This window comes from Salegentibacter echinorum (assembly GCF_900129445.1).
GTDB classification, from domain to species: domain Bacteria; phylum Bacteroidota; class Bacteroidia; order Flavobacteriales; family Flavobacteriaceae; genus Salegentibacter; species Salegentibacter echinorum.
On sequence record NZ_FQVT01000016.1, the window covers coordinates 1 to 57,671 of the forward strand.

Annotated in this window: 43 protein-coding genes, 2 tRNA genes, 1 rRNA gene and 1 pseudogene (1 of these 47 running past the window's edge); 18 read left to right on the plus strand and 29 right to left on the minus strand. The window is 36.9% G+C overall.

From position 1 onward, the window contains the following. The 4 genes from rrf to BUA71_RS15075 form a co-directional block, all read left to right on the plus strand. Nucleotides 1-91 (plus strand): 5S ribosomal RNA (gene rrf / locus BUA71_RS15060); the annotation flags it as partial. A gap of 471 nt (nucleotides 92-562) precedes the next feature. Continuing rightward, a complete protein-coding gene (locus BUA71_RS15065; protein WP_072881242.1) occupies nucleotides 563-1,027 on the plus strand; it encodes an RNA methyltransferase in 465 nt (154 codons plus the stop codon). Between the two features lie 296 nt (nucleotides 1,028-1,323). Continuing rightward, nucleotides 1,324-3,270: a M1 family metallopeptidase gene (locus tag BUA71_RS15070; protein ID WP_072881244.1), complete on the plus strand. Its 1,947-nt coding sequence runs from the start codon at nucleotides 1,324-1,326 to the stop codon at nucleotides 3,268-3,270. Between the two features lie 179 nt (nucleotides 3,271-3,449). Beyond that, nucleotides 3,450-4,064: a DUF4230 domain-containing protein gene (locus BUA71_RS15075; RefSeq protein ID WP_072881246.1), complete on the plus strand. Its 615-nt coding sequence runs from the start codon at nucleotides 3,450-3,452 to the stop codon at nucleotides 4,062-4,064. A 148-nt stretch (nucleotides 4,065-4,212) separates the two neighbouring features. On the opposite strand, the gene BUA71_RS15080 is transcribed toward BUA71_RS15075, so the two are convergent. The 3 genes from BUA71_RS15080 to BUA71_RS15090 all read right to left on the minus strand — a co-directional run bounded on the left by BUA71_RS15080 (nucleotide 4,213) and on the right by BUA71_RS15090 (nucleotide 8,695). Further along, a complete protein-coding gene (locus tag BUA71_RS15080) occupies nucleotides 4,213-5,967 on the minus strand; it encodes an aromatic amino acid hydroxylase (protein WP_072881248.1) in 1,755 nt (584 codons plus the stop codon). Between the two features lie 129 nt (nucleotides 5,968-6,096). Then, nucleotides 6,097-6,636, minus strand: coding sequence for a DUF4136 domain-containing protein (locus BUA71_RS15085; RefSeq protein WP_072881250.1), 540 nt, complete (start codon nucleotides 6,634-6,636; stop codon nucleotides 6,097-6,099). 16 nt (nucleotides 6,637-6,652) lie between these two features. Next, nucleotides 6,653-8,695 carry a urocanate hydratase gene (locus tag BUA71_RS15090; RefSeq protein ID WP_072881252.1) on the minus strand — a complete coding sequence of 681 codons (2,043 nt, stop codon included), beginning with the start codon at nucleotides 8,693-8,695 and terminating at the stop codon, nucleotides 6,653-6,655. A 193-nt stretch (nucleotides 8,696-8,888) separates the two neighbouring features. Here BUA71_RS15090 and BUA71_RS15095 point away from each other — a divergent pair, with 193 nt between their 5' ends. Continuing rightward, entirely contained in the window at nucleotides 8,889-9,107 is a 219-nt protein-coding gene (locus BUA71_RS15095) for a hypothetical protein (protein ID WP_072881254.1), read from the plus strand. 73 nt (nucleotides 9,108-9,180) lie between these two features. On the opposite strand, the gene BUA71_RS15100 is transcribed toward BUA71_RS15095, so the two are convergent. Next, on the minus strand, nucleotides 9,181-9,498 hold the full coding sequence (locus tag BUA71_RS15100) for a helix-turn-helix domain-containing protein (protein WP_072881256.1): 318 nt from the start codon (nucleotides 9,496-9,498) through the stop codon (nucleotides 9,181-9,183). A 552-nt stretch (nucleotides 9,499-10,050) separates the two neighbouring features. Beyond that, nucleotides 10,051-10,221 carry a C1orf53 family protein gene (locus tag BUA71_RS17660; RefSeq protein ID WP_175545972.1) on the minus strand — a complete coding sequence of 57 codons (171 nt, stop codon included), beginning with the start codon at nucleotides 10,219-10,221 and terminating at the stop codon, nucleotides 10,051-10,053. Nucleotides 10,222-10,265: 44 nt separating this feature from the next. Between BUA71_RS17660 and BUA71_RS15105 the strand changes: the two genes are divergently transcribed. Genes BUA71_RS15105 through hemL form a run of 4 tightly spaced genes read left to right on the plus strand, consistent with a single transcriptional unit; the run spans nucleotide 10,266 to nucleotide 13,714 of the window. Beyond that, nucleotides 10,266-10,580, plus strand: coding sequence for a hypothetical protein (locus BUA71_RS15105; protein WP_317040912.1), 315 nt, complete (start codon nucleotides 10,266-10,268; stop codon nucleotides 10,578-10,580). A 32-nt stretch (nucleotides 10,581-10,612) separates the two neighbouring features. Further along, the gene (locus tag BUA71_RS15110) at nucleotides 10,613-11,548 is read left to right on the plus strand and encodes a 1-aminocyclopropane-1-carboxylate deaminase/D-cysteine desulfhydrase (RefSeq protein WP_072881259.1); all 936 of its coding nucleotides are present in this window, start codon (nucleotides 10,613-10,615) and stop codon (nucleotides 11,546-11,548) included. A 1-nt stretch (nucleotide 11,549) separates the two neighbouring features. Continuing rightward, the gene (locus tag BUA71_RS15115) at nucleotides 11,550-12,422 is read left to right on the plus strand and encodes a glucosaminidase domain-containing protein (protein ID WP_072881261.1); all 873 of its coding nucleotides are present in this window, start codon (nucleotides 11,550-11,552) and stop codon (nucleotides 12,420-12,422) included. 2 nt (nucleotides 12,423-12,424) lie between these two features. Further along, the gene (gene hemL / locus BUA71_RS15120) at nucleotides 12,425-13,714 is read left to right on the plus strand and encodes a glutamate-1-semialdehyde 2,1-aminomutase (RefSeq protein WP_072881263.1); all 1,290 of its coding nucleotides are present in this window, start codon (nucleotides 12,425-12,427) and stop codon (nucleotides 13,712-13,714) included. Between the two features lie 189 nt (nucleotides 13,715-13,903). Here hemL and BUA71_RS15125 read toward each other — a convergent pair whose 3' ends face one another. Beyond that, nucleotides 13,904-15,418 carry a GH3 auxin-responsive promoter family protein gene (locus tag BUA71_RS15125; RefSeq protein WP_072881265.1) on the minus strand — a complete coding sequence of 505 codons (1,515 nt, stop codon included), beginning with the start codon at nucleotides 15,416-15,418 and terminating at the stop codon, nucleotides 13,904-13,906. A gap of 110 nt (nucleotides 15,419-15,528) precedes the next feature. Here BUA71_RS15125 and BUA71_RS15130 point away from each other — a divergent pair, with 110 nt between their 5' ends. The 3 genes from BUA71_RS15130 to BUA71_RS15140 are packed head-to-tail and all read left to right on the plus strand — an operon-like array spanning nucleotide 15,529 to nucleotide 17,088. Continuing rightward, complete coding sequence (locus BUA71_RS15130; RefSeq protein WP_072881267.1) at nucleotides 15,529-16,323, plus strand: DUF2797 domain-containing protein; 795 nt, start codon at nucleotides 15,529-15,531, stop codon at nucleotides 16,321-16,323. A 26-nt stretch (nucleotides 16,324-16,349) separates the two neighbouring features. Beyond that, complete coding sequence (locus BUA71_RS15135) at nucleotides 16,350-16,766, plus strand: nucleotidyltransferase substrate binding protein (RefSeq protein ID WP_072881269.1); 417 nt, start codon at nucleotides 16,350-16,352, stop codon at nucleotides 16,764-16,766. Beyond that, complete coding sequence (locus BUA71_RS15140) at nucleotides 16,759-17,088, plus strand: nucleotidyltransferase domain-containing protein (RefSeq protein ID WP_072881270.1); 330 nt, start codon at nucleotides 16,759-16,761, stop codon at nucleotides 17,086-17,088. The genes BUA71_RS15135 and BUA71_RS15140 overlap by 8 nt, the downstream gene beginning before the upstream one ends. Before the next feature lie 84 nt (nucleotides 17,089-17,172). Here BUA71_RS15140 and BUA71_RS15145 read toward each other — a convergent pair whose 3' ends face one another. Further along, nucleotides 17,173-19,827, minus strand: a complete 2,655-nt coding sequence (locus BUA71_RS15145; RefSeq protein WP_072881272.1) for an AsmA family protein — start codon at nucleotides 19,825-19,827, stop codon at nucleotides 17,173-17,175. A gap of 37 nt (nucleotides 19,828-19,864) precedes the next feature. Beyond that, nucleotides 19,865-20,563, minus strand: a pseudogene (locus BUA71_RS15150) (queuosine precursor transporter). Nucleotides 20,564-20,669: 106 nt separating this feature from the next. Between BUA71_RS15150 and folK the strand changes: the two are divergent. Next, the gene (folK, locus tag BUA71_RS15155; protein WP_072881325.1) at nucleotides 20,670-21,827 is read left to right on the plus strand and encodes a 2-amino-4-hydroxy-6-hydroxymethyldihydropteridine diphosphokinase; all 1,158 of its coding nucleotides are present in this window, start codon (nucleotides 20,670-20,672) and stop codon (nucleotides 21,825-21,827) included. 37 nt (nucleotides 21,828-21,864) lie between these two features. On the opposite strand, the gene BUA71_RS15160 is transcribed toward folK, so the two are convergent. Then, entirely contained in the window at nucleotides 21,865-22,428 is a 564-nt protein-coding gene (locus BUA71_RS15160; protein WP_072881274.1) for an RNA methyltransferase, read from the minus strand. A gap of 202 nt (nucleotides 22,429-22,630) precedes the next feature. Here BUA71_RS15160 and BUA71_RS15165 point away from each other — a divergent pair, with 202 nt between their 5' ends. The 5 genes from BUA71_RS15165 (at nucleotide 22,631) to BUA71_RS15185 (ending at nucleotide 29,841) form a co-directional block, all read left to right on the plus strand. After that, complete coding sequence (locus BUA71_RS15165; RefSeq protein ID WP_072881276.1) at nucleotides 22,631-23,872, plus strand: ATP-binding cassette domain-containing protein; 1,242 nt, start codon at nucleotides 22,631-22,633, stop codon at nucleotides 23,870-23,872. A 131-nt stretch (nucleotides 23,873-24,003) separates the two neighbouring features. After that, on the plus strand, nucleotides 24,004-26,589 hold the full coding sequence (mutS, locus tag BUA71_RS15170) for a DNA mismatch repair protein MutS (RefSeq protein ID WP_072881278.1): 2,586 nt from the start codon (nucleotides 24,004-24,006) through the stop codon (nucleotides 26,587-26,589). A 308-nt stretch (nucleotides 26,590-26,897) separates the two neighbouring features. Continuing rightward, a tRNA-Gly gene (locus tag BUA71_RS15175) sits at nucleotides 26,898-26,970 on the plus strand. A gap of 78 nt (nucleotides 26,971-27,048) precedes the next feature. After that, nucleotides 27,049-27,137: transfer RNA gene (locus BUA71_RS15180), tRNA-Leu, on the plus strand. Nucleotides 27,138-28,359: 1,222 nt separating this feature from the next. Continuing rightward, nucleotides 28,360-29,841, plus strand: coding sequence for a Gfo/Idh/MocA family protein (locus tag BUA71_RS15185; protein ID WP_072881280.1), 1,482 nt, complete (start codon nucleotides 28,360-28,362; stop codon nucleotides 29,839-29,841). A gap of 451 nt (nucleotides 29,842-30,292) precedes the next feature. Here the strand turns inward: BUA71_RS15185 and BUA71_RS15190 are convergent, their stop codons facing one another. From BUA71_RS15190 to BUA71_RS15285, 20 genes are all read right to left on the minus strand, one after another. After that, a complete protein-coding gene (locus BUA71_RS15190) occupies nucleotides 30,293-30,499 on the minus strand; it encodes a PLD nuclease N-terminal domain-containing protein (RefSeq protein ID WP_072881282.1) in 207 nt (68 codons plus the stop codon). Nucleotides 30,500-30,522: 23 nt separating this feature from the next. Then, the gene (locus tag BUA71_RS15195; protein ID WP_072881284.1) at nucleotides 30,523-30,951 is read right to left on the minus strand and encodes a hypothetical protein; all 429 of its coding nucleotides are present in this window, start codon (nucleotides 30,949-30,951) and stop codon (nucleotides 30,523-30,525) included. Nucleotides 30,952-31,121: 170 nt separating this feature from the next. Further along, nucleotides 31,122-31,958, minus strand: a complete 837-nt coding sequence (locus BUA71_RS15200) for a hypothetical protein (RefSeq protein ID WP_072881286.1) — start codon at nucleotides 31,956-31,958, stop codon at nucleotides 31,122-31,124. Nucleotides 31,959-32,061: 103 nt separating this feature from the next. Next, nucleotides 32,062-34,917, minus strand: a complete 2,856-nt coding sequence (locus BUA71_RS15205) for a TlpA family protein disulfide reductase (protein ID WP_175545973.1) — start codon at nucleotides 34,915-34,917, stop codon at nucleotides 32,062-32,064. A gap of 32 nt (nucleotides 34,918-34,949) precedes the next feature. After that, nucleotides 34,950-37,514: a TlpA family protein disulfide reductase gene (locus BUA71_RS15210; protein ID WP_072881290.1), complete on the minus strand. Its 2,565-nt coding sequence runs from the start codon at nucleotides 37,512-37,514 to the stop codon at nucleotides 34,950-34,952. Between the two features lie 54 nt (nucleotides 37,515-37,568). Beyond that, nucleotides 37,569-38,825 (minus strand): TlpA disulfide reductase family protein, encoded by a 1,257-nt coding sequence (locus BUA71_RS15215; RefSeq protein WP_083572121.1) that lies wholly within the window; start codon nucleotides 38,823-38,825, stop codon nucleotides 37,569-37,571. 83 nt (nucleotides 38,826-38,908) lie between these two features. Beyond that, nucleotides 38,909-39,670, minus strand: coding sequence for a LytR/AlgR family response regulator transcription factor (locus BUA71_RS15220; protein WP_072881294.1), 762 nt, complete (start codon nucleotides 39,668-39,670; stop codon nucleotides 38,909-38,911). Nucleotides 39,671-39,672: 2 nt separating this feature from the next. Next, on the minus strand, nucleotides 39,673-41,547 hold the full coding sequence (locus tag BUA71_RS15225) for a sensor histidine kinase (RefSeq protein ID WP_072881296.1): 1,875 nt from the start codon (nucleotides 41,545-41,547) through the stop codon (nucleotides 39,673-39,675). 279 nt (nucleotides 41,548-41,826) lie between these two features. Beyond that, nucleotides 41,827-42,588, minus strand: coding sequence for a LytR/AlgR family response regulator transcription factor (locus BUA71_RS15230; RefSeq protein WP_072881298.1), 762 nt, complete (start codon nucleotides 42,586-42,588; stop codon nucleotides 41,827-41,829). Continuing rightward, nucleotides 42,581-44,479, minus strand: a complete 1,899-nt coding sequence (locus BUA71_RS15235) for a sensor histidine kinase (RefSeq protein WP_072881300.1) — start codon at nucleotides 44,477-44,479, stop codon at nucleotides 42,581-42,583. The genes BUA71_RS15230 and BUA71_RS15235 overlap by 8 nt, the downstream gene beginning before the upstream one ends. Nucleotides 44,480-44,588: 109 nt before the next feature. Further along, nucleotides 44,589-45,008, minus strand: a complete 420-nt coding sequence (locus BUA71_RS15240) for a hypothetical protein (RefSeq protein WP_072881302.1) — start codon at nucleotides 45,006-45,008, stop codon at nucleotides 44,589-44,591. A 56-nt stretch (nucleotides 45,009-45,064) separates the two neighbouring features. Beyond that, the gene (locus tag BUA71_RS15245) at nucleotides 45,065-46,930 is read right to left on the minus strand and encodes a DUF4419 domain-containing protein (protein WP_072881304.1); all 1,866 of its coding nucleotides are present in this window, start codon (nucleotides 46,928-46,930) and stop codon (nucleotides 45,065-45,067) included. A gap of 26 nt (nucleotides 46,931-46,956) precedes the next feature. Continuing rightward, entirely contained in the window at nucleotides 46,957-47,382 is a 426-nt protein-coding gene (locus tag BUA71_RS15250; protein WP_072881306.1) for a DUF4488 domain-containing protein, read from the minus strand. A 308-nt stretch (nucleotides 47,383-47,690) separates the two neighbouring features. Next, a complete protein-coding gene (locus BUA71_RS15255) occupies nucleotides 47,691-48,011 on the minus strand; it encodes a hypothetical protein (protein ID WP_072881308.1) in 321 nt (106 codons plus the stop codon). A 229-nt stretch (nucleotides 48,012-48,240) separates the two neighbouring features. Beyond that, entirely contained in the window at nucleotides 48,241-48,669 is a 429-nt protein-coding gene (locus BUA71_RS15260) for a hypothetical protein (protein WP_072881310.1), read from the minus strand. After that, nucleotides 48,659-50,257 (minus strand): M60 family metallopeptidase, encoded by a 1,599-nt coding sequence (locus BUA71_RS15265; RefSeq protein ID WP_072881312.1) that lies wholly within the window; start codon nucleotides 50,255-50,257, stop codon nucleotides 48,659-48,661. Before BUA71_RS15265 ends, BUA71_RS15260 begins: the two co-directional genes overlap by 11 nt. Nucleotides 50,258-50,534: 277 nt before the next feature. Further along, nucleotides 50,535-52,415: a TlpA family protein disulfide reductase gene (locus BUA71_RS15270; RefSeq protein ID WP_072881314.1), complete on the minus strand. Its 1,881-nt coding sequence runs from the start codon at nucleotides 52,413-52,415 to the stop codon at nucleotides 50,535-50,537. Between the two features lie 133 nt (nucleotides 52,416-52,548). Beyond that, nucleotides 52,549-54,768: a M60 family metallopeptidase gene (locus BUA71_RS15275; RefSeq protein ID WP_072881316.1), complete on the minus strand. Its 2,220-nt coding sequence runs from the start codon at nucleotides 54,766-54,768 to the stop codon at nucleotides 52,549-52,551. A 285-nt stretch (nucleotides 54,769-55,053) separates the two neighbouring features. After that, a complete protein-coding gene (locus BUA71_RS15280) occupies nucleotides 55,054-55,938 on the minus strand; it encodes a discoidin domain-containing protein (RefSeq protein WP_072881318.1) in 885 nt (294 codons plus the stop codon). Between the two features lie 18 nt (nucleotides 55,939-55,956). Further along, nucleotides 55,957-57,671, minus strand: partial view of a RagB/SusD family nutrient uptake outer membrane protein gene (locus BUA71_RS15285; RefSeq protein ID WP_072881320.1) — the 3' portion only. It continues 100 nt past the right edge of the window; 1,715 of the gene's 1,815 nt are visible here — the last part of the coding sequence; its start codon lies off the right edge, out of view; the stop codon is at nucleotides 55,957-55,959.

Consider the following 57,671-nt stretch of genomic DNA (forward strand, 5'->3'; position numbering starts at 1 on the left):
GGGGCTCACCTCTTTCCATTCCGAACAGAGAAGTTAAGCCCGTTAGCGCAGATGGTACTGCTATTTGTGGGAGAGTATGTCACCGCCTTTTTTTTGAAAGCCTTTGGATTTGGTTCCAAAGGCTTTTTTTGTTTGTAATAGTTTGGTTTGGCCAGTTGGGATTGGTTAACCAAAGAATAAACTTTGTGATGAATTAGCGCTTCGACAGGCTCAGCGTGACCTACGGGTGAAACCTTCACGTAGGAGTGAGCACTTCGAAAAACGCAGCACAGATCTGTTTAAGTCTAATTTGGTGAACTATTTCTGTCAGACTGAGCTTGTCGAAGTCATGGCTTATAAACCCCGTACGATGTTATTTTTCAATTGTGTGCCTCAAAAGCACGAAGAAAATCACCAACTATAATCCTCTCGCCGAAAAAATCTCATAATTAGGTCCACAAAACCTACACTTCAGGTTTATAAGTTTTAAGATTTTGGAAACCCCAGGGGTATTGATTTCAGAAGAAATATCTTTAATTTACTTGTTTTCCGAAGTGATTTATAAAACACTATTTTTGCTGTTATGATAGTAAACAATTTAGAGCAGGGATTTTTTGGAATTGGGATTCAAAATGGAAAAACTCCTGAAAATTTAGGAGTGCTGTGGCGTTCTGCTCAGAATATGGGCGCCAGTTTTATTTATACTATAGGCAACCGTTATGCGAAACAAGCTTGCGATACGCATAAGGCAGTGGGTGCAATGCCTTATTTTCATTATGAAACTTTTAAAGATTTTTATAAACACCTACCTAAAAGTGCAATGCTGGTTGGCGTAGAACTAACAAAGAATGCTGAAAACCTGGAGCAGTTTACACATCCTCGAAGATGTGTTTACCTCCTGGGGGCCGAAGATCATGGACTCTCAAACGAGGCTATTGAAAAAGCTCATTTCCTGGTGAAATTTCAATCTACTTTAAGCTTAAATGTATCGGTTGCGGGAAGTATCATCATGTATGACAGGAATTCTAAAGCTACTTTTTCTACATAAAGCTGTATTCTAGAATTCTATTTTTTGGATTTAAATGAGCTGACCTACTCTAAGCGACTGTCTGGAATAAAAGAGAGTTAAAAGCAAACTTTCCTGAATCAAAAAGATGATGTCTCATTCAAGCATTTTCTAAAAATTATATTGTCTCTAAAACCTCATCTTAAACTAAACTTTGACGATTTATTTTGCTTTTACCGAACCTCACTAATTTTAAACTTTTATATTTAATATTTATAAGGCTTTTTTACTTAGTTTGGTTAAATTAGCACGAATTTCAATAAAAATTTTAAAAAAGAATGAGATACTTATCCAGAGCTATGCTCAGCCTGGCTATTGCCGGCTTGTTTAGTACTGTCGCAACAGCGCAGGATGTTAAAGAACGTAATCAAAAGGACTTTAGTGAATTTATGGATCGCAGCGGTAATCGTTACCGTACCGCCATGGGAACTCCCGGGCCGGAATACTGGCAAAATGAAACAGATTACAAAATTAAAGCAAATTTAGATGATGAAAACCATAAAATTAGTGGAGAATTAACTTTAACCTACACAAACAATAGTCCACAAGATTTAGATTTCATCTGGATGCACCTGGAACAAAATAGGTTTAAGGAAGATTCAAGAGGTACTTTAACCACGCCGGTACAGGGTAACCGTTATAACGGCGATATAGATGGTGGATATACAATTACCAATTTGGAGGCAAAAGTGAAAAGAAGCTCATCTTCTAAACATATTATTGATGATACCCGTATGCAGGTCTTCTTTGATAAACCTGTTCCTGCTAATGGCGGCAAAGCTACCATTTCAATGGATTTTGAATATAAAATTCCTGTAGATGGTATGGATAGAATGGGACGACTGGATGTTGAAGACGGAATTATTTATGCCCTGGCACAGTGGTTTCCAAGAGCGGCTGTTTTAGATGATATTGAGGGTTGGAATATAGAACCATACCTTGGTGCTGGAGAGTTCTATTTAGATTACGGAGATTATGATTTTGAAATTACCGCTCCCGCCAGTCATATTGTAGTAGCATCTGGAGAATTGCAAAACCCAAGAAGGGTATTGTCTTCTAAAGTAAGGGAAAGGATGGATAAAGCTGCAAAAAGTGATTCTACGGTTTATCTTATTAAACCTTCTGAAGTGAATGATATGTCACTTAGAGCAGCGCAAGAAGGTACACTTACCTGGCATTTTAAAATGGAAAATACTCGTGATGTTTCCTTTGCTTCCTCAAAAGCATTTATATGGGATGCCGCAAAAATTGACCTTCCAAGTGGTAAAAAAGCCATGGCGCAATCGGTTTATCCTAAAGAAAGTGATGGGCAGGATGCCTGGAGCCGTTCTACCGAATATTCTAAAGCTTCCGTAGAACATTATTCTGAAAAGTGGTATGAATATCCTTACCCGGTAGCGGTAAACGTAGCTGCCGATATAGGTGGGATGGAATACCCCGGTTTAAACTTTTGTAGTTGGAAGAGTGCCGGAGAATCTCTTTGGGGAGTTACAGATCACGAATTTGGTCATAACTGGTTCCCAATGATTGTGGGGTCTAACGAGCGTAGATACGCCTGGATGGATGAAGGTTTTAATACATTTATAAACCATTATAGTACAAAAGCTTTTAATAACGGTGAATATCCCGCGAACCTGGATAAAACTCGAAATATGAACGGATGGTTTACCAGTAAAGAACGAGAGGGAATAGATACTTACCCAGATGCCACTAATTTGAGAAACCTGGGGATGACTGCTTATTACAAGCCGGCTATCGGGCTTGTCTTATTGCGAGAATATATTTTGGGAGAAGAGCGTTTTGATAATGCATTTATTTCTTATATCAATGCCTGGGCTTATAAGCACCCTCAACCGGCAGATTTCTTTAACCACATGGAAAGCGTAGCCGGTGAAAACCTATCATGGTTCTTTAAAAAATGGTTTTATGGTACCGGAAATATTGATATTTCTATAGATGGGGTAAGACAATACCAGGGTAACTATGTGATCACCCTCTCTAACGAAGGGGAAATTCCAATGCCGGTAAAACTTCATATTACTTATAGTGATAATTCTTCGGAAGAAGTTATGTTGCCGGTAGAGATTTGGCAGCGTGGTAATTCCTGGAATTACCTACACCGCACCGATAAGCAAATTAAAAAGGTAGAACAGGATCCAGATAAAATCCTTCCAGATGTAAATTCCGGAAATGATAGCTGGCCAAGTACTTTTTATAAAGATTAGTAAGATTTAATGTTTCTTAAAAAGCCGATTGAACTTCAATCGGCTTTTTTTATGCCGTAAAAAGAAACTTTTTTATCTGAATGTTTTCGCATCAGTCTAGGGTTATTATCAGAAAACAATAGCACCTGTTTCAAGAAACCTAATTAAGCATTCTTTGTACCTTTGATAAAAATGGAAACATGAAGAACTTTTTTATCGGTGCTATTTTGGTACTACTTATCGTCTTTGGGGTGCGATATTGTGAGAATAGAGGGAGTAGTGAAGATGAGCTAGCAGAAAATACGGCTCTGTTACAGGAACAAATAAGGAATGTAGGCAAACTTGTGGTTACAGAGGGCACTTTCTCGCAGGTTTATTCCTATGAAAACTCTAAAAAATTCTATTTAGATATTTTTTCAGCAAGAAAAAAAGCTTTGATCATTGTAAATGCTACAGCTACGGTAGCTTATGATCTAAGTAAATTAAAAACCGAAATTGATGAAGAAAATAAAACGGTACGCATAACGTATATCCCCAAAGAAGAGCTGAAAATTAATCCCGATATTAAATATTATGACGTTACCCAGGATTATTTAAATCAATTTGAAGCTGACGATCACAATAAAATCAGGAAGCGTATAGAGGACTCTATTAGAGAAAAGGTTATGGCCTCTCCTTTAATTTCTAATGCCAAAAACAGGTTAATAAGTGAACTGCAAAAAATCTATATTCTAACGAATTCAATGGGTTGGACGCTGCAGTACAGCGACCAGGATTTTCAGAATTCTGAAGAATTGGAAAGGATAAAACTTTAAGTTATTTATTACTATTGTGCGGTTAAAGAACCAATCCCGATATCCATAACGGGACGCTTCACTGCAAGGAAAAAGAGAAAAGACTAAATTGTAAGTAACTGAAAAATTTTGTTTTTACGGGACAATGATGGTTATTTACTAAAAATGATTAAACCTTTTGTTTACTTTCAATTAAACTAATACCATCTTCAATTAAATGGGCGATTTTAGGTCTTTGTACTTTTACTTCTTCCAGGTGGTTCAAGACAGCTTTTGCTAGTTTCTGGTCTTTACCCAGACTTAATTCATAAATTTCTACCGAAAGCAACCAGTCTTTTGGGTGGTGTTTTTTAACCAGCTCCAGGGCTGCATCTAAAGAGAATTTTGCGTTTTTCCCTTCGCTAATATTCCTTACTGAAGCATACAGGGACGCCAACTCTTCCCGCTCGGGACTAGATTTGCTTTTAATAGTACTACTGGAGGTTTTATGATTTATTAAATCGAAAGAAAGATTATCTGCCGGGCCGGCAAAAGCCGAAATCACTTCTTTCCCAATCGCCATATCATACTGGCCCCATTCGGGTTTAAAGAGTATTTCCTCGCCAAAAGTGACCGTACAGTTTTTAAGGCTAATGAGAATAATTTTTCCCTGTAGATTCCTGGTGCCGGTAATAATTTCTCCTTTCACTAAAACTCCCCCTTCAAATTCAAAAGCTATCTTTTCGCTTTCATAAATATCGTAAGCTCTCAAGTCCCGCGGACTCATATCTTCTATGGCCAGATTAATGCCTTTTAAACGCCCAATGGGAGAACTGAAACCTTCAGGATGGTTGTTAATACCGTGTCCAACTAATTCTTTTTCGCGGTGGGAAAGTGCGGTTTTTCCCGAAGTCTGGATATAAATAGGTTTCCCCTGGTGCGCTATTACCCGCGAAAAGTCTCCTGAAATTTGCAAACCAGTGCTTAATTCTACTGTGCCTAAATTCTTGGAATCGATTAATTTCTGAACGCCTTCCAGTCCACCTTTTCTCAGGGCCATCTTATTTGCAAATTCTTCCAAAACCAAACTTAAATGGGCAAAATCTGGGGTTACATAAAGCTGGGGTTGAGGCTTGGTAATATCAAACTCCTGTGCGCAAGCTTCAATGGAATAAGGTCGTTTTTCGACTTTTTCTGTCAAACACGAGGCACTTTCTCCAATAGAAGATAATAAGCCTGCGCCATAGATTTTAGGATTTTCCAAAGTGCCAATTAATCCATATTCTACCGTCCACCAATGCAAATTTCTAATTTGCGCCATTTCGCTGGGAACACCCATATTGTTTTGCAGGTAATCTACTTTTTTCTCGGCCGCTTCAATTTCAGCTTCGGGAGTATCTTCGGCTTCTTTTATAATGGAAAGGTGTCTAATGGCCTCATACATTTCATAATCTTTTGCGCTGGAGATCGCTTTACAGCCAATTTCCCCAAAACGTCTAAGATATTCTGCATATTCAGGATTAGCGATAATTGGGGCGTGACCGGCACCTTCGTGAATAATATCGGGGGCGGGAGTGTATTCTATATTTTCCAGTTGGCGAATATCGCTGGCAATTACCAACACATTAAATGCCTGAAATTCCATAAAAGCCGCTGGGGGAATAAACCCATCGACAGCTACGGCGGCCCAGCCAATTTCTTTTAGAATCCGGTTCATGCCATACATATTGGGGATACTTTCAATAGAAATCCCTGTTTTTTTTAATCCGTCTAAGTAAGATTCGTGGGCTACCTTGCTTAAATAATCCACATTTTTACGCATCACATAGCGCCACACGGCATGATTAATTGGCGTGTAATCTTCATAATTCTGTGGTTTTATATACTGCTGAAGATGTGCCGGGAGCCGGTCTAAAATGGGGTTTGATTCAATTTTATCAAGCATAATGGTGTGTGGTTTTATTTCAATATAAATGTAAGGAATAATGCTGAAACTAATAAATTGATAATAGGAACTATATAAAACTAAAAATGCCCCTATAGAAGGAGCATTTTATTGAAGATATGTGGTTTGTTATTTATTAATTTCGGGAGGATATTTGGCCAGTATTTCCTGTACAATTTCATTAATCCTTTTTTGCTTTTTGTTGACATCGCTGGCCAAAGCCGCGGTTCCCATTCCCTGCCAAACCAGTTCTTTTCCGTCGGCATCAATAAGGTCTATGTAGAGCGTGCCTTCGCTGGTACGGTTTACGGTATTATAGCCAGAGCCCCAATACCACGGGTGCCAGCCCCAGCCGTAACCATAACCCATATTGTTCTGATAAATATTGATATTTTCATTGGTTTTGGTGAAAATACTTACCAACAGGTCTGGATTTTGGGATTTTGTAAAACCCTTACGTTGCATTTCGGCTTCAATGGCACGAAGGATACGTTTTTTGTCTAAATCTGAAATTTCAGCTTTATCTATTCCCGGTTTAAAAAAAGCGTAGCTGGAATATTGGTTAAAGTTTACTTCCCTGTCGTAATCTGAAGCGACCCTTACACTACTGCAAGAGCTTACAAATACTGCCAGAAGCAATAAAACCGGAGTAATTTTTAAGATTCTCATAAGTTAATAGTTTTAGTTATTTTGAATCGAAAAGCGCCGGATCTACTAAATTTGGGATGGTCACTTTAAGTTTTGGTTCCATTTGCATAGCCCTCTTAGCTGCGAAGATCGCTTCCTTATTTCGGGCCCAACTTCTACGGGCAATTCCATTATTTACATCCCAGAACAGCATAGACTTTAATCGCTCTTCCGATGCTTTATTTCCTTCAAGAACCATACCAAATCCGCCATTCATCACTTCTCCCCAGCCAACGCCACCGCCGTTATGAATGCTTACCCAGGTGGCGCCCCTAAAGCTATCGCCTATCACGTTTTGTATCGCCATATCTGCGGTAAACCGGGAACCGTCATAAATGTTTGAAGTTTCACGATAGGGAGAATCGGTGCCGGAAACATCATGGTGATCGCGACCTAAAATAATTTTTCCTATTTCTCCCTTTCCAATGGCGTCATTAAAAGCTTTGGCAATTTTCATGCGGCCTTCAGCATCGGCATATAATATTCTGGCTTTAGAACCAACCACCAACTTGTTTTCCCTGGCTCCTTTTATCCATTGAATATTATCGGTCATTTGCTGCTTTATTTCTTCAGGGGAATCTTTACGCAATTCCTCTAAAACTTCCGTAGCAATTTTATCGGTTTTATCTAAATCTTCTTCTTTTCCAGAAGCGCAAACCCATCTAAAAGGGCCAAATCCATAATCGAAACACATAGGCCCCATAATATCCTGAACGTAGCTGGGGTAGGCCCAGGTTTCCATTCCTTCTTCTGTAGTTTCAGAATTTATAAAGTTTCCGTCCTTGTCTTTAAAAACTTTGGCTCCCGCTCGTGACGCTTCCAATAAAAAGGCGTTTCCGTAGTCAAAAAAGTAAGTACCTTTTTCTGAATGTTTGTTGATTGCTGCAGTTTGCCTTCGTAAACTTTCCTGCACTTTTTGTTTAAATTCTTCAGGATTTTTAGTCATCAACTCGTTAGCTGCTTCAAAAGATAAGCCCACCGGATAATAGCCGCCGGCCCATGGATTATGCAAAGAAGTTTGATCGCTTCCCAGGTCTATATAGATGTCATGTTTCTCAAAATATTCCCAAACTTCAACGATATTGCCTTCAAAAGCAATAGAAACCACTTCTTTTTCTGACTTTGCTTTTTCAACTCTTTTGGCTAGTTTTTCGAGATCATCAATTACTTCATCTACCCAGCCCTGGCTATGCCTGGTTTTGATCGCTTTGGGATTTACTTCGGCACAAACTGTGATGCAACCGGCGATATTTCCCGCTTTAGGTTGAGCGCCGCTCATGCCGCCAAGTCCGGAGGTGACGAATAATTTACCTTTTAAATCCTCGCCAGATTTAGATATTTTTCTTCCCGCATTAAGTACTGTAATCGTAGTACCGTGAACTATCCCTTGTGGCCCAATATACATATAGCTGCCGGCGGTCATTTGGCCATATTGGGTAACACCAAGTGCATTAAACTTTTCCCAATCGTTTGGTTTTGAATAATTCGGAATCATCATTCCGTTGGTCACTACCACTCTTGGTGCATTCTCGTGAGAAGGAAAAAGTCCCATAGGATGGCCCGAATACATTACCAGCGTTTGATCGTCTTGCATTTTGGCGAGGTATTGCATCGTAAGTAGGTATTGCGCCCAATTTTGAAAAACGGCTCCGTTCCCGCCATAAGTAATCAATTCTTCGGGATGTTGGGCCACATTGGAATCCAGGTTGTTTTGAATCATCAGCATAATAGCTTTTGCCTGAACGCTGTTTCCCGGATACTCGGCAATATCGCGGGCATAAAGTTTATAAGTTGGCTTAAACCGGTGCATATAGATCCTTCCATACTCTTCCAGTTCCTGCTGAAACTCTGGCAATAATTCTTTGTGATGTTTGGCGTTAAAATAACGCAGAGCATTTTGCAGGGCTAATTGCTTTTCCTCGTTGTTTAGAACAGATTTTCTTTTTGGAGCGTGATTTACAGCGGGATCGTATTCTTTTGTCTTCGGAAGCTCTTCGGGTATTCCCTGTAATATTTCTTCTTTAAAACTAAGGTTTTTCATAATGGAAAAGTTAAGGTTTTAGCTGATAAGGTTATGTATGTTCATAATCATTTTTTGATTCTTGCTCTTGGTTAAACCAATTTTTAGTATTGTAAGGGCTTAATTTCTATGACAGAAATACGAAAAAGTTCTAATTCAATTCCCAATTGAAATAAACATTTGTATCTTTAATAAGAGTAAAAAGCAGATTAAAATGGATATTCAAACACTAAAATATGAAATCATTGAATCGATTACCAAAACCAATGATAATTCTTTGCTAAAGACACTAAAATCTATAATAGATTCAAAATCTAACGCCAAAGAGACGTGGTATGATGAACTGAGTAAAGAAGAAATTCAATCTATTAATCGTGGACTTGAAGACCACGAAAAAGGAGAAGTTTTAACAAGTAAGGAATTCTGGTCTTGATATGGAAGCTAAATTTGACATACTCTGGTCTAAAGAATCAAAAACTCAACTGGAAAGAATTGTTTTTTATCTTTTAATCGGTTGCTAATTCGATTTTTTGATTCAACAATTCTACGTTAAAATTAATTTTTGCGTTTAAAGCTCTAAATACTTTTAAGATCGTTTTAAACCTGACATCGGTTAAATTATTTTCGATTTTAGAGATTTGAGCTTTTTTAACTCCTACCAATTCACCAAGTTGAGTTTGGGTTAATTTTCTTTCTTTTCGAGCTTGTTTTATGGCTTCCCCAAGCAAATCAAGTCGTAATTCGTTATCATAGGCGTCTCTTTCTGCTGTTCCTTTTTTCCCGATGTACTTATCTTTTACCTTGTCAAATGAATATGTTTTCATCGTTTTTTATTTTTAGATTCAAAATATTTATTCATTAGTTTGGTCGCTTTTTCAATTTCCTTTTTTGGGGTTTTCTGTGTTAAAAAAAGGTTGCCACGAATCCACGAATATTTAGAGATTCAATGATTTTTAAGCTTAGAAAAACTGTTATTAACTGATTAAATCTACCTAAATTCTATCATATATCAACCCTTCCGACTTCTTCCGCTATCGCAGAAGAAGCCACCTTCCCTTCGAAGGGAAGGAGCGCTTTCAATTCACCTAACTCACTCGATAAGCCTGCTCCCCTACTTGGCAAGGAGGGGATGAATTCAGCTTTGCTGAAGAAGGGGTGGTTGCGTTTTTTTTGTTTGTCATTTTTATTTAAAATCTCAAAAAAATTATTATATTTTTAAGTTTTTAAGTGTCTCAAAATTAATATATTAAAAATTTCATCAAGGATAGCGCAGTCGAGAAGTTTTTTACGAATTGTTTAGTTCTTTAATTATTTAGGACGTTATTGATTTAGAATATAGTTTTTACGCTACTAAACGCAACGGCTTTAAAAACACATTACTCCTGTCGCCCGGTTTTCTTATTAAATCCATACGGACAATGGCGACAGCCACTTTCGCAACAATAGCCTCGTTTTAGATGATATTGGGCGGTAAAACATTTATAACCTTCTGGCGTTAAATAATAGTCACCCTCTTCTAAAGGGATTTTTTTCTTAAAAAAACTCATAGCACAAAAGTACAATTTCTTATCTTCAAGCCGTGATTCTAATTGTGAACAAATATTTGCTTGGCAAATCCATCTCGGGTGCCAGTGTTTGGCCTTTTGTCATTGTAAAAAACAAGGAACTCAAAGAGGACTTTACTTTTATTAATCACGAAAAAATCCATCTTCAGCAACAACTGGAATTGCTCATCATTCCGTTTTACCTGTGGTATTTTACCGAATATTTGCTGCGATGGTTACAATATAAAGATAGATTTCTGGCTTATAAGAATATTAGTTTTGAACGCGAAGCCTACACCCAGGAAATGAAAGAGAATTACCTGGAAGAACGCCGTTTTTGGGCATTTTTACAGTTTCTATAGGTAAGTAAGTTTTGATTTTAGATATTTGCATTATGGCAAATTTTCTCAATATTGCTGAAAAAATAACTAAAAATCAGTTTATTGCTGAATTCCCCAACGATATTTCTTTTTTTCTAAAACGAGAAGATTTGTTGCATCCGGAAGTTTCCGGTAATAAATTTAGAAAATTAAAGTATAATATTGCTGAAGCACTTGAACAGGGGCACCAAAACCTGCTCACTTTTGGAGGCGCCTATTCCAACCACATAGCTGCTACCGCTGCCGCCGGAAAGATTGCAGGTCTAAATACGATTGGTGTGATTAGGGGAGAAGAGTTAGGAGGAAATTTAACAAAAACCCTGGCACAAAATTCCACCTTAAAGTTTGCTGATTCCTGCGGAATGCAATTCAAATTTGTTACAAGAAGTAAATATCGTGAAAAGGAAACTGCATCATTTTTGCAGGAATTAAAGGAAGAATTTGGAACATTTTACCTGGTGCCGGAAGGCGGTACAAACGCTTTAGCTGTAAAAGGTTGCGGGGAGATTTTAACCGAAAATGATAAGGAATTCGATTTTATAGCGACTTCAGTAGGAACGGGCGGAACAATTTCGGGCATAATCAATGCTTCCGGTAAAAACCAAAAAGTTCTTGGTTTTCCCGCGCTGAAAGGAGATTTTCTTTCCGAAGAAATAAAGAAATTCAGCAGTAAAAATAATTGGGAGTTAATACTAAAGTATCATTTTGGCGGTTATGCTAAAGTAGATGCACATTTAATTGAATTTATAAATAATTTTAAGGAAGAATACCAGATTCAATTGGACCCCATTTATACTGGGAAATTAGTTTTTGGTATTTTTGACCTGATAAAAGCAGGATATTTCCCGGCGGGGAGTAAAATTCTGGGAATCCATACCGGAGGATTACAGGGAATTGCCGGAATGAACAGCTTTTTGAAAAAGAAAAATATGCACTTAATTACTGATTAATATGAACATTAACCGGTTTTTGTTTTCCAACAGTGGGTTTAAGATTGGCCCGAGAGTATTGGTTTTAATTTTTCTGGGGGTTTTTGCCATTTCCTGCGGAAGTAAAAAAAAGGTGGTAACCAAAAAGAAAAACGCCGATATTTCCCGAACTTCTAACACCAGAAACCTCGAAAATATTAAACCATTGGGAGGCGAGCCCAAATTACCACCTGTAAATCCAAGACTTTATACCGTAGAAGATTATATAAGGGATTTTGCTGCGGTGGCTATGGAAGAAATGCGACTATATGATGTGCCGGCAAGTATCACTTTGGCCCAGGGGATTTTAGAATCTGGCGGTGGGAAAGGAGATTTAACGTTGCGGGCTAACAATCACTTTGGGATAAAATGTCACGACTGGAAAGGCGGTAGGGTTTATCACGATGACGACCGGCGGGGGGAATGTTTTAGAAAATATAAAGACGCCCGTTATTCCTACCGGGATCACTCGCTTTTTCTTACTGAAAGAAAACGATATGCCAGTCTTTTTGATTTGGACAAAGATGATTTTAAAGGCTGGGCAAAGGGTTTAAGAAAAGCCGGTTATGCGACAGACAGGCGATACCCCGATAAATTAATTGGATTAATCAAGCGCTATGAGTTATACAGGTTTGATGCGGAAGTTTTAAAACGTCCCACCCCAGATTATGCTTATACGCCAGAGTCTCCCGAATCGCCTAATTCTATTACTTATAGAGTGAAAAAAGGTGATACGCTTTACGGTATAGCAAAGAAACACAATACAACGGTAGAAAAATTACAACGATTTAATAATCTAAGGGATACCAACCTTGCTGTAGGGCAACTGTTGGTTATTATCTCACAAGAACAATAATTATGGAGTATAAGAGAAGTAGCGAATTGTTCGCTTCGGCACAAAAAGTAATTCCCGGTGGCGTAAATTCCCCGGTAAGGGCATTTAAAGCAGTAGGCGGAGACCCGGTGTTTATAAAAAAGGCTGAAGGTGCTTATTTGTTCGATGAAGACGGCAACAAGTTGATTGATTATATTAATTCCTGGGGACCGTTAATTTTAGGTCACGCCCATAAACCGGTAATTGATGCCGTAATTGACATCGCCAAGAAAGGAACTTCATTTGGGACACCCACAGAGATTGAAACCAAAATAGCCGAGCTGGCCGTAAAAATGGTTCCCAATATCGATAAAATTAGAATGGTAAATTCCGGGACCGAGGCTACGATGAGTGCGGTGCGCCTGGCTCGAGGTTTTACCGGAAAAGAGAAAATAATTAAATTTGCAGGCTGTTACCACGGGCATAGTGATTCGTTTTTAATCCAGGCGGGGAGTGGTGCTGTTACTTTTGGCACACCTAATAGTCCTGGGGTGACCCAGGGAACGGCAAAAGATACTTTATTGGCAAAATATAATGATTTAGCTAGTGTAGAAGCTTTGCTGGATGCCAATAAAGATGACATCGCCTGTATAATTGTAGAACCGGTTCCAGGAAATATGGGATGTATTCCTCCGGCTAACGGCTTTTTAGAAGGCCTTAGAGAGTTATGTGACGCCAACAATACATTATTGATTTTTGATGAAGTAATGTCTGGTTTTAGGCTTGCACCGGGTGGAGTGCAGGAGCGGTTAAATGTAAATGCCGATATCGCCTGCTTCGGAAAAGTGATTGGTGGCGGGCTTCCCGTGGGGGCTTTTGCAGCGCGAAATGAAATTATGGATTATCTGGCACCGGTTGGCCCGGTTTATCAGGCGGGTACTTTGAGTGGAAATCCTTTGGCAATGGCGGCCGGTTTAGCGATGCTGACCGAACTTGATAATAACAGGGGGATTTTTGAAAGCATCGATAAAAAGACCAAATATCTGCACGAAGGAATGGAAAAAGCACTTAGCGCAAATAACGTAGATTTCACTATAAATAGAATAGGCTCTATGATTTCGGTGCACTTTGGAAAAGAGCCGGTAACCGATTTTGAGTCGGCGGCAAATTCTGCAGGCCTGGGGACTTTCAACAAATTTTTCCACGGAATGTTAGAAAATGGTATTTATATCGCACCCAGTGCTTTTGAAACCTGGTTTATTAGCGATGCCCTTTCTTACGAAGATCTGGATACTACTATTAAAGTAGTCGATAGAGTAGCGAAAACGCTTTAAAAATAAAATGAATTTCTAAGTAATCCCAAAGAATAATATTGCTTACACAATCATTTTATTATGGTTTTTGTGACTAAAAGCCCTTATTATAAGAGACCTCACAGGTTTTTAAAACCTGTGAGGTCTTTTTATTTTTTTTGTCTTAATGTATTATGCCAGAAAAGTATTCTTTGTCGTAAGTTGAGGAAGTCAATTGTTCATTTCTAATAATTCTTCAACATAATTTCTGGAATTGGAAAGTCTGGGGATTTTATGTTGTCCGCCTAATTTATCATGTTTTTTAAGCCAGTCATAAAATAGCTTTTCACGTGCCTGATGGATTTTGGGTAAATTAAGCGTCATATTATTATACCTTTTGGCTTCATAATCGCTATTCACCTGTTGTAGAGCCAGATCTAATTCTTTGATGAATTTATCAAAATCCTGGGGTGGCCGTTTAAATTCTATAATCCACTCGTGCGCACCCTTTTCCTTACCTTTCATAAATACAGGTGCTGCCGTATAATCTACAATCTCACAGTTGGTGACCAGGGAGGTTTGTTTTAGCGCTTCTTCGGCATTTTCTATGATTAGCTCTTCTCCAAATGCGTTGATATGGTGCTTGGTTCTACCTGTTACTTTTATGCGGTATGGATTGGTAGAAGTAAACTTTATCGTATCGCCTATTTTATATCGCCATAATCCCGCATTGGTGGTAATTACCACAGCATAATTCTTGTCGATTTCTACTTCAGCCAAAGGAATAGCTTTTTCTGTTTCCCTTCCGTAGAGATCCATAGGGATAAATTCATAATAGATGCCGTAATCCAGCATTAATAAAAGTTCTTTAGAATCGTTTTGATCCTGGCAGGCAAAAAAACCTTCCGAAGCATTATAAATTTCATAGAACCTAAAATCTTCTTTGGGTAATATTTTTTGATATTGCGGGGCATAAGGATCAAAGCTCACCCCGCCGTGAAAGTAGGCTTCCAGGTTAGGCCAAACCTCAAATAGGTTTCCCTTGCCCGTGGTCTCAAGAATATTATTCAGCAAAACCAACATCCAACTGGGAACTCCCGCGAGGCTGGTTACATTTTCCTTTTTTGTTTCATCTACTATGGTACCCATTTTAACTTCCCAGTCGTCCATTAGGGAAACCTCATTACTGGGTGTACTGCTAAATTCGGCCCAAAAAGGCATATTGGCAATTAAAATCGCAGAAAGGTCCCCATAAGCGGTGCCGTTATTTTTATAGATTTCTTTGCTGCCGCCCAGGCGCAAACTCTTGCCGGTGAACAGTTTAGATTCTGGATTATTGTTTAGGTACATGCACAATAAATCTTTTCCCGCATTGTAATGGCACTGTTCAAGGGAGTCTTCACTCACGGGAATAAACTTACTTTTTGCACTGGTGGTTCCGCTAGATTTAGCAAACCATTTTATAGTTGTAGGCCAAAAAATATTGTTTTCTCCCCTTCTGTTGCGTTCAATACAATCCTGATAATTTTCATATTGCTGAATAGGCACATTTTTAGCAAAATCTACCTGGTTTCTAATTTCTGCAAAACCATATTTTTTACCCATTTCGGTGTTTTTAGCCTTGGCAAGTAGGTTTTTTAACAACTCCTGTTGCACTTCGTGAGGATACTTTATAAACAGCTCCATTTGATGAATTCTCTTTTTGAGAAACCACGAAGCAATAGAGTTCACTAATGGGATTGGCATTATTCTTTATATCTTTATACGCTGACAATGCTGCAGCTTGGTTGGCTGGATAAAATTAATTTAAACTTAGAAGTTTACAAATCAACTTAGGATAAAAATAGCGAAAAACGATGAGATACGAAGGCGTGTTAAGAAAAATGAAAACAGAAATCACAGATAAAGTGCAATATTATCTCTTATTTGAGAAAGATTTTATAAATATTAACCAGATTTTGAACAAAAAAATCAGTCTTAATTTTCTTCGTTTTCAATGTCTAAATTGCAGTCTGGAAAAGAAAATTTTTAGACAGGGCTATTGTTATGATTGTTTTTCTTCTATTCCGCAGGCCGGGGATTGGATTATGAAACCAGAGTTAAGTAAAGCCCATTTAGGGGAAGAGGACAGAGACCTGGAATTTGAAAAGCGCTCGCAATTGCAACCGCACATTGTTTATCTAGCCAATTCCAGTAATGTAAAAGTAGGCGTGACGCGTAAAACACAAGTTCCCACCCGATGGATAGACCAGGGGGCACACGAGGCGATTGAGATTGTAGAAACCCCCAACAGGTATCTTGCCGGGATTACCGAGGTAGCACTTAAAGAACACGTAGCCGATAAAACAAACTGGCGAAAAATGTTAACTAATGACATTTTAGATTTGAATCTATCTGAAGAAAGGGATAAACTTAAAAATTTTATTCCTGAGGAAGCAAAAGACTACTACCTGCCTGAAAGAAAAGAGCTGGAAATAGCATTTCCGGTTTTGGAATTTCCGAAGAAAATAAAAACCCTCAATTTGAGTAAAATTCCGTTTTATGAAGGAATTTTGAAGGGAATTAAAGGACAATATTTAATTTTCGAAGATGGGATGGTTTTTAACGTGCGAGCCCACGAAGGTTTTGTAGTAGAGCTGGAAGTGAAATAATTTAGAAATATGCGTAAATTAGTGAAATGGAACCTGAAGAAAAAAGATGGCAGCAGCGATTTCAAAACTATAAAAAAGCATTACAGCAATTAGAAAACGCGGTAGAACTTGCCAAAAAACGGAAACTAAGTGAATTGGAGATGCAGGGACTTATTCAAAGTTTCGAATATACCCACGAATTGGCCTGGAAAACCATAAAGGATTTTCTTAAGGAAAAAGGAAATTTTGATATTTATGGTTCTCGTGATGCTACCAGACAGGCTTTTGGTTATGGTTTAATTAAAAATGGAGAGACCTGGATAAATATGATTTTAAGCCGTAATAAAACCTCACATACTTATAATGAAGAAACGGCCAAAGATATCGTCTTGGAAATAAGATCGCATTATTTTAAAGAATTTAAATATCTTGAAGATAAATTTAATGTTTTAGACAATGATTGAAAAACACGGTCTTTCTAAAAATACAGTTTGCAAAATAAATAGTGTTTTTGCTGAATTTTTCAAGGTTAAAAAAGTGGTTTTATATGGCTCTCAGGCAATTGGTAATTATCGCCCGGGGTCTGATATTGATCTTGCTATTTTTTCTGAAGAAATAAATTTCACAGAATTATTGGATATTGAAAGAAAACTGGATGGATTAGATCTTGTTTACACAATAGACTTACTACTTTTTTCAAAATTGGATAACGAAAAGCTAAGACAGCATATTTTAAATTTTGGAAAGGTGTTTTATAAAAAGTCTTCTTCAGAAGTGAAGATTTAAAATTACGTATAACTTCAAACGATTTATTAAACCTCGTAAAATTTCCCGGTATAGATGCTATTGAGAATTCTACGAGGATTTATTCTAATTCCCCGTGGTGTCTTTTTTAGGTTCTTTTTTCTTAAAGATTCCTTCCAAAATATTCTTCGCGGCATCTTTAACCTGTTCTTCCTGGGTTTTGGGTTGTTCGGGACTTTTAATTGAATCGTTAACAGCAGTGGTGTCTTCTTTTTGCCCCAGGTTTTTATTGATAATATCTTTTATAGCATCCTGGCCGCGTTTTTTAAGATCATCCTTCTGTTTTGCAACAATGCGCTGAGTAAGATCGGTGATTGCCTGCTCCATATTGATCTTTATCTGCGGATTTTGAAAAGTTCCGTTTAACCCAATAGGTAAAGCTACCGAAGTATTTTGAAGTTCCTCGCCACTCAATCGGCTAAGGGTACTTCCCAATTGGCTGCCAAGCATTTTTGCCGGTACGTCTAATTTTAAATTGTAATTCATATCCATATCGAAGCCGTGGCTACCCGATACTTCCACATTCATCCCCTTAATATCAAAGTTAAAAGGTTCAATGGCGACTTTTCCATCATTAAAAGTGAGCTGTGTTTTTAATTTATCTAAATTGATATTATCAAGGTTTATAAACTTTACTTCCTGGTCTAATCTGGAGAGCAGTGGTAATTTTTCGGGATCTACTTTAGCTGTGAGTATTTCGGCCAGGGCATTTCCCGCCAGGGTGTTTAGCTTCGGAGTTAAATCGTCGTTGAGGTTTCCTTTTAAATTAAGGTTGGTTTGCAATTTTCCTTCCAGTGCTTTTGCAATGGGAGCAAGACCTTGTAACAGGTCTAAACCAGAAAAAGACTCGGCGATATTTAAGGAATTTAAATTTAAATCCATATCGAAGCTGGAAGTTTCACCTTTAGTAGAGACTTTTCCCTTTAACGCGATACTGCCATCAAAAATATTAGTGCTAATATTTTTTAAAGTAGCCGTTTCATCCCGCAAAATGATGGTGCCTTTGGCGTCTTTAAGTTTAAGATTATCATAGATGAGTGTATTTACCTGGAAAGCTAATTCAGTATCAAGGAAAGAAGGAATTTTAACCTTTTCTGCCGGTTTTGCCGGTTTGTTCTCTTTTGGTTTTTCGGTTGTTGGTTTAGATTCCTCTTCAGCAATCATAAAGTCGTTTACCGCAAAAACATTAGAATTCACTTTGAAATTACCTTTCAACTTTTGATCGGTAAATAAGAAGCCCATTAGGTTTTGAATATTCCCTGAAGCAGAAAGATCGGTTTGCCCGGTGGTTAGTTTTAACTCGGGAACTGATACATTACCCTGATTAAAATTTAAACTGGCTGTAGCAATTTTCACCTCATTTGGAATTTCGGGAGAGCTGTATCTAAAATCTTTAATATTAGCTGTACCGCTACTTTTTACATTTTGATACTGCTCTTTTTCTATGGTATTCATATCGAATTGGGTAGTGACATCGGCGGTAAGAATTCCGTTAAGGTCCTGTTCCAGTTCTAAAGGATAAGCTTTCTCTAAATTTGCGAGATTAAGCTTCCCTTTAAGTGCCATATTCACCAACATGTTGCCCATAAGGTTTTTTACACTACCATTGGCGGCAAACCTATCCTCATCTATCCTAAAGGTCACATTATCGAAAGTAAGGTAAGTATCATCTAAAAGTCCCGTTTTGTTTAAAACCTCTAAATCTATATTAATGTCTTCCACACTTTTTGGTAGGTCTGGATATTTAAAAGAAGCATTATTAGAACTTACTTTTATATCCATTTTTGGGATATAGGTTTCATCAATAATGCCCTGAATGTTTCCTTCCAGGATAAAATCCCCGCTGGTTTCTACGTTTTCTATGTTTTTCGCATAGGTTTCAGGAATAACTGCCAGGAAGTTTTTAAAGTCTGAAGATGGGGTTTGAAAACTCAAGTTAATTTCATTGCTGTTTTCATTCAACTGAATCCAACCTTCAAAAGTAAGTGGCAACTGGTTTACCTTCGCCTTGTTTTCTAAAAACGTATAACGCATATTCTCCAGATCCATCTGTATTAAAGCGTCTAAAGAAAGTTTATTTCGGTTTAAATAATTTACCCCATCAAAAGTAAGGGACACCAAAGCATTAGATTCGGTATCCAGTTCACTTTTTGCTAAAGAAAAATCCCCGGTTCCCTGATGGTTTAATTCTTCGACATCTAGCATTAACTTTTGGCCTTCGTCGATATATTTAAGTCTGGAATCATTGATTTCATAATGTTGTAAATCAAGGCTAAAGCCGGTTGAGGTGGTGTCTGTTTTAGTGTTTTGGCTGGTATTTTCTTTGGCAATATCATAGTTAGCATTACCCATAGAATCTACTTTAATATTTACATAAGCCTTATTTAGCCGAAGCTCATCCAGAACTTTAGGTTCATCACTGCCTTTAAATAGTTCTTTAATAGACATTTCTAAAAGTGCTTCCTTCCCGCTAGCCAGGGTGTCGCCTTCAAAAGGAGCTTTATTGATCACGCTAAAATCTTCTATCACCACGGTAGCTTGCGGAAAGCTCCTAAAAAGGCTTAAACCTATGTCATTAAAGGCAATTTCTGCATTTACACTTTCGTTGGCCGTTTTACGTACATAGTCTTTTATTTGAGACTGAAATAAAAACGGTGCAGCGACCAGTATGATAATTATACCAAGAACAACAAATCCAATGATTTTAAGTACTTTTTTCATTTTTCTATTTTATGTTATAAGCTTTTAAAGCTAATAATTAACTTAATTCTAATTCTTCGCCTTGTTTCAGTTTAAACCTTTTTCTAAATGCATAAACCGCAGCATAAAGAAAAGGAGTATCTAATCCAGCTACAATTACTTTAAAGAGAAATCCGCTTAAAAGAAGTGAGCCAAACAAGTTCCAATCAATTTTATTAAAACTACAAAGCAAAAACAAGACCGAAAATGTATCTACAAACTACGATAGAAATGTAGAAAAATTATTTCTAAGCCATAAATGTTTTCCTTTGGTTAATCTCTTCCAAAAATGGAACAGTTGTATATCTATATATTGCGCCAGGAGATAAGCGACCATAGAGGCGAAAACCGCAATGGCCGTGGCCCCAAACACTTTGCTGAAAAGGGCATCGTTAACGGGAGACCAATCTGTGGCCGGTGCTATATTGCTAACATACACAATTAATAACGAAAATAAAGAAGCAAATATTCCTGTTGTCACCACCTGGTTGGCTTTTTTCTTACCGTAAATTTCACTAATTATATCGGTGATAAGAAAAGTAACAGGATAGGATAAAATTCCCACAGAAATCTCGAAAGTATAAAGCCCAAAAAAATCCCAGTAGAAAAACTTCTGAAAAATCAGGTTAGAGACTACCAGCGAAGAAATAAACAAAGCGGCTAAAATTAGGTAAATTCGTTGCGCCTTTAGTTGATCTGTGAGTGCGAATTTGGTCAAATTATTTTTTTAAGTCCTGCGACAAAAATAGGAGTATGTGATTTTGTTTTACTTAATTTGCTGTGAAATTTATTCGGTACTTTTAATAATCTTTTCTACAGTTAATTTGAATCTCCCTAAAATAGTATATATCGCGCTGGGCAGCAATGTAGGTGAGCGTTTTGAGATTTTACAAAACGCCTTAGATGAGATTTTCCTGGAAGTGGGCGATGTGCAGCAAGTCTCCCGGGTTTATGAAACCCCGGCCTGGGGCTTTTCGGGGAATGCTTTTTTAAATGCCTGTGTTAAGGTATCTACCCGATTTACTGCGGAAGAAGTGCTTCAGAAATTGCTAAAAATTGAAGCAAATGCCGGCCGCAAGCGTTCTGATTCTAAGAACTACCAAAACCGAAGCCTGGATCTCGACATTATTTTTTATGAAGACAAAGTGATTAAAACTGAAAGTCTGGTGGTGCCCCACCCGCAAATGCAGTATCGAAAGTTTGTCTTAATGCCATTGGTAGATATTGCAGCCAGAGAAATTCACCCACTTTTAGAACAAAGTGTCTCTTCACTTTTAAGTACTGTAGAGGACAAGGCAGAAATAAAACTAATCGCAAAAACACTTAGTTTACCCAAGCATTCATTTTCCTCACATCAATTTAATTATATCGCGGTAGAGGGAAATATAGGTGCAGGAAAGACCAGTTTTACCAGCATGGTTTCGCAAGACTTTAATGCAAAGCTTATTTTAGAACGCTTTAAAGACAATCCTTTCTTACCTAAATTTTACGAAAATAAGGAACGTTATGCCTTTCCTTTAGAAATGTCTTTTCTCGCCGATAGGTACCAACAACTGTCAGATGATTTAGCGCAATATGACTTATTTAAAGATTTTGTCATTTCAGATTACGACGTTTTTAAGTCTTTAATTTTTGCACAAATCACGCTTCCCGAAGAGGAGTTTTTCTTATATCACAAACTTTTCCATCTTATGTATAAAGAATTGGTGAAGCCCGATCTTTATATCTATCTCTACCAGGATACCGGGAGATTGCTGGAAAACATCAAATCCCGTGGGAGGGATTATGAGCAGAACATTCAGCCAGAATATTTAATGGAAATCAATAAAAGCTACCTCAATTTTATAAAAACCCAAACCAGTATGAAGGTACAGATTATAGATATTTCCGGAAAAGATTTTGTGAATAACCGGAGAGATTATTTAGAGATATTGAAGGAGATAAAAGCTCAAAAAGCCCCCCAGCCCCCAAAGGGGGAGTGAGCCTGGAGTTAGCATAATAACTTATTTTTATAAGAAATTAATGAATTCCCCCTTTAGGAGTTGAGCGGACTTGTATTTTTGAAAATAAATCCCAAAGCACCACGCCAACACTCACCGAGATATTTAAAGAATGTTTAGTCCCCAATTGCGGAATTTCAATAATTCCATCGCCGGCAGTGACCACTTTCTGCTGTACTCCTTTAACTTCGTTGCCAAAAACCACGGCGATTTTTTCATTGGGCTGTGGATTAAAATCGTTTAACATTACCGCGCCCTCGGCTTGCTCTATAGAAAATACTTTAGTTTTTTCATTCTGAAGTTTCTCAACAACCTCCAGCGTGTTTTCGAAGTATTCCCAGCTTACGGTTTCTGTAGCTCCCAATGCTGTTTTTTGAATGTCTTTATGTGGTGGTTTTGCGGTAATACCACAGAGGTAGATTTTCTCGATTAGAAAAGCATCGGCACTCCTAAAAACAGATCCGATATTATTAAGGCTTCTCACATTATCCAGAATCACAATAATGGGCGTTTTTTGAGATTCTTTAAACTCTTTTATAGTTTTACGATCTAGCTCACTGTTTTTTAATTTCCTGTTCTCCATAGCAGCAAAAATAGCTTATCCCTTATTTCTTCGGAAGAAAATAGTTGATATATTTGAGTACTTCAAATAATGCGAAGATTATGGGTTATGGAAGTATTGAAGCGCTGGAGACTGGAGCGCTAATGCGTAATCGAGAGATGTCGTCTCTATTAAAACTCGTGGAGATTTGGCTTGAAGGGCTGAAATATCATAAACACAAAACATGAATTTAAAACATATCGCCATTTTTGGGAATAAGCTTTCTGTAAAAGGAAAATTTATTCAGGATTTATTGGCAGGTTCATCCTTTGATGAGTTGGAGGATTTTCAAGGTAAAAAAGGTTTGTTGTTTTCTGAAGTGGTTTTAACAAAATATCTTGAAGAAGATTATCGGCACGGGAAATCGGCGATCAATAAGAAAGGGAATAGGCCCTTAAGCACGTTTTCCAGCGGAGAACGACGAAAAGCTTTACTGGAATATCAATTAAAACAAACCCCCGATTTCTTAATTTTAGACAACCCGTTTGATAGTCTCGATAAGGCTTCCGTTGCTCAATTACGTGAGCGATTGAAAGAGATTTCAGAAGAAATTCCAATTATTCAAATATTTAAACGAGAGGCAGATTTACTTCCTTTTGTTACAATGATTTTTGAAATTCAGAAAGAAAAAATAGTTGGGAAATACAGCGGCAATAATTTTAAAAAAGTGGCTTCAGAAAATACTTATACTAATTTAGCTAAAATTCCGAAGCCAGCCTTAGCATTTAAAGAAATCCCAGATATCCTGGTAGATTTTAAAGAAGTTTCGCTTAGCTATGAAGGCAAACCAATTTTAAAAGATATTTCTTGGCAAATTAAAAAAGGAGATTTCTGGCAGCTTTCTGGGCCAAACGGGTCTGGTAAAAGCACGCTACTTTCTATGATTTTTGGCGATAATCCAAAAGCCTATGGAGAGGATCTATATCTTTTTGGAAATAAAAAAGGGAGTGGAGAAAGCGTGTGGGAGTTAAAGCGTAAAATAGGATATTTTTCCCTGGCTTTAACCGAGCTTTTTAATAGAAGGGATACGGTTTTGGAAATGCTTATTTCGGGAATGGTGGATAGTGTGGGCTTGTACCGGCGACCAGGTGATAAGCAAAAACGTATAGCCAGAGGCTGGCTTAAGGTTTTGGCTTTAGAGCAGAAGGAAAAGGCAATTTTCACCAAACTCTCTGCTTTAGAGCAACGTTTAGTATTAATTGCCCGGGCGATGATTAAACATCCGCCGCTGCTTATTTTAGATGAGCCTACCACGGCTTTAGATGATAAAAGTGCAAAGTATATCGTGCAATTAATTAATCATATTGCCAAAGAAAGCAATACGGCTATAATTTACGTTTCTCACCGGCGGGAGCCTGGCCTGGAGCCAAAGGCTGTGTATCGCCTGGTTCCTTCAGAAAAGGGTTCTATAGGCGAAATTGTATAAGCGTTAATGTGAAAAAAAATGAATAACTTGTAAGTTATATCTTTCTTCTAAAATATGGGATTCTGTACCTTAGCAGGAAATAAAATTATAACATTTTGGCGACAAAAAAATCTCCTAAAGTAACTCCTTTGATGAAACAATACAATGCCATTAAGGCAAAGTATCCAGATGCTTTACTGCTTTTTAGGGTGGGGGATTTTTATGAGACTTTTGGGGAAGATGCAGTTAAAACTGCCCGAATTCTAAATATTATTTGTACCAATAGAAACAACGGGAGCGAGCGCACCGAGTTAGCCGGATTTCCTCATCATTCTTTAAACACTTACCTGCCAAAACTGGTAAAGGCTGGGGAGCGGGTGGCTATTTGCGATCAATTGGAAGACCCTAAAATGACCAAAAAAATCGTGAAACGTGGCGTAACCGAGTTGGTGACCCCCGGTGTGGCCCTAAGTGATGAGGTGCTGCACAGTAAGTCGAATAATTTTTTGTGCGCCATTCATTTTGCGAAGAAAAACTTCGGAATTTCCTTTTTAGATGTTTCCACAGGTGAGTTTCTAACAGCCCAGGGTAATGCAGAGTACATTGATAAATTGCTTCAAAACTTTGGTCCCAGTGAAGTTTTAATTCAGAAAAAATATAAGAAAGATTTTGCAAAGATTTTTGGTGAAGATTTTCATACTTTTTATTTAGAAGACTGGATTTTTAAACAAGATTTTGCCTACGAGACCTTAAACGAACATTTTAATACCAAGTCCTTAAAAGGTTTTGGAGTAGATCATTTAGAAGAAGGAGTCATTGCATCTGGTGCTATTTTGCATTATTTGGCCGAAACCCAGCATAGAAAATTGCAACATATCACTTCTATTAACAGGATTGCCGAGGAAGAATATGTTTGGATGGACCGCTTTACCATTAGAAACCTGGAGTTGTACCATTCTACGGCGGCCCAGGCGGTAACTTTGCTGGATGTAATTGACAAGACAATTTCGCCTATGGGCGGAAGGCTGCTTAAACGCTGGCTCGCCCTGCCACTTAAAAACGCCGATAAAGTCAAAAAGCGGCACGAAGTGGTGGAATTTCTACTCCTTAATACTTCGGTATTAGCTGAAATTCAGCAGCATATTAAGCAAATTAGCGATTTGGAACGGCTTATTTCTAAAGTCGCCACGGGTAAAGTGACGCCAAGAGAAGTGAACCAATTAAACAGTTCGCTGCAGGCAATAATTCCTATAAAAAAACTGGCGCTGGAGAGTGAGAATGAAGCTATAAAAGTAATTGGTGATAATTTACATTCCTGCGAGGTTTTGCGTTCCAAAATTAGTGAAAGCCTGCAAGAAGATGCGCCGGTAAATATTCTAAAAGGCAATTGCATAGCCGATGGTTTTTCTGAGGAGCTGGATGAACTTCGAAAAATAGCTTTTTCAGGAAAAGATTACCTCGATAATATGCTGAAGCGTGAAACCGAAGCAACCGGGATTTCCTCGCTTAAAATTGGAAATAACAACGTATATGGTTACTATATTGAAGTGCGAAATACCCATAAAGATAAAGTTCCAGAAAGTTGGGTGCGAAAACAAACCCTGGTAAATGCCGAGCGCTACATTACCGATGAATTGAAAGAATATGAAGCCAAAATATTAGGTGCCGAAGAGAAAATTTTGCATTTGGAACAGCATTTGTTTGGTAAACTGGTGATTTGGATGAACGATTATATTCAGCCGGTGCAACAAAATGCCCAGCTTATCGCGCAGTTGGATTGCCTGGGTTCTTTCGCCCAGCAAGCCAAAGCAGAAGATTATTGCAAACCAGAGATTGAAGAACACCATGAGCTAAATATTGAAGAAGGCAGGCACCCGGTTATTGAGAAGCAATTGCCTATTGGGGAACAATACATAACCAACAATGTTATGCTTAACAGGGAAAAGCAACAGGTTATCATGATCACCGGTCCCAATATGAGTGGTAAATCGGCTATTCTGCGCCAAACTGCGCTTATCGTTTTAATGGCGCAAATGGGAGGTTTTGTTCCGGCAAAAGCTGCGAATATTGGTCTGGTGGATAAAATTTTTACCCGCGTGGGTGCCAGTGATAACATCTCTATGGGAGAATCTACTTTTATGGTAGAGATGAATGAAACTGCCAGTATTCTAAATAACATTTCAGATCGCAGCCTGGTGCTTTTGGATGAAATTGGTAGAGGAACCAGCACCTACGATGGTATTTCTATTGCCTGGGCCATTAGCGAGTATCTGCACGAACATCCGGCAAGACCAAAAACCCTTTTTGCAACCCATTACCACGAACTCAATGAAATGTGTGATACTTTTGAACGGATAAAAAATTATAACGTATCGGTAAAAGAATTAAAGGATAATGTGCTTTTTCTACGGAAACTGGTGCCGGGTGGAAGTGAGCATAGTTTTGGAATTCACGTGGCAAAAATGGCCGGGATGCCACAGCAGGTTTTGCACAGGGCTAATAAAATTCTAAAGAAGTTAGAGAAATCTCATAAGATGGAAGATAGTGGAGAACTGCTAAAGAAATCGGCAGAAGAAGAAATGCAGCTCAGTTTTTTTAATCTTGATGATCCTATTTTAGAAGAGTTAAAAGAGGAGCTTATTCATATAGATATTGATACGCTTACTCCGGTAGAAGCACTTATGAAGCTCAATGAAATAAAAAGAATGCTGGCTGGTAAAAATAAGGCAAAAGCTTAAATGGGGAAGAGTAAGTTTTGAAAAAGTACTTAAGTAAGTTTTTTTGTTCCTTTAAATATTGAACCACAATTGTTTATATTTTTGGATGTGGGTTTTAGAAATTAGCAGGAAATTATTTACGCTAATTTTTCTTTATTTTTTATAAAAAGCCTTTGACATTATAAGATTTATATTAAATTTGCAACCGCAATATGGCATTGCAGCTGTGTGTAAAACATAGGAAGTTCTTTAAAATCGCGAAAATAGCTTCCCGAGTCCTCGGGAGTAGGGCGCCACGTTGCTCTATTTATTTTCAATGTTTTAATATTGCGAAAATAGCTCAGTTGGTAGAGCGCCACCTTGCCAAGGTGGAGGTCGCGGGTTCGAATCCCGTTTTTCGCTCTGAAATAGAGAGATATCTCTGAGGTCGCGGGTTCCCCCGAAGCCTCGGGGCCGTTTTTCGCTCATTTAAAAGTTTACGCTCGGATGGTGGAATTGGTAGACACGTTGGACTTAAAATCCAATGGACAAATGCGTCCGTGCGGGTTCAAGTCCCGCTCCGAGTACCAGAAGCCCTCTTAATCATTCGATTTTGAGGGTTTTGTGTTTTTATGAAGTTGAATCTGTACGCTAATCTGTACGCAAGAAAAGAATAAGGAAGTTTTATTCTGTTTTACACCAAGTGATTTTATTTCTTAAATTCAATGATATAGATTTGATCTAATCTAATTATCACTCACTTTTAAAATCGCGCCCTGTACATAAATAAAAGGTGGAATACTACATTCGTCTTGCTTGTATTATCTTACGAATTACACTCAAATAAATTTGATGAGTCTATTGTCGTTTCTATAAAATTGGATGTTAAATAGTATTATAGACCATCGTAGTCCCTTATTTTGCAGAATATCGTGTCAAATAACATCAAAATACAACATATTACTATTTATAAAGCTAAATAAATATAAATAATTAGATACTGAATGATGAAGATTTATGAATAGGATTAGTGGTCTGCAATTAGAGATATTTGATGGATTTCCTTTTTTTTATTTCGATTGGTTTCATTTAAAATAAACTGTTAATTTCACTCAAATTATCACTCATCAAACTACTTACTATTATACTTCCCTACTACACAAATTTTCATTCTGGACAAGGGACCTTTATGTAGTTACTATTGAAATTTAGTTATTTGGGAACATCTGTTCCATTCCAAAGTTCGAAATTTGTTGATATGCACGATATCAGAAGTACGTCATTTACATTATCTTATTGGTTGATATCTCGGTTTATTTCTGAAAAACTTAAAATGTATTACAAATACTTCCATTTTTATTATTGAGAATACCCATTATATTTAATAAAAGTTGTGGAGTTTAGTTGAAAATTGCTTATTTAAAATTAAAAATAAGTTAACCTTTTGTATTTCAGCATAATATTGAGTGCGGAAATGATTAAGTTTATAGAATTAACCCTGCCAATTGTAAGTCATCTTATGTTCTGAATCATAAGAAGTTACAACAGATTAATGAGTAGTAGATGTTAGGAAGATAACTGAGGCTCTCCACTTTTATTTATAAGAATAGGTCGGTGAACGTTTCTAAATTATTAGGGTTTAATAAAATAAGGTATAACGAAAATAATTTAATGCATTTTTATATAAAAACATAAATATAAACTTTCAAAACACAAATTTTTAATAAATTTTTATATTTTTGAATAAATAATTAAAGATGAAAATACTTTATTTTCTAGCTTCATCTATTAACTTAAACTAAAACATTTAATATGAGTTCAGACCGCAGATCATTCTTAAGAAATATGGCTCTGGGAGGAGGGGCAATCGCAACCGGATCTATGTTATCCTCTTGTAGTAGTGAAGAAAAACTAGCTCAAATAAAAGCCGCCGCGAGCCGCAAGCCTAGTATGAATTTTAATATGAGTGGTTATGCTGCCCCACCGCTTGATACTGTTAGAATAGGTATTGTGGGGATTGGTGACCGCGGTGCGGGTGCGGTAGAACGCATGACCTATATTGAAGGCGTAGAAATTACCGCGCTTTGTGATAAACGCCAGGCAGCCGTAGATGGCGGACAAAAAATTCTTCAGGAAGCCGGACTTCCAAAAGCAGCAGAATTTGCCAATAGTGAAACGGCTTATAAAGAAATGTGCCAGAGTGATCTGGTAGATTTAGTATATGTAGTAACTTCCTGGGATTGGCATATCCCTATCGCTTTAGAGGCAATGGAAAACGATAAGCACACGGCAGTAGAAGTTTCTACCGCCAGGACGATGGACGAATGCTGGCAAATCGTGGAAACTTCAGAACGCACCAAAAAACACTGCGTGATCCTGGAAAATTGCTGCTATGATTATTTTGAACTGCTAACCCTTAATATGGTGCGCCAGGGTGTTTTTGGTGATCTTATTCACGGGGAAGGCGCTTATATCCACGATCTGGATTACTGGCATTTTAACAAGCCGCAGGACGATAAAATGACAGATGGTGCTTATACAGATTATTGGCGCCTTGAAGAAAACAGAAGACACGCCAATGTATACCCTACTCACGGACTTGGGCCCATTTGTCAGGCCATGAATATAAACCGCGGCGATAAAATGGATTTTCTTACCTCCATTATGTCCGATGATTTTACTTTAGGAAAAAGGATTGAAGAAGAAGCTAAAGAAAACCCAGAGCTGAAGCAGTTTGTAGGTGCAGATATGAGAGGTAATATGGATATCCAGCTTATTAAAACCAATAAGGGCCGTACTATTATGATTCAGCACGATGTGACCTCACCAAGGCCTTATTCCAGAATTCATATGTTGAGCGGAACAGAATGTTTTGCTCAAAAATGGCCTTTAAAACATATTGCCTTTGGTCACGATGTAGCCGATGATGCAAAAATGAAAGAACTGGAAGAAAAATACACCCCAGAGATTTTAAAACGCGTAGGTGAAATGGCCAAGAAAGTTGGCGGCCACGGTGGGATGGACTTTATTATGGACTGGCGTTTAATTGACTGCCTCAGAAACGGGTTGCCAATGGATATGGATGTATATGATGCCGCTTCCTGGAGTTCTTTAACCCCGCTAAGTGAATGGTCTATTGCCAATAAATCGAATTCTATTGAAGTGCCAGATTTTACCCGGGGTGCCTGGAAAACCAATAAGCCTGTAGATCTAAGTATGTCTGGTAAAGCTGGTTCTACTGGAGTTAGAAACCTGGAACGTACAGGAGCTGGAACCCAGTTGGATGTAGAGTAATAAGGTTTTAAAAGCGCTTGAAAGAAGGTGGGGTATTAATTTTAATTATTCCTACCTTCTTTTTATTTAAATCAGAATTATCATTTTGCGGTTAGAGAGTCAATAATAAGTTCTCATTCCTTTCTTTCTGGAGCAAAGAAATACGCCGTATATTCAATGTGATCTTTGCCGGCAGGATCTGCTCTCTACAAAAAGCGATAAATATACTCTTTTTGCATATATATCGTTTATTTTGTGCGTCAGAACCTTCATTTCCCAACTCTTCGGTATTCACCTCATCTTCTTTGTTAAGTAAAATTATTTTTTGATTTTTCGAAATTTCAGAAGAATTTTGGATATTATAGCAAAAGCCTATGTTCTATTTTTTCAAATACAAATTCGAAAACACTACATCTTTAAGGTGAATTAGTGTTTTAGGTTTAGTCATTCACAATCTATTCCAGCTATGTAACTAATCCTGTTTTTTCACTCTTTGCTTTCTTCCCATAAAAAGATATAAAATACCCCCAATGATGTTAAGGAAGATGACCATAAGAATCCAGATAAGTTTATCGTTTTTCTGAAAATCATTCCGAAGAATATCAATTAATGCGATTAAAGGTATGATGGAAACACCTATTAAAATGATTTGTGGAGTGCCTAAAGCTAATGCGGTCATATTTTGGATTATGTAAAGGGTTATTACTCTTTTTCAAACTGCAATTCGTTTCCACTCATAATTATCTTTTTATTTTTCTCGAATATTTTTAACAGTAGAATAGTCTTATTTTGTTTGTTGGGATAATAGGTTATCCCAATATCAGATTTAAAAACTAAACCAGAGCTTTTCCAGTTTTTTTCAAATCCGTTTTCCCAGGTTCCGTTTATAATTCTTTCACCGGCAGAGTCTATTAGTTGTATTTTAGCAATAGAATCGTTTACGAAACGTATTGATTCAATTTTAGAACCTTTCTTATTTGAAGATTCACTTGAACTTACCGCAGCCCATTTTCCAAATAATTGAACATTAGTGTAACCTTTTTCACCATTATTTTGTGACTCTTTATTTACACAAAATATAAAAGAAATGGCTAAGCTTATTGCCAATAGAAGGGTTTTGAACGTTCTCATTAATATGGTTCTATGATTTATAATTGTCTTTTTAATGGGTTACAAGGCTTTCGAGAATGGCTGTTGCTGACAAGTTTGTTAGGTTGTGACCGCTCCTAATAAATTTCGCTAAAACATCGAATCTCGAAAAACTATTTAGCCGCAATTGGTTCTATGCGTCCTTGTCACAATTATTTTTCAGGCGTAAGTTTAAATTCAGTTCGTTTGTTTACCCCAATCCCCATTATAGAAATATTAGTTTCAACATTCATATTGCCTTCATAAGATATCCAATAGCCTTTTTGTAAATCAAATTCAGCTGTTGCCTTGTGAGACATTTTCATAAACGTTTTTTTATCAGTTTTATCTTTTGAAAACATTGACATCATTTTATTTTCAATATCTCCAGAAACGAATTCTTCGATATCATATTCGATAATGGCAATTTTTTTTCCGTTTTTCATTTTTATATCTTTAAGTCGAACAAGGTTTTTCCTGTAAATTGAGTCTGGTTTAAAGGTTTGGTCCACAGCAATCATATCAACTTGTAAATTCCATTCGTCTCCAATTTTAACTGGTTTTGTTGGAAGTTCAAATAATACTGAAATTATGTTTTTTTGAGCTCTTTTGTAATAGAAGCTTAACATTTCGCCTTCCGGACTTATTTTTCCTCGTAAAACTACATTTCCGTTCATCGCGGCCATTACTGGAAATATACTTCCGGTTGTGTCTGCTTCAACTTTTTTGAGCATCATTGCAATATCTATATTTCCGCTTTTGTCTGGATATAGTTTTGTTTCATATTTCAAGTTGGATAATTGCTTTTTCATTGCGTTGAACATTCCGCTCATTCCTTTCGAAAGAGAATCCTTTTCATCTTGTTCATTACTTTTTTCAAAAATTACATCTTTCATTACAGTTTTGTAAGTCAGGGTATCCGAAATTTTCCATTTCAAATTTACAGTTTCTCTTTGCTGTGCATTCAAGTTAAAAGCAATAAAAATTAATAGTAGTAGAAGTTTTTTCATAATTGCGGTCACTTTTTTAAATTCATATTTTTGGTCGAGGTATTCAAGATTATTTAATTCATTTTTTAGATTATAGCTGATAGAATTGCTTTGTCAAGGGTTTTTATTTCCTTAACTCTTCCTTAAATATTTGTTTATACCCATCCATGTGTGAAACTGGAGGTAATTTAGTCTTGATGACTTCGCCTTTTTTGTTTACCAGGGTATAATGTGGTATTCCCGTGATGTTGAATTTATCGGCCAAATAATTCCATTCATCCCGGGAAACCCTGTAATGCTCTCCATTAATATCCGGAATTAAATTATTATAAGCGGTTTTTGGCGATGATTGGTTAGTGATATATACAAAAACAATGTCTTTACCTTCTAAATCTGCCTTTAGAGGTTTCATCTTTTTTATTCCTGATAGGCAGGGGGCACACCAGGTTGCCCAAAAGTCTATAAACACAACTTTACCTTTATATTTTGAAATGATGGCATCAAAAATATTATCGGCTTCTGTTTTTGGAAGTTCCCTGGCAAGAAAACCAATTTTAGATTTGTTGGTCTCTATCTTTTTTTTAATTCTATTATTCTCAACTTCAATTACTTTGGCAATAAAGGGTTCAGATACTTTTTTTTGAGAAGCTATAAGTTCAGTTTTGCTTAACGGAATAAAATTAAGGCCCATACTTCCCAAAATATATTGCGACATAATAACATCGGCGCTAAAGGTATTCCCTAAGTTCTCCCTTATTTTTCCTGTTTGCTGTTGTAGTAGCTCACTTTGCACATAAGCATTTATAATATTTTCATGCTTTTGGATAAAACTTTTACTTTCGTTACTATTTTCTTTGGTATAGTATGCCGCGAGATGTTTATACTCTTCTTCCGTCAATAACTCCTTTCGGGCTTTTTGCACAGCTATTTCTTCTGAAGTGAAGCTAACATCCAGACCTTTATTCTCCATTATTTCTAAAATGAGATTAATATTGACACCATCTCTGCTAGAGATTTGAGACTTCTCTTTATCGGTTAGCTTTCTATAAACACTACTTAATTTAAAACTATAGCTTTTTATAACTTCCTGATTTTTTTTTCTAAACTGTTCTTGTTTTTCTAAGGATGCTGCATTCTCTTTTCTAAATTTCTTGAGTTCATGAACGAGTGCTTTCTCTTGTTTTGTTAGCGCTATGTTTTTGGATTCAAGAATTTTAGCTAATTCAATTGGTTTAGGATGAACCACGCTTATTTCGCCCAGCATTGGAGGCACAAATCTCAGGCGGTTGATAAAACTTTTATAAGCGCTGGAAACCACCGCCAATTTATTATCATATATTTTTGGCGTCAGGAAACTCATGTACGCGCTATTAATTTTTGAAGAATTTCTGTCTTTTGAATAGATGTCGTAACTGAGGAGATACTCGTAAAGGCCATAATCCAGGTCTAAATTAAACACCTGCAGGGCTTTGTCACTGATAAACCTGGTTTTTAATACACTGTCACGTTTTTGTACCTGACGATTATATTGAGAAATACATTCTTTTTTATATGCTGCTAAAGAAAACTGATCTACCCGAATTAACACTTTGTCATAAAAAGAGAAATCCCTTGTTATAAACTCCAAACTCATTAAATCGGTATTAAGTTGAGCAATATCACCTGTAAAATATATGCCCTCCGGTTTATGTGCGTTTATCAACTGCCAGGTCTCTTTTGCCGGTTCTACCAATACCGAAATATTATAATTGGGGAACCGCACATAAACCTGCTGCGGATGGTACGATGGGAATTTCACCGAAAAACTACCATCATCCTGAATTTTAATTAAATGAGAATCCTGATTTCCGGTAAAAACATTGTTCACATACACCATACCCGTTTTTTCTTTGCCATGAGGGTTAAAGCCCCTAATAATCCCCGAATAAGTGGCGGAGTCTATTTTAAACAGTTCATCTTCTTTGTAGACAACATCATTGGGCAATGTAAACCCCGGTTTATTTAGCGTTTTGAGGGTATAGGTTTTGAGGGTTTGTGGACTATATCCAAATTTTGCAGTTTTGTTTTTGCCTTGTTTTGCGTAAACCGTTTTTTTCTCTCTTTCGTTTTCCAAAATGATTTTATAAGCACCATTAGTCTTATCTACACTTTTATAGCTCCAAATCTTTTTATCCAAAACGGCATAGTCGTAATAAAAACTAAAGGCCCAGGCATTGCTTCCGTCGCCCTTTAACCAATCCCCCCTTAGTTCTTGCGGAAATTTTGAGGCTAAATATTCTTCAATATCATTTATTCTATAGTCCGGATAATCTTTATTGGCTTTGTACAAATCCCCAAAACCACCATTAAAACTAACCTGCAAATAATGCTCGTCCCAATTTTTAAAATAGAACATCCGGTAATCTTTCCCGTTTTTTACGATAAAACGATATTCCCCGGTTTCGTTTGGTCTAAAATGAACCACTTCTTCAATGGTATATGGCTTGGTCCTAAAAAATATTTTTTCTGCTTCTACCTTAAATTCAGCATTATTTTCCCCATCTGTGGTAAACCAGGTTTTCTTTATTTTATTAGGAACATTGGCCATCGTTACTCGTTTGGACCCCAACGGATCCTTGTGCTTTATAAAGAGCTGGAAATTATCATCGCCCCTTTTTAGTTTAATGGAATCTTCGGCCAAAATTTCCATTTGATAACGCTGAATGTTTTTTTGTCTATCCATAGCCTCAAAAGCGAAAATGCCATTGGGCTCTTTACGAATGTTCTGGTACATAAATGGGCGGTAACCGAATTCTATAAAATCGCGATGGATCAGGAGTCCGTTGTATTCGCCATTTCCTGTATTTCCCTGCCACTCGCCAAAGACGCTTTCCGGAAGTTTTATTTTGCTATTTTTTGTGTTTTGAGCATAGCTAAAGCTTACAAAAAGTATAAAAAGGGAAATACCGATGTATTTTGGGAGTTTGGTTGGGTTTTTCATTTTAAGTTGGTTTTTCATTGTGGTTGGGAGGATTATTTATTTTCTTTTAAAATTCCGCTTAGTTCACCTTCAAAATTATGCATAGGGAAATTATCGTTAATGACATCTCCCTCTTTGTTAATGGCCACATACCTCGGGATACCATTAAATTGGAACAATTCCCTTAAATATTTGTAGTCATCATCAGATAGTCTATAAACATGTTCAAGCTCCTGCTCTTCAACAAATTTTTTATATTGGGGAATCGGGGAAGAATGGTCGGTTATAAAAATGAAGACAAAATCTTTATTGCCCTTATATTTTTCGCGGGTATCTTTCATCCTTTTAATGCCGGCAATACAAGGACCGCACCAGGTTGACCAAAAATCCACAAATACTATTTTTCCTTTAAACGGATCTACGATGCCTTTAAACACATCAGTTGCTTTTCCTGGAGGTAGTTTGTAGGCCGTTTTTCCGGTTTCCGGAAATAATTCTTCTACAATCCTATCGCCTTCCTCAATTAAAAACGGATGGCTTATGTCTTTCTTTAAGCGCTTCCAATAGTCTCTTGCAACTTCGGGCTTAGACCTTTCTATGTCAAATTTAAGTGCCCTAAGTTTTACAATTTCATAAGCCAGGGATTTTTCCAAACCCATTGCCTGGGTCAACACAGAATCGCGTAACCTCCATTTTTCCATGGAAATTTGTTGGGGTTTAGCTTGAGCGGCTTTTAACGGCTTAAGATATTTATCTGAATAAACTTCCAGCTCTTCTTTATATTTTTCCCTAAATGCTATAAAATTCTCATGGTTTTCTTTATAAAACTGTTTCGCTTTTTCTAAAGACGTCCATGAACGCTCTGCATATAATGCTTTTTCGTCTTTTGAAATTTGTATGCCCTCATCTTCAAAGTATTCTAAAATGCTTTTTTCAGGTTGGGTCGAATTATTCTTTGGATGGATATTTAATGGTTCAGCAAATTCCAACTGGTTTATAAAACCTCCAAATTCTCCAGAAACTAAGAGACTTTTAGCATCTAAAGGCATATCCTTTAAAAAATCATAGAAATCTATAGGAACAGGTAATTTTAAAACCGCATTTGTAGTATCCCTTGTGGCTTCATATTTTCTATCATTCACATAGTTCAGTAGGGTGTAAGCATTTTTCAACAGGATTTTGTTCTTTAAAACCGAATAGACTTTAGGCAAAATAGTTGTTTTCTTTCCCTGTGTTTTTCCGTCCAGGCTCTTTTCAGTTTTAATCACAGATGCATGGGCTTTATAAGCATCAAGAGCATCTAAATCTTGCTTTAGATTTTCTAATTGCTCTTCCTTAAATGCTTTGGGCGGTAGTGTTTTTAGCTTATTCCTTAATTCATTATAATCTGTACCCCTAAAATCAAAACCTATTAATTCCTGGTTCTCGGTTGCCAAGGGGCCTTTAAAGTCCACATTTTTGAATTTATTTTCAAATAAACTCGCTATATCCATCTGCAAAAGCTCAAACAAATCTAGCGTTATTGCCAGGGTTTGGCCGGATTCTATATAAAAAGGGATCACTTTATTTTCTATAACAAATTGTGTGGTATATAAGGGGGCCGATATGGATAAATCTGCTTCAAATCGGCCATCTGGGTGAATTTGAACTACAACTGGAAAATCTTCGCCGGTAATATCATTGCCCAGGTATATAATCCCTGTGGTAAAGCCTAAACTCACATCATAGCCTTTTAGATAGCCTATTATCCTAGCAGTGCCCCTTTTAAAAAATTGTGGCGAATCAAAGTCTTTTAGCGGTTTTGCCTTTACTTTTGCCAGTTCATTATCTATCCACTTAGATACTTTTTCAGGAACACTGGAAGCTCCTTTTTCAGCGGACAGATATTTTTTACCATTTTCTGAAGAAGCATATTCCGCGAAATTTTTAATTCTTACATTAGGAAGTTCTTTGTGCGCTTTATACGCATCGCCGGCCTTCCCATTAAAACCAACCTGCAAATAATGCTCATCCCAATTTTTAAAATAGAACATCCGGTAATCTTTCCCGTTTTTAACGATAAAGCGGTATTCCCCGGTTTCGTTTGGCCTAAAATGAACCACTTCTTCAATATTATAAGCTTTGTCCCGGAATACAATTTGTTCCGGTTCCAACTTGAATTCCAGGTTGTTTTCCCCATCGGTGGTAAACCAGGTTTTCTTTATTTCATTTGGAACATTGGCCATCGTTACACGTTTGGATCCCAACGGGTCCTTGTGCTTTACAAAGAGACGGAAATTGCCATCGCCCCTTTTTAATTTGATGGAATCTTTTGCCAAAATTTCCAATTCATAACGCTGAATGTTTTCTTGTCTATCCATTGCTTCAAAGACAAAAATGCCATTAGCTTTCTTACGAATGTCCTGATATAAAAAAGGACGATACCCAAATTCTATAAAATCGGGATGGATCAATAAACCGTTGTATTCCCCGTTTCCGGTGTTGCCCTGCCACTCGCCGAATACGGTTTCGGGGAGGCTTGTTTTGCTGCTATTTATATCTTGGGCATGGCCAATACTTATAAAAAGCATAAAAAGGCAAATACCGGTTTGTTTGATGGTCCTGGTTCGGTTTTTCATTTTGGCTGGGTATTTCTTATTAGTTTATTCTATGATAAAAGAGCTATGCAAAGCCTACTTGATTTGTGTTTTCAATACTTTTCTTACTTCATCTGCCGTTGGATTTTTGGATAAAATTTCCCCGTTTTTGTCAATTAGGAACATTGCACCACCGCCGCGAACGCCATATTTTTGCCATACCTTCTGCTGTCTGTCCAGATCTACTAAGTTTAGCCAGGGATATTTTTCCTTTTCAAGAAAGCTTTCCAACCTATTCGTGCCGCGAAATTCCCCGGCAACCCCCACTATGGTGAATCCTTCATCGTGAAATTCGTTGAACACGGGAACCATCGTTCGGCTTTTGGCAATACAGGGGCCACACCAGGTTGCCCATAAATCCAGTAGCGCAACTTTTCCTTCTATTTTGTCGGAAAGTTTTATCAGCTTGCCCTCTAAATTGGGAGCTGAAAAATCTACATATTGTTTTCCTACTTTTATGTTATCAATAGCATCAATCAACCCCAAAGCCATGTCATTATAAGGATGATTGGGATTGGCCTGGGAAAGCTTTTTGTAATTGTGCCGGGCCAAATTTACATCGGGTGTTTCTATGGGATTAATAAGACTTTTTAAAAATAAGTAGTAGGAAACTATCGTGGGGTTTTCGTCTATATAATCCTGTTGGTATTTTTTTGTTTTTTTTCGAAGCTTATATGCTTTATCATCCAATGCTTTTGCCTTCGGCGTTTTATCCAGTCTCTTTTCTTCTAAGCGTTCCTTTTTTTTATAAATAACAAGTTTCTCTTCTTGTGATTTGGCTTCGTTCAGTTCGGCTAAAACTGCTTTCATCTGCTCACTGTGATATTCGTCGCTTTTATAAAGCGCCCTCATCTTATCTGTATATTGAGCTATTTGACTTCCAAACTTTGATTCACGTTCATCCCTATATGCTTTATATTCGGCATTAAGCTTCCCACCTTCTACCTCGTTTTTGTCAAAATCCTCTTCTGGATAAATGATCAATTCAATTTTTTCGTTTTCTAGAAACAAGGGCATATAACGTCCGCCTCCGTTTTCTTTTACGTTTCCAAAAAATAAGCTAACGGCCTCTGGATGTTGCAGTTTGGTTTTATAGGTGAATTTTCCTTTTTTTACCGGTATCTCTATCACGGGATCAAACCTCCAATCCTGATTTAACTTGATTAACAAGATTGATTCCACAGTGGTATCAAGCACTTTTCCGTTGATTTCCAAAGATTGGGCTTTTGTAGCTGAAGAACTAAGCAAGCATACTATGAATAGTAGGAACGTGGTTTTTGTAATGAATTTCATATAGTTGTATTAAGTTTTTGTAACAAGAATTAAAGTTATGGACAGGAAAGATTTTTATACTGAAATCTAATTTAACAAATTATTTACATATTTAACCAATTTTTAATCTTTTTCTTATAATTTCTACCGGTTGTTATTTTCGTTTTCTTTCTATTTCTTAAAGTGATTATATATCGGCTATTGAAATATTTTTGAACGTTTTCAGCATAATTCTTATTGATGATAAAGCCTCTGTGTACCCTTAAAAAGTAAGGGGGCAGTTTCATCTCCAATTGCGATAATGAGAGTTCAGTGAGATGGGTTTCGGTATCGGTATGAACACTACTGTATTTTGCATCTGCTTCAAAATAGTGGACGTCTTCCAATTTCACGAAAAACAGTTTCTCTCCTTTCCTAACGGTAATGGAGGTCATTGTTTTAGTATCCTTTTCGGTAGCTATTTCTTTAATGGCTTCCAATAATTTCCCGGAACTCTGCCTTCCCTCAAATAAAGTCAGTTTTTTAATTGTTTTTTCCAGGCGTTCCAACCGTACAGGTTTTACCAGGTAATCGATGCTGTGGGTTTCAAAAGCCTGTAACGCATATTCATCAAAAGCGGTGCAAAAAATTACCAGGGGGATGTGGTCTAATTCTTCCAACAACTCAAAGCCCGTAAGCCCCGGCATTTCAATATCCAAAAAAATAATATCAGGATTTAACCGGTTTATTTTCTCCTTGGCTTCCGTCCCGTTTTTTGCAGTATCAATAACCTCAAAGTGCTGCGGAAAATGTGCCACTTGTTCCAACAAGCGTTCCCGGGCCAAAAGTTCATCGTCTATAATAATTATTCTATAAGGTGGATTCATGGCTAATACTCGTTTTCTATGCTAATTTTAATATGTTTGGTGGGTGCATTTTTCCAGCTTATGGAGGCTTTATTGCTATAGGTTAAGCGCAATAAATCGAAGACCGTTTGCAGCCCGTGGCCACTCACTAAACTTTCCTGGAAATTGGGGCCATTATCCTCTACCGTAATACTAAAGCCCACCTCTTCTTTTTGGATGATAAGGCTTATTTGACCGCTATCCTCCAATTTGGAAATCCCGTGTTTTACCGAATTTTCTATTAAAGGCTGAATAAGGAACATGGGGATTCTTGTGTTTTCCAGGGATTTATCAACGTTGAGGGTGAAGTTTAAACGGTCGCCAAAACGAATCTGCTCTACCTCCAAATAGTTGTTAACCATTTCCACCTCATCGCCAATAGTGCTGTCTTTTCTGCCTTTACGGTTAATGGTATATTTGAAAAGATCTGATAAAGACAAGGCCATCTTCTCGGTTTTATCGGCGTTTTTATGCGCCAAACTTGCAATGGAATTTAAGGCATTGTATAAAAAATGGGGGTTGATTTGCGATTGTAAGAGTTTAACCTGGGCTTGCGAGTTTACTTCTTTAAGTTTACTCATTTCCAGGTCTTTTTGTTTGATTAAGTTTTCTGAAAAATGATTGAGGTAAATTAAAAAACCTCGGCCTACTGATAAGGCAATCCACAGAAATAGCCCCGGCAAAAAGAAATCGATACCTTCATCTCTGTGCCCGTTAAAGAAAAATATTAATATAAGGGGTGCAATAAAAGCAATAAATGTAAAGAGTACTTTTTGTAGTAATTGCGAACTGAAGTTTATTTGCTTTTTAACAAGAAATTTATCCGTTGCCCACATTATAAAAGAGGTCAATAGTGCAAATAATGGAATAGCTGTCATCATAAACAAAACTGAATTCCACCAACTAATAAAACTATCAAAATCTGTAAGATAGTTGTAGATCCAATGGAGATTAGCAAGATGTGCCCATATTAATAATACAGGAAGGAAGTAATTTAAATAGGAATACTTGAATTTCTTATTCTGAAAAAAACTGAACAACAACAAAAAAACGACCAATCCCAATAGACTGACAACACCTATTGCCAGCAAATCCATACTTTTCTTGTGTAAAAAAGAATAGGCATACCGCCAAGGGTAATTAGCATATAAATAATCTTCAAATTGTTCTAAAAAATCATCTGAATACAACTTTTGTAATAAAAATTTGTCTCTGTCCCTAATAAAAAAATCTAAACTGGTTATCTTTTTGCTCCGGAATAAAGATCTTCCTTCGATCTCTGAATCATTTTGAAGAAAGACCAGTTTTCTTAATAACCCTGCTTTTAAAGATTTCTTTCTTACTTCATGGCTGTTAGCAATATAAGAGCGCTCCTCTAAAATATAAACTCTCATGTAAGGCCCTATTTCCAACTTATTGCCCTTCCTAACGTTCCGAGGTATCTCTAAAAAATGTCCATTTGCTAAATCTATAATCTGCTTGTTGGGATTAGTATAGATTGATTCATGAACAAATACGATATGTATCCAAGGCTCAGTAATTTTACCGGAAGGCTTTAAAATACGAATTTCCTTGTTCGGCAATATTTCTCTAATGTCTAAAATCGCTTCTTCAACCAATAAGCTATCTTCCTTTTTCGTCGAATCTGCTAAAACAATGGTAATATCTCCTTCCAGTCTCCCAAAAAATGGAGTTTTTCCATCGAATATTCTATCTTTTATATAGTCCCATTTTTTTAGTTCAGATTGCTTAGCATGAGAAGCTTCTATTTCCTCAACCTGCTGACTTATAGACTTGTCGGAATGGATAAAAAACGGAGTAATTATTAAAATAAGTATTAATGTGATAATTCTCTTCATAGCCCTGCTTTTAAAAGATCATAACCCAAAGAAACTTGAAAAGTCGTTGCGCTGAAACCTTTTTCTGACAAACTGCATATAGTTGGTATTAACTGCATTAAAAAACTCTTGACAGATCTAGTGCTGACCTGAAATGTCCATGTTTGACCCAGGACCTAAAGGGAACCAAGGTCATTTCAAGCTTTTCATCCTTTAGGGCGGGGGTAAAAAAGATTGAAATTTTCAATATTTACTTAGACTGTTTAGTTCCACCCCTCAAATAACTTGATCTATGATGCATTACAAATTCATCCATTTCTTAATCATTTCCTTATAACTTCTGCCTGTAGTTATTTTCGTTTCTTTTTTAGCTTTTAAAGTAATGACATACCTGCTATTAAAATATTTCTGTACTTCCCGCACATAGTCTTTGTTTATGATGGCTGAACGCTGCACCCTTAAAAAATTATCCGGTAACTTTTGCTCCAATTGGTCTAAAGGCTCTTCGGTTAAAAATTTTCCTTCTTTGGCGTGTACCGCCACATAGCGTTCTTCGGCGCTAAAGTGACTCACTTCCTCCAGTTTTATAAAAACAAGTTTATCGTCTTTTTTAACCGTAAGGGAAGTCATTTCCTGTTTCTGCTTTCTGGAAGATAGCTCCTTTAAAAGGCCTGCAATATTTTGATCAGGAATAGTTTTGCTGAATTGCTTTAACTTATTGACCGATTGCTGCAAGCGTTCTAGGCGCACCGGTTTTACCAGATAATCGATGCTATTGGTGGTAAAGGCCTTTAGGGAATATTGGTCGTAAGCCGTGCAAAAAATCACGATGGGGATATAGGTTAAAGTTTCCAGCAGTTCAAAACCGGTCAATTCCGGCATTTCGATATCCAGGAAAATAAGGTCTGGTTTTAAGCTTTCAATCTTTTCCCTTGCGATCAACCCATTTTCGGCAACCCCGATTACTTCAAAGGTATCGGTGAAATTTTCCAGTAAATTGAGCAAACGTTTTCTTGCCGGCGGTTCATCGTCTATTACCAGGGTCTTATATATTCTAGTCATGGGCGTTACTTTTTTTAATGCTGATAAGGATTTGTTTTTGGGGGCTGTTTTCCCAACGCAGACTTGCGTTTTTGCCATAGCTTAAGCGCAGCAGGTCATAGACGGTTTGCAAGCCGTGACCACTTACCAGGCCTTCCGGAAAACCGGGGCCATTATCGCTTACGCTGATCAACAGGCCTTCCTTTTCTTTTGTGATGTTTAAACTTACCTTCGCTTCGCCGCCTATTTTAGAAACGCCGTGTTTAATCGCATTTTCCACCAAAGGTTGAAGCATAAACATCGGGATTTTCTCTTCTTCTGCTGTCTCATCAACTTTAAGCGTGAATTTTAAGCGCTCGCCAAAACGTATTTTCTCGATCTCCAAATAATTTTCCACCAGGGCTACTTCCTCTGCAACCGTACTCATTTTTTCACCTTTTTTATTGAGGGAGTACCGGAACAAATCAGACAAGGATAAAGCCATTCGCTCTGTTTTATCGGAATCGTCTTTGGCCAATCCCGCAATGGAATTTAATGCATTGTATAAAAAATGCGGATTGATATGCGACTGTAACAATTTTAACTCGGATTGCGTATGGGCTTCTTTAAGCTGGCTGAGTTCGACGTCTTTTTCGTTGACTAAAGAATTGGAGATATGGTTTAAGTAGATGAGTAAACCTCTGCCCAATGAAAGGAATATTGAAATGATTAACCAAGGAAAATAAAATTCTAAAAATTCAACATCTTTTAGTGCGATATTTTTGCCAGTTAAATATAAAGAAATGAATAGCGGTAAATGAAGTGCTATAAAAGTGAATACTATTTTTAATATCAGTTGAAAAGAAAAATCAAAACTCATTTTGATAAACATTTTTTCTAAAAAATAAAGTAGTGTTGCACTAATAATTGCTAATAACCCAATAAATATAAAACCAAACGATATACTTCCACCCCAAGTAATCGAACTATTTAACTCTGTTAAATAGTCATAGATCCAAGTAAGGTTCATTATATGAAAGTCTATTAACACCATGGGGAACAAGTAATTAAGATAGGCATGTTTAAACTCTCTATTTTGAAAAAAACTAAATAGAAGAATAAATATAATAATTCCAACAGCTGTAACTATACTGATGGCCAGCATCTTCATTTTCTCTTTGTTCAAAAAAGAATAGGCATATTGCCAAGGATAATAGGTACATAAATAATCTTCAAATTGTTGTTTAAAATCATCTGCATATACTTTTTGAAGAAGGAATTTATCCTTATCGCCTAAAAACCCATAAGAATGATTATAATCGCTATTGTTAAATCGTTGCACATCAAATTGGTTACTGTACCCTTTTTGGGTTGCTTTAGTACCAAAAACACCTTGCCATAATTCGGTGTTTATATACATTTCTCTATTCTGGTCAGAAATATCTTCTTTAAATTTAAACTCGAATAAAGTGTGTCTACTCATATCTGAAGTAGTCACAAAACCCGAGTATGACTTTAAGATAATGGTGCCATCTTCTAACTCTCTTTTTTCAAAATAGTCATGAAGTTGAGATTCTGTTCCAAAACTTAATTGCACATAGTGGAACGGAAATCTTTCGCCATCTAAATTATTTAAACCTATTTTTATAGAGGGTAGTAAATTTTTTACTTTTTTTATAAAGTCAACAACTATTAAACTGTCTTTTGCAGGAGTACCATCGTTCAAGATAATTATAACTGGCTTATTGTAACCTGTATACAAAACCTTGTTTTCATTAAAAGCCCTGATTTTTACATATTCCCATTTAACCGTTTCAGGAGTTTTTGAATTATGTTCACTTATTTTTTGTGCTTTTTCACTTATTGATTTCTCAGAAGTAACCAAGAATGGTGTGATTAGTAAAATAAGAATAAGCGCTATGAGCTTTTTCATCGTGATATATTTAGAAATTTACACCACAAAAGAACACCAACAATGGTGTGTATAAAACCAATTTCGGTTGAACTGCAACTATGGGGAGTGAACTGCATTTTTTAGGGATTTAAGGCTGTTGTTCCCTAGTGTTTGTAGCGGTGACCTGGTTAAGGATTAACTTCCGGGCTTTGTTGAGTCCGATACCTACGAATAAGAGGATTATCCCAAAGGATAAGTCTTCCCAGGCACCGGCAATACTAAACTTTGGGGCAGCACTGGAATAAATTTCCTCAAAGATATTTTTAATAATGTTGGCCACAATAAGGCCAATCCCGCCAAAAAGGAAGATTTTGTTTAATATAATCAGCAGCAAAACGATATAGTCCCGGGCCGGGGATTGCTTTGAACTTGTAAAAATGTTTTTAAATAAATTGACAAGGATCAAAAAAGCGAAAAACAGCAGGAGGATAAAAACAAAGTCTTTAAACATGGTTGGGAACTGCGCCTGCAGCAGGTCGGTTTTTAAATTAAAAGATTGGTTTTCCATTGTTGGGTTTTAAAAGATTTCTGAAGTTTACATATTTAAGTTGCGGTTTGCTGCTGTTACTGCACCCGCACCCGGTTTACATAGATTTTTGTTTCCGGTAAAAGGCTTTTGATCTTTTTTATGTTTTCGGGAGTGGTCTTATTGATCACCGATATGTTTCTGATTTTTATATCCCCAATCCAATCCGGTATTTGGATTTCATTTTCAAAATTATAATTACGCACCTCCAGCACCCAGATCTCATCCAGTTTTTTCAGACTTTCCGGAATCGAATCTCGGACAACGATCCAGCTGTTATCCCTAATTCTGTGGCTTTTAGGATTATTTTTAATTTCGGCTTCCGTAAAAGATTTTATGGCTGTTTCTTCTCCAGAATCCGGGTTTCGGTCTTCTTTATTTATTTCATCTGATTTATTTGGTGTTGGAAATGGAACGATCACAAACTCATCGTTTATTTGCCCTGATTTTTTGGATGTTTGAAACGGAAAAATAATAATTTCAGCCGTACCTTCTTTTCGGGTTTTACGACCGTTGATTTCAATTTGAGTCTTCGGAAACCATTTTATGATTTTTTCTTTTTCAGATTTTGAAATCTCACCTGTTATCTTCAATTGTCCTATACGGATCTCCTTAAGCCATTTTGGAATATGCACTTTTTGAGTGAATTCAAGGTTTAGGGTATAAATTTCCTCCAAATTCTTTAGTACCTCCGGTATCTCGATTATCCTGAGGTTAATTCCAGATCCCGGAAAATAAGAAGGATAATTTTCCGCCTCCAATTTTTGCTGCAAAGCTTCCTGATCCACATCTTTTTTCCTGATCATCCAGCTGATCTTTGGCGTGAGCGCAAAGGTCTCTGGGTTTTGCTCCAAACCGATAAAACCGGCCCACAATTCCAGCATGGTCGTTTGGGTGTGCCCTCCATTAACCTCAACATGCTTTAAATCGACTTTTACCATTTCTTCGGGCAGGCTTCCGCCGCCTTCCAGCTTTTTTAGATTGTTTCGTTTTCCATCTTTGTCATAGGGAAAGAATTTCACGATCCAGCCGTCGATAATGTTGGGGGCGCCGTATTTTTCCTGGGAGTGATACTTAAACATATTTCTCCAGAAGTCTTTGTCTATAACCCCACTTGAAGCTCTTACAAATTCCTGAAGCAGAGGCTCAAGTTCGCCGGTCCACCATTTTAAATTGTATTCTTCCAGTTTCCTGGTCTTATCAAGTATTTTTTGCCAATCTTCAGGAGTTCCTTCTAAAGTGATTTTAGGAATACCGCATACCACCAGCATGTGTACAAACTCGAAATAAGGCTCCATAGCTTCCATTATGGTGATTTCAGAAGCTACTCTTTCAATTGATGTAGTAGTTGAAAAATCTGATGACAGGATACCGATGAGTTCTTCCCCCGTATGTTCCGCTATTTGTGAAGTAAATTGGGGAAAAACCGCTTCCCATTTTTTTACGTCTGAGGTCAGTCCATCTTCTGATTCGACTACCAGGCTGAGTTTTCCCGAAAAATCAACAAGATCTTTTCTTAAAATCTCGGGATTGGCATTTACGTGCCGGGCAAATCCCTGGCTGATCAGCAACCAAACCATATCCGGAGACAATACAAAAGGCCGATGGTCTGCATAAGCCGCGTACATCCCATTGAAGAAAGAGTTGTAGCCATAATTTACCAGGCTGTCCGGTGCGGCGCTTTTTGCCATAATTTTGTAATCGAAGTCTAGATTGTGCTGCTCCAGGTCCCATTTGCGGAGGTCTGCATCTTTTAAGATCAGGTTTTCATAAATATCATTGTAAGATTGCAGGCGCAAGAACTTATCCGGTGGAGAAAGTTCCTCGACCTCAAAAGTGATTCCTTCCTGTCCGCAGAGGATAAGCGGAAAGCAGATCAGTAGGGTTTTTATAAGGTTTTTCATTTTGTCGATTAATTTCAGATATTTGGTTATTCAACCTTTTTCCAAATTTCGTTGTATGGGTTTCCTATTCCTTCAATAGTCAACAAATCATCTTCAATTTTATACTTATAAGAAAATGTATCCCCTAATAAAGTATTGAAATTTGAATTTGTATATAAAATATGCTCTGTATATACGTCTTTATCAATCGTATAAGAACCCACGAAACTATTTAATACTTGTTTGTGTTTTGAATTTAAATCTATTAAAGTGAATTTATCTGACGATATTATCTTGTACCTAATCTGGTTTTTATTTCCATAAAGATTTTCTTCTACCTCTCCCGCAGCATTACACATTTGCCAGGTTCCAATTAAATCATCTTTTGGACTATTCACTTTTTGTACACCACAACTAATAATTGTCATCATTACTGTTATAGCAAAAACACTTTGTTTAATAATTTTCTTCATCTTTTTTAATTTTATGGTTTTTGTTTCTTTGCTTATCCGCTTTATTTCCTATGCCAGGAGCTTAGAATTTAAAAGCCGAAAAAGTTTTTCCTCAACCCTATAGGGTGAACTTTTTCTATATAATTTATTCTTTAATTAGAATTTTAGCTCCCTTTAGGGCCGGAGAAAACTAAAATTCAGCTTTTTATTTTTTAGGAGTCTTTACGATATGCATTTATTTTTTATAAATGGAATTTCGAAAAAACTAATTTCTTACAGCTCCAAAAAACAGGGCAATAACGGTCTTCTATATTGCAGTCGGTTTCTATTCAACTAAATGAAACCAGGCTCCCAAATATTGCTAATCCTGCAAATAAGAAAATCAATAAAATTACACCTATCAGTGATATTACAAGTCCGGCAATTGCGAGTCCGTTGGGCTTGTTGAATAGGCCAACAAAAGACAAAATCAAACCCAGCAGCCATAAAATCCAACCTAAAAACGGGATCCATCCAAGAAATAAAGCAATCAAGGCTAAAACAAAACCTGCGGTTCCAGTTCCGTTCGATTCATTTTGACCTGGTTGCATAATAATGGTTTGTCTTTTATTGTCATTTTCGGGTTCGTAAGCTTGTCTATTTTCATTCATGATTTTTCACGGTTTTTTAATACTGGTTTCAATAATCTTTCTTTTAGCTGAATATCCACATTTGCGAATACGGGATGTTAGCAGTTTTACCGATACGTTCAACCTGGCAAGCTCCTTTATCTCATCGGTTGGAGTTTATGCCCAATTTTATCATATATCGGTTCTCCGTGCTTTTAAAATTTGTTAATATCAGACTAAGAAATAGAATTTTATTTGAACAGGGGTGATTTTATAAATTTGATCTATTGTAAACGAAATTCCTCACTTCCTTTGAAACTTCAATATCAATTCCAATTACCCTATTTTTTTTCTTTTTACCATTGCTTACGAATGAAATCCAAACTTTACTATAATTTTCAGTTTTCTTTGAAGCCTTAGAGATTATTTTCGCACAGCGTTTTCCAAATGATTCATAATCTTCAATTGGCTTACTGGCATTAAAAATTTCTACTTTTATGGTGCTTAAAGGTCCTTCCTTTAAGTCGTTTGAGGGATTTCCTATCATTTTATATTCAATTTTTTGGCATTCTGATAATGTTTTAATGTTAGCGATTGCTGCTGATATATTTTTATCGGTTGGAGTAAATGGATCTGATTTACAGGACGAAAATAAAATCAATGCCAATCCAATGAGCAGTATTATTTTCTTATTTTTCATCTTTTAAGGTGCTAATATCAACCTTTGGCTTTGGTAGGTTCATTGCCTCAATTTCTGCCTTGCATTTGTCCACCATTTTCTGGGTCATTTTATAGCTGTAATTTCCGTAGTCGTTATAATCAAATTCCCCTACGTAGAAAAACCCATATTTGTCAAAGAAATCGGTTAGGTCTGTCTGACTAACTTCAGAAGCTGTTTTTACAAAATTCAGTTGATATTGCGCAGGATTATTACCCCTGGCTCCCCAGCCACCGGAATGTCGTGCCCCTCTTCCTTCCTTCCGGCTTTCCTGCCCTTGTTGCCGAAAAGCTTCAAAAAGATCGGGATAGAAATCTGGATTTTCTCCTATTCCCGCAAAATAGAGTTGTAATTGCCAAAATGGAACTACTCTATTAAAAACATCTCCATCCTGTAAATAGTTTATATCTCCTTCGATAATACTTTCTCGCGATTTCGCATAATTATTTTGTCTGGAAATTCTACTTTCATTGCCGAAGGAGGTAGTTACATATAATGAAAAAATGTTATTACTTACCTCTCCTAAACCGCCCCAATTAAAATATGGGCGCAACTGGTGTACATGGCCAACCTCGTGACTAAAGCCCCAGCAGGGATCGCCTTTTATCACGCGGTCTGGATCTACCACCATAGGCATCGCATTGCCCGGCTCTGTACCCATATATGCAACTCCATCTCCATCCCTAAACATATAGTAGTTATAATTTACCCGGGCTAAAATGTGGTTTTTGGGAACTTTGTCATATTTAATCAATCCCAATATGCGATGTTGTTTATAGACCAGGGAATCGTAATTATTTATCAACTCCATTCCTCTATTATAGGCATATTTTTTTATGGCTGCTGCCGGGTAAGCAATTTGGATATGTTTTCCACGCGCATCCACTATAGGATACACGGCATCATCAACCAGCGCATTCCAGTCTGCATTACTATCAGTGGTACTATCAAAATAACCATTTACTTTTGCTGCGGGGAAATGTACTTGTATTTCCTTTTCTTTTTCTGGCTCGTCAGAAAAATAATCTATGTAGGCCAGGCCATCAAATTCTGTTAGGTTTATGATGTTTGCTCCATTTTGAAGTCGGAATTCCTTTTTTTGAATGCCCCATCCCATGGGATCTTTAGTTGGATCTGTGCCTTCCGGGGCACGACGGTTCCAGTTTACAATTACTAATCCTACTTTGGTGTCCTCGCGAATTCCATCTACAAGTACAAGCTGCTTTCCTTTAGGCATATAAATACCTGTAATATTTTCATACTTGCTATAGCCGTCTCCTATCATTAATTCCTGTCCTAAAACAGTAGGGGAGAGGTAAGCTTTATAATTTGCCATTCGAAAGTTAGGATCGTAGTTTTTAGAATATAACTTATTCGCCGTTTCCCGTAAACGTTCATTTTTAATTTTGGCAATATCCCGTTTCTTAACCTTCCTTTTTAAAGAAAGGGCCATGGGAGTCTCAAACACAGAAAGGTCCTTGTATATAGAGGCTATTTCGGTAGCTGATTGGCCGTGTGCCGTCACTATAAAAAAAGTGCCAATGAGAATTGAAATTAACTGTTTTTTCATGATTGTATTAATTTTAGTTTTTTATGTTGATGCTTTCCTTTTACAATAAAATTCTCGTTAATAAAACGGATCCTTAATTAGTTGTTTTCATAATAACTCTAAAAAAGTTAGACAATAATAATCTTCCTTAATTGAGCCAGGTTTTTATTCAATTAAATGAAATAGGACTTCCAAATATTGCTAAGCTGGCAAATATGAAAATTCCTCGGCAGGAGAGATCTCAAGTCCCCGTATAGCTGCCGGGACTGTGAGGTCTGGCACCTGTTGTAGCCTATTATCACTTATAATTTTCTAATATTTTAGGCAAAAAGCTGTCAAATCTATACATCTTAAAATCCTCGTATATCAAAGCCCCGTTTTTATCGACTACAATATATTTAGGAATGCCGTTGAATTTGAACAATTCCCGAAAACGGTTAAAAGTATCTGTGTCCACCCGGTATGTATTGTTTAATTCCTGTTCTTTTATAAAGCTCTCGTAGCGTCCTAATGGAGAAGATTCATCGGTAATAAACACGAAATCCAAATCGGGATTGTTTTTATATTTTTTGCGGGTTTCTTTCATACGCTCAATAGTGCCAATGCATGGTGCGCACCAGATCGCCCAAAAATCAACAAAGATAATTTTGTCATTATGGTTTTCCATCAAAGCTTTAAAAGCGTTGCGGCCTTTTCCCCTGGGTAGTGGGATGGTTTTATTCTTTATACTTAAGTTTCCTACATTTTTACTATCGGGATTTATATCTTGTTTATCTGAAGGGAATTTCTTTTCAATAATCCTTTTTCCTTCTTTTTTTAGAAAAGGGTTTTCTATACTCGCGGAAAGTTCTTTCCAATAATCATAGGCTTCCTCTTCTGAATTTATAAGGTTACTCAGTCGGTTTTGCAATTCCCTTGTTTTGGTAATATCATACACCAGGTTATTTTTTAAATCGAGATGGTTTGCCAGCACGGAATCTTTCTTCCTCCAGGGCTCCATTAAATCCATCTTGGGAGCTCCAAATGATTTCACATATTTGGCGTAAGCTCTTACTTCATTTTCATATTTCTTACCAAAGGCTTTCATTTCAGCTTGAAACTTTTCCTTTCCTTCATTAGAGGTCATCCTTTCTCCAAGGTTTAGGTGAAGTTCCTTTTCTTTTTCGGTAAGTTCCACGCCAAGCTCCTCAAAATATTCCAAAAGACTTTTTTTAGATTTGTGTTCTTTAAAGCGAGGTGAGAATTTTAATGGAGCAATATATTCAAAACGATTAATAAATTCAGGGAAAACCTGCAACACCAGAAGACTTTGTTCATCCAGGGGAAGTTCTTTTAAAAAACTGGTATAGTAAGCATTCTCTACTTCGGTGTTTAAAATATTATTTAAGGAATCTTTACTTTTTTCATAACTGCGATAATCCAGGAAGTTTAAAATATTAGTAGCAGTTTGTAAATCATTTTTTAAGATTAGTAATGTTTTAGATTTATTTGAAATTGTATTCTCTTTAAAATATTGGACTAATTTCTCCTTATTTTGAAGATGTAATGCATCTTGTTCCTCCTTAAATTCATTTGGCGTGAGATTTTTAACTTTATCCATAAATCGGTTGGAATCCATTTGGATTAATTCAAAGTTAGAAAGCTCCTCGTTTATCGATGCCAGTTTACCTCTAAATTCTACAGATTTTTGTGGATCATCCCTACTTTTATTACGCTCAGCTTTTTTTAAATCCTGCCAATCCAAAATCACGGCCAGCGTTTGTCCGGGTTCTAAATAAAACCTGATATATTTATCATTAAGGTCAATAAAAGAACTTACAGGATGTATTAGGGGTATATCGGCTTCAAACCTTCCGTTGGGATAAATTTCTATGGTTACGGGATAACCCTCCCGGGTAAGATCATTACGGGCATTGTACATCCCTGTTTCAGAGCCAATCTTAGGATCAAAACCTTTTATATAACCAATAATTTTTGCGGGCGCCCGACTAAAAAACGAATCCGATTCAAAATTTTGTATAGGAGGTTTTTCCACTTTCGATAATTCCTCGTCAATCCATTTTGATACTGCTTCTGGAACTTCTGTGGAGTCTATTATGATTTCTTTTAATTCTGAAGCTTGAATATTTGAAAGAAAAAAGATGCTGAAAAATATTGCAATTGTAGTTTTAAAAACCATATTTCGAGGGAATTAATTAGTCACAATATGAATTTTACATAATTCTATGTATAATTTAATAAAAAACCCTGAAACTCATAATTTATGCTTCAGGGTTTCTTAAGGCTAACTATCTAAATATGAAAAACAAATTTTAATTCTTCTGTATTTCTTCTCGTTCCCCATCTACACCTACTGCGTAGAAGGTATCGTCCTCGTCATAAGACTTAACACTAAATGATGTCCTAGGGGAGGAGTAAATCACTTCTCCACCTCTTTCCTGTTCGAATGCTGTGGCATTGCTTGCTCCCGTAATGGAGATTTCTTTTCCAGAAACATTAACACTGCCAGGAGACAAGCTACCAGAACTTTTATATAAACTCACACTTTGATCGTGAATATACTCCACAGCTTCGCTGGGTTCTGAATATCCTTTAGACTTTACATAGGCAATAGCATCGTCGGCCATTTGCTGGGTAACGGTAAGCGTACCGCTCCCGTAATCATCTAAATCAAAACTCCCCGGTGTGAGGAAGCCCCAGGATTTAAAGAATTCGGTAAGGTCTAACTGGGCTACATCTGAAGCGAGCTTCACAAATTCTACCTGACTTGCGCCGGGATTAGGTTGATTTTCCTCTACCCGAACCTTCTCATATAAATCTTTATAAAAGTCTTCCTGCCCGCGCACGTTATCCATATATAACTGTAACTGCCAAAATGGAATTAGTTTTACAAAAACATCTCCTTCTTCAGCATGGGCTTTTTGATTAAGCAGATTAGTAAAGCCTTTTTCATAGCGATTGCTATATTCCCCTAAATCTTCCACATCAATCCTGGCACCATTACCCCAGGTAGTTTGAACATATAATGAATGGATATTGTTGGTAACCTCGGTCATTCCCAACCATTTTAATCCAGGCCTGGTTTGGTTCACGTGACCTACCTCGTGAGCAGGGCCCCAGGGTGAAGACTTAAAGGTTTGAGCATTGGTAAGTGTTCCCATAGTTCCCTTGGCATACTCGGTACGATAGGAAGTAGCAAACATATACATATCCTGGTGAGTATTGGTACGGAAGTACATACGGGTTTTATTGGCCCGGTCGTACTTGTACAAGCCCATAAACTCCTGTTCCATATCTACCAACTCATCATAAAGTCCAATGAGTTCTTCTATATCATTAGTGTTTTGGCGTAAATCATCTGTAGTAAAAGTTAAATGCGCAAATTCTCCAAGAATATCAAAGTGACTATACTCGGCATTCCCAATAAGCTCTTGCCAATCTGCATTAGTATGTTTCGAACTATCAAAATAGCCGTTTATTTTCCCGGTAGCGAAATTGGCTTTTACCGTATAATCTTGCTCATCCTGATAAATTAAATAAGCGAGACCTTCGGTGGTTACTTTAAAACGATTTAATCCCGGTTGTAGCACATGGTCCTCACCACCAAATCCCTGATTATGGTTTACCACACGAAGAATTATTTCTCCCTCAAAATCGTTCATAAAAACCACCATTTCGGTGCCCCATTTCACATACATACCTGTTGCATTATCATAGATTCCATAGGGTACGGTCTTGTTTTCGGCTGCGATTATGTTGGGATCTGGGTAGCTTTTAAATTCGCCTATTCTGAATTCATCATAAACATCTTCGTAAATAGCCATAGCCATATTTCTGATGAATTCATTTTCTATAGCTTCAATATCCTCAAGGCTGGTACCGGGTTTTAATTTTGTTGCTGCTTTATCTTCAAAAATGCTTAAGCTTTCCTCTACAGAAGCACTTTTTTTGTAAAATTCAATTTCGGCAAGGCTTACAAAATCATTAATTCCTTTAGTAACCGAAATTTTAAGGCTTTTAGGGTCTTTAAAACCTTCCGGGAAACGTATAATCTTGGGGTTTCCTGGTTTATCAAATTCAAATTCAAGAAATTCCTGGTACTCCTGGTCATCACGGTTTTGGATATAAATAACTCCTTTTTTTATCCATCCGTTATTATTCCCATCACTACGGGGATAAAGAATAAAATAATCTATCTGTTCGGTATCTTCAGTAAAAAAGTATTCCAATTCAACAGGATATTCCGTGCCATTGCCCCAGGGGCTATGGTAATTGGTGCTTTTATCGCCGTCTATTGACTTTTCAATATTTGTCCCTGGCTGGTGTTGACTGGCAGTAGCATTTTCCGGGCTAATTTTTTCATCTTTTGCAATTTTGTTAGCATCTCCAGGATCGTATTCTGTAGGAGGCTCAGGTTTTGCAATAGGTGGTTCTGTGATTTCTTTTTCTATCTCATCTTTATCAGAGCAGCCAATGCTCACTAAAAGAAAAAGCATAAAAAAAATAGGTGATTTATTGATGATAATTTTCATGTAAAAATTTTTTAGATAATGGGGATGTTTGGTTTAAAAGAATTCAGCTTTTTTGAAGTCGAGTGTTTATTAAAATAATTTTATGTAGCTGAAACTTTTTTAGGATCGAAAATGAAACGAAATCCTAATAGGCCATTGGGGAAAAAAGTCACTTATTTCCAACAACTAAATTATGTAAGAATTGTAAAACATAAGTAATCATTAAAAAAATGAAACTACAAAAAGAAGTTTATTAAAATAAAAAGCCAGGCTGCTACTAGTGAGCAACCTGGCTGATTTCTATCTTTAAAAGTTATAATATTCTTCTTCGGCCTCTTCTTCTTTATCAACTATAGCAGATTTCATTTTGTAAACGGATAATTCTCCTAAGTGCACATAATTTTGCCCTCCATTTTTTAAAAACATTACTCTAAAATAAGAAGAAGAGTAATTTTCATCAAAATTAATTTTGTATTCTCTAGAGTTATCGTCTACGGGTAAATTTTCTCTTGACTCCCATACACGTTCCCAATTTTCACCATCTGAAGAAATTTCCAGACCAAATTGTGAAGGACGTCCAGATACATCCGCATTTTTTCTAAATCTATACTTGACAGCACCAATCTCTTTCTCTTCCTTAAAATTTATCTGTACCCAATGTGGTAACGGTTGGACACCACTAGACCAGGCAGAATGCCAAAACGTGTCTGGATCTCCATCTATAAGATCTTCTTTTGGCCCTGCACGTTCCTCTTGAGTGTAGGTATCGATAATTTCGGGTATCAATTCTTGTTTCTGTAAATCATCTGGAAAATAAGTGATTTCAGGTTTCCTTTTAATGGGACGTACGGGTTCAGTAGTTAAAATTTGCCCATCAGTTTTTGCTGTTGGAGTTTCATTAACTGTTTGTACTTCAAAACTAAATTCCTCTGCATTAATTAAGCCTTCAACCAATAAGGTGTCGGTAAATTTACTCACTTTTTCAAGCACATCTTTCCCATTCTTTTTATATCTCACTTCTAGATAAGTAAACGCGCTATCAGAAGGTATTTCCCATTTTACCAGGGCGGCACCAACCCTAGGTTCAGCGGAGACATTCGTCACATTGGACGGTGCCGGTAGGTTTTCATCATCCTTATCGCAACTTATTACGAAAAGAGACAATAAAGCAATATATAATAGTTTTTTCATTACGTTTGTTTTTTAATGTTAGTATCCAGGATTCTGAATTAACAGTTCGTTTTTATTGATTTCAGCCTGTGGAATAGGCATTAAATAATTTCTTTGACTAAAATTCCTTGGAAATTTAACCTCGGTCACCTGGAAAAATTCTTCATCTGTTTCTCCCTGTATATTCATTCCCTTAGCTTTCGAATCAAGATATTCTTCAGCAACTTGCCACCTTCTTAAATCCCAAAATCTATGATTTTCTAAATAGAGTTCTATGGTTCTTTCCTGGCGAACAATTTCCCTAAGGGTTTCCTGGTCGTTAGCTCCGCCAATAGGTGCCCAGGCCTCATCTATAGTTGGAATTCCAGCTCTAACCCGTACTTTATCAATATACTCTTTAGCAGTATTCAAATCCTGCCCGGCTTCGATTAAAGCTTCCGCATAATTTAAATACAATTCGGCTAGCCTAATTTTAGGCCAGGGATAGTTAACACTTACCTGAAGACGACTTTGGTTCAATAAAGGAGCAACACCTTTTTTATTCAAATAGCCCGTAGGACTATAGTTATTGCTACGTCCTTTGATTCCTTCATCATCATTCCTACGATAATTAGTTACTATTCTTTTTTTGTCTCCTCGAATTATCTCATAATAGTCATTGTGATAAGATATCCAGGCTTCAAAACGTGGTTCTCTATTGAGATTTAAAGACAAGGTATTACCTAAAGCAGTGCTGTCAATATTATAGCGGCCCTGGTAATCATATTCCGGATCTTTATCTATAGGTAAGCCATTTTCAGAATAAAAAGCTTCTAATATTGTCAAGGTTGGCGCCACACCATTCCAAGAAGTACCTGCGATAAAAGGTGTGCTTTTATTCTGAAAGTCATAAGCAGTTTCCTTTCTTGTCTCGGCCCAAATCAATTCTTTAGTTTGTTTATCTACGAAAACATAGCGCAAATCTTTTTCAATAGGATCTTCGGGGAAATCTGAATCATAATCGCTATTTTTATACAGTTTTTTTCCAGCTGCCAAAGCCATATCTATTGCTTCTTTATTAGCCGCAGCTGCTTGTTGCCACTTTTCCTTTTCATAAGAAGTACTTATCAATTGATTGCCATCCATATCTGTAAAGCCACTGAACAAGCTAGATTTATTGGCACCTCCGCCATTAAATAAAGGCGATGCGGCATAAAGCAACATACGCGCTTTAATGGATTTTGCAATTACACTGGTAGCTCTTCCATAGTCACTAGAACTGGTTTGTTCCATAGGAAGTGCTTGCGCAGCTTCATCTAACTTATTAGAGATAAAAGTTACACTTTCATCATAAGTAGATCTTAAAGGATATTCCTCAACCGGCATGTTGATATCAAATTGTTTATCGGCAATTACTACAGGTCCATACATTCTTAATAATAAAAAGTGGAAGTAGCCAATTAGAAAGTCTGCTTCAGCTTTATATTGAGTTTTTGTACTTTCTTCTATTCCTGCTACACCATCAATATTATTTTTAAAGATATAAGCCTGTCTTATTCCTTTATACAAGTCGTTCCAATAGGAAATTACTGGACTGGATGCGGTATATTCTCCACGTGGGAATTTTGCGAAAGTTTCATGTTCAAAAGCGGTAACAACTTCATCAGTTGTCATTAAATCAATGGAGTAAGTTCCCGATCTTTGTTTTGGAATATAACCATAGATGGAGTATAAATAACCAAGGGCAGCATTAGGGCTTCTAAAAGCATCCTCAT

Coding starts and splice junctions, on each gene's coding strand:
- BUA71_RS15065 (WP_072881242.1), top strand. CDS start 563: ATGATAGTAAACAATTTAGAGCAGGGATTTTTTGGAATTGGGATTCAA.
- BUA71_RS15070 (WP_072881244.1), top strand. CDS start 1,324: ATGAGATACTTATCCAGAGCTATGCTCAGCCTGGCTATTGCCGGCTTG.
- BUA71_RS15075 (WP_072881246.1), top strand. CDS start 3,450: ATGAAGAACTTTTTTATCGGTGCTATTTTGGTACTACTTATCGTCTTT.
- BUA71_RS15080 (WP_072881248.1), bottom strand. CDS start 5,967: ATGCTTGATAAAATTGAATCAAACCCCATTTTAGACCGGCTCCCGGCA.
- BUA71_RS15085 (WP_072881250.1), bottom strand. CDS start 6,636: ATGAGAATCTTAAAAATTACTCCGGTTTTATTGCTTCTGGCAGTATTT.
- BUA71_RS15090 (WP_072881252.1), bottom strand. CDS start 8,695: ATGAAAAACCTTAGTTTTAAAGAAGAAATATTACAGGGAATACCCGAA.
- BUA71_RS15095 (WP_072881254.1), top strand. CDS start 8,889: ATGGATATTCAAACACTAAAATATGAAATCATTGAATCGATTACCAAA.
- BUA71_RS15100 (WP_072881256.1), bottom strand. CDS start 9,498: ATGAAAACATATTCATTTGACAAGGTAAAAGATAAGTACATCGGGAAA.
- BUA71_RS17660 (WP_175545972.1), bottom strand. CDS start 10,221: ATGAGTTTTTTTAAGAAAAAAATCCCTTTAGAAGAGGGTGACTATTAT.
- BUA71_RS15110 (WP_072881259.1), top strand. CDS start 10,613: ATGGCAAATTTTCTCAATATTGCTGAAAAAATAACTAAAAATCAGTTT.
- BUA71_RS15115 (WP_072881261.1), top strand. CDS start 11,550: ATGAACATTAACCGGTTTTTGTTTTCCAACAGTGGGTTTAAGATTGGC.
- hemL (WP_072881263.1), top strand. CDS start 12,425: ATGGAGTATAAGAGAAGTAGCGAATTGTTCGCTTCGGCACAAAAAGTA.
- BUA71_RS15125 (WP_072881265.1), bottom strand. CDS start 15,418: ATGCCAATCCCATTAGTGAACTCTATTGCTTCGTGGTTTCTCAAAAAG.
- BUA71_RS15130 (WP_072881267.1), top strand. CDS start 15,529: ATGAGATACGAAGGCGTGTTAAGAAAAATGAAAACAGAAATCACAGAT.
- BUA71_RS15135 (WP_072881269.1), top strand. CDS start 16,350: ATGGAACCTGAAGAAAAAAGATGGCAGCAGCGATTTCAAAACTATAAA.
- BUA71_RS15140 (WP_072881270.1), top strand. CDS start 16,759: ATGATTGAAAAACACGGTCTTTCTAAAAATACAGTTTGCAAAATAAAT.
- BUA71_RS15145 (WP_072881272.1), bottom strand. CDS start 19,827: ATGAAAAAAGTACTTAAAATCATTGGATTTGTTGTTCTTGGTATAATT.
- BUA71_RS15160 (WP_072881274.1), bottom strand. CDS start 22,428: ATGGAGAACAGGAAATTAAAAAACAGTGAGCTAGATCGTAAAACTATA.
- BUA71_RS15165 (WP_072881276.1), top strand. CDS start 22,631: ATGAATTTAAAACATATCGCCATTTTTGGGAATAAGCTTTCTGTAAAA.
- mutS (WP_072881278.1), top strand. CDS start 24,004: ATGAAACAATACAATGCCATTAAGGCAAAGTATCCAGATGCTTTACTG.
- BUA71_RS15185 (WP_072881280.1), top strand. CDS start 28,360: ATGAGTTCAGACCGCAGATCATTCTTAAGAAATATGGCTCTGGGAGGA.
- BUA71_RS15190 (WP_072881282.1), bottom strand. CDS start 30,499: ATGACCGCATTAGCTTTAGGCACTCCACAAATCATTTTAATAGGTGTT.
- BUA71_RS15195 (WP_072881284.1), bottom strand. CDS start 30,951: ATGAGAACGTTCAAAACCCTTCTATTGGCAATAAGCTTAGCCATTTCT.
- BUA71_RS15200 (WP_072881286.1), bottom strand. CDS start 31,958: ATGAAAAAACTTCTACTACTATTAATTTTTATTGCTTTTAACTTGAAT.
- BUA71_RS15205 (WP_175545973.1), bottom strand. CDS start 34,917: ATGAAAAACCCAACCAAACTCCCAAAATACATCGGTATTTCCCTTTTT.
- BUA71_RS15210 (WP_072881290.1), bottom strand. CDS start 37,514: ATGAAAAACCGAACCAGGACCATCAAACAAACCGGTATTTGCCTTTTT.
- BUA71_RS15215 (WP_083572121.1), bottom strand. CDS start 38,825: ATGAAATTCATTACAAAAACCACGTTCCTACTATTCATAGTATGCTTG.
- BUA71_RS15220 (WP_072881294.1), bottom strand. CDS start 39,670: ATGAATCCACCTTATAGAATAATTATTATAGACGATGAACTTTTGGCC.
- BUA71_RS15225 (WP_072881296.1), bottom strand. CDS start 41,547: ATGAAGAGAATTATCACATTAATACTTATTTTAATAATTACTCCGTTT.
- BUA71_RS15230 (WP_072881298.1), bottom strand. CDS start 42,588: ATGACTAGAATATATAAGACCCTGGTAATAGACGATGAACCGCCGGCA.
- BUA71_RS15235 (WP_072881300.1), bottom strand. CDS start 44,479: ATGAAAAAGCTCATAGCGCTTATTCTTATTTTACTAATCACACCATTC.
- BUA71_RS15240 (WP_072881302.1), bottom strand. CDS start 45,008: ATGGAAAACCAATCTTTTAATTTAAAAACCGACCTGCTGCAGGCGCAG.
- BUA71_RS15245 (WP_072881304.1), bottom strand. CDS start 46,930: ATGAAAAACCTTATAAAAACCCTACTGATCTGCTTTCCGCTTATCCTC.
- BUA71_RS15250 (WP_072881306.1), bottom strand. CDS start 47,382: ATGAAGAAAATTATTAAACAAAGTGTTTTTGCTATAACAGTAATGATG.
- BUA71_RS15255 (WP_072881308.1), bottom strand. CDS start 48,011: ATGAATGAAAATAGACAAGCTTACGAACCCGAAAATGACAATAAAAGA.
- BUA71_RS15260 (WP_072881310.1), bottom strand. CDS start 48,669: ATGAAAAATAAGAAAATAATACTGCTCATTGGATTGGCATTGATTTTA.
- BUA71_RS15265 (WP_072881312.1), bottom strand. CDS start 50,257: ATGAAAAAACAGTTAATTTCAATTCTCATTGGCACTTTTTTTATAGTG.
- BUA71_RS15270 (WP_072881314.1), bottom strand. CDS start 52,415: ATGGTTTTTAAAACTACAATTGCAATATTTTTCAGCATCTTTTTTCTT.
- BUA71_RS15275 (WP_072881316.1), bottom strand. CDS start 54,768: ATGAAAATTATCATCAATAAATCACCTATTTTTTTTATGCTTTTTCTT.
- BUA71_RS15280 (WP_072881318.1), bottom strand. CDS start 55,938: ATGAAAAAACTATTATATATTGCTTTATTGTCTCTTTTCGTAATAAGT.